Source organism: Desulfuromonas acetexigens (assembly GCF_900111775.1).
GTDB classification, from domain to species: domain Bacteria; phylum Desulfobacterota; class Desulfuromonadia; order Desulfuromonadales; family Trichloromonadaceae; genus Trichloromonas; species Trichloromonas acetexigens.
This window is the reverse complement of the sequence record NZ_FOJJ01000039.1, coordinates 114,110-170,703: the sequence shown is the minus strand read 5'-3', so window position 1 is coordinate 170,703 and position 56,594 is coordinate 114,110. Positions and strand designations below refer to the sequence as shown.

The window sequence follows — 56,594 nt, the reverse complement described above, 5'->3', positions numbered from 1 at the left end:
CAGGGAATGCAGACCTTCTTTCCCGCGCGCAGGCGAACACGCGGCTCCATCACCTGCTCGCCGCACTGCTCGCAGATGAGCGAAGAGAAGAGGCGTGCCCGTTCCGGCGCTTCGGGGTCGACCATCTCGATACGAAACCAGCGCTCCGGCGGGTCGGCAAGAAAGTCCGCGATCTTCTTCCGCTGCGCGGTCCAGAAGGACTGCCGTTCACCATCGTCGGCCCTGCCGCCGAAAACCTTGAGCATCAACGCTTCCTGCTCCGGCGTACGGTTGAAAAGATCGGCGGCGAGGGCGATGCGCACGCCCCGGTTTTTGCGCCGGTCGATGATGGTGAAGACGTTCTTGCCATGATCGCGGTAGATCAGATTGCCCTTGCCGAGGGTACAGCCAAGGACGGACTGGATGGCATCGACCCCGCAGGCATCGCATTCGACGATAGCGACCAGTTCTTCATCCTCAGCTCGGGCGATGGCGAGACGCTTTAGAGCGACACGGGCCGCCGCATAACCGACGGCGAGGCCGATACAGGCATGGCCGTGCAGGCGAATACTTTCCTGAAAGGCCGGTTCATCAGTAACATTCATCGAAATCTCCCAGTTCATAAGAGGCGTTGAGCAGTTCTCGGGTATAAGGATGGGCGGGACGCTGCAAGACCTGAGCGGCGTTACCGACCTCGACCAGCCGACCGGCGTGCATGACGCCGATCCTGTCGCAGACCTTGCGCGCCAATCCAAGATCGTGGGTCACCAAGAGCAGTGTCAAGCCCTTCTCAATCTGCAGATCGAGCAGCAGCTTCAGGATCTTGGCTTGGACGCTGGGGTCGAGGGCGCTGGTCGGTTCGTCGGCAATGAGCAGCAGCGGTTCGGTGATCAGGGCGCGGGCGATGCACAACCGTTGCAGCGCCCCCTGATTGAGCTGATGGGGGAGGCGGCGAAGAAATTCAGGGGCGGTCGGCAGATGGACCTCGACCAGCGCCCGCGTAACCCGCTCACGAAGCACATCCGCCGAGTCGGTTTGCCCTTGAATACGCAGCGGCTCGGCGACGATCCCGAAGACATCGAAGCGCGGGCTCACCGCCAGGGCCGGATGCTGCTGGACGATCCCTATCCGGCGCGCCAGGCTCAAGCGATCCCGCCGCAACCAGTCCTCCAGATCCCGGCCGGAGAAATCGCGCCGACCGCCGTCGGGGCGCAGGGCGCCGGCGGCGATCATCGCCAGGGTGCTCTTACCCGAACCCGTTTCCCCCACCAGACCGAAGACCTCCCCTTGACGCAGCCGCAGATCGACCGGGGCGAGGGCGGTGACGCCGGCGTAGGCCTTTTCCACCTGATGCAATTCGAGAAGGTTGACGATTCCCCCCCGGCGACAGCGCAAGCGATGCCCGCCGACGGAGCACAGTTCCGGTTCTTCCTCCCGGCACGCCGCCTCGGCCTGGGTGCAGCGCGGCGCAAAGAGGCAGCCTCGCTCCGGGGCATGGCCATTTTCCCCCGGGTCGCCGCTCCCCATCGTATGAACATGGTCCGCCGCCAGACGGTCATGGGCGTGAACCATGCGATAGAAGGCGTCGCCGCGCATGCCGCCAAGATCGCGAACGCCATCGATGCGGGGATAGGACCGCACCAGGGCGCGGGTGTAGGGATGGCAAGGATTCGCGAAGAGATCCCGAGCGGGCAGTTCTTCGAGTATCCGGCCGAGATAGAGAACCGCCACCCGATCGGCCAGGCGCCGACAGCTGTCGAGATCATGGCTGATCAACAGGATCGCCTTGCCCCGGCGCCGCTGATCGCGAATGACTTCGCCGACAAATTGCCGCGCCGGGGGATCGAGGGCGGCGGTCGGTTCATCGAGAATCAGCACCTGGGGGTCGAGAATCAGCGCCATGGCCAGCAGCGCCCGCTGAATCTGACCGCCGCTCAACTCATGGGGATAGCGCCGCGCCGCCGCCGGATCGAGTCCCATGGCGGTCAAGGCCATTTCCGCTTGCGCCAACGCCGCCCCCGACCCCAGCCCGCGATGCTCGATCAGCGGCTCGGCCACCTGCGCGCCGATGGACAGTACCGGATTGAGGGCAGCGGCGCCGTTCTGACCGACCATGGCGATGCGCGCCCAACGCACCCGATTCCATGCCCCTTCCGAAAAACCGGTCAGCTCCTCCCCATCCAGGCGCACCACGCCGTCGATGCGGGCATTTTTATCCGTCAATCCCAGCAAGCTGCGGGCCAGGGTAGTTTTGCCCGAACCCGATTCCCCAACCAGCGCCAGCACCCGCCCCGGCTCCAGGCGCAGATCAACGCGATCGAGGGCGAGCAGATCGTGTTCCCCCTCCCGATAGCGGACCTGCAGTTGCGAACATTCGAGCATTGATCAATCTTCCTTCAGGCGCGGATCAAACCGCGCTTCGCAGCCGACAGCGAGCAGGGTCAGGGAGAGAATGAGGAGACTCAGGCAGAGGAGCGGCGGCAGCAGCCAGTGCCACCAGATATCGAGATAGTAGTACTGGATACCGTCGCGCAACGTCTGCCCCAGGGATTTGCGCCCCGGCTCGAAAAGGCCGAGAAAGGCAAGCGACGCCTCCATGGCCAGGGCCATGCGCACCTTTCCCGCCAAACCCGCGAGAAAGAGCGGCGCGAGTTCGGGCAGCAGATGCTTCCCAAGAATGTAGGATGCCGAAGCACCCATTTGCCGGGCCGCCGCTACGTGCGGGCGTTTGCGCAGGGACAGGGCCTGGGCGCGGAGACTGCGAGCGGTGCTCGGCCAGCTCAGCAGGGCGAGGAGAAGCGCCAGGAGCAGGGGCGAAGGCGGCGTCAGAACGGCCAGCAGAAGTAGGGGCATCACCAGGGGAATGGCCAGGAGCACATCAGCCAGGCTCATACAGACGGCATCGACGGCACCGCCGAACCAGGCCGCGATCAGGCCGACGGCGACTCCCAGCGCCAGCGCCGAAAAGCCGCCGACGAGGCCAAAAGCCAGACTGTTGCGCAAGCCGTAAAGCAGTTCGACAAAAAGATCCATCCCGGCATCGTTGACCCCCAGCCAGTGGCTGCCGTCCGGCGGACTCAGGGGAACAAAGGTCATGGCCTGGGGGTCGTGGGGGCTCAGCCAGGGACCGAGCAGGGCTGCCGCCAGCAGCAGCATCAAGAGCGCCCCACCAATCCGCAACCAACCGTTGTCAAACCGCCGCCGCAACTCAACACCCATGACTCACCCGGGGATCGAGGCGTCGGTAGAGCAACTCCACACCCAGACTGAGCGCCAGCACCGAGAGCGACGAGAAGAGGATGATCCCCCGCGCCAGGGGCAGATCCCGCTGGGCGACCGCCTCCACCAGCAGGCGCCCCAGTCCCGGATAGGCAAAGAGGGTTTCGACCACCAGGGCGCCGGTCACCATCAGGGAAAAGCGCAGGCCGAAACGGGTCACCAGGGGCAAGAGGGCGTTCCGCGCGCCATGGCGGTAACGCACCCGCCAGGGGGGAAGTCCCTTGGCCCGGGCCGTTTCCAGGTAGGGGGCAGTAAGAACCAGGAGCATGCTCGCCCGCGTCAGCAGAAAATTCCCCGGCAGATAGGCCAGAACCAGGGTCAGCAGGGGCAACGCCAGATGCCGCAAAAGATCCAGAAGCCAGTCGGTGCCGGCAAGCCCGGCGTAGGCGGTCTGCGCCCCCGAGGCCGGCAGCCATTCCAGGCGCAGGGCGAAAAGAAGCAGCAGCAACAGGCCGCTGACCAGCTCGGGCACCCCCTCGAGCAGGCTCATGGCGGCGACACTCCCCTTCTCCAGCGGCGAACCCCACCGCCAGGCAACCTCCACCCCGGCAATGAAGCCGCCGAGGGTGGAGAGGAGATGGGCGCTTCCCATGAGCAACAGAGTCCAGGGAAAAGCCGCGGCGATCAGCTCCAGAACTGGTTTTCCCAAGGCCAGGGAGCGTCCCCAATCCCCGCGCGCCAGCGCCGAGAGGTAACCGCCGAAGCTCTCCGCCGACGCGAAGCGTTCGCGCAGGTCCGCCGTCCGATCGGCATCGAGCACGACCTCACCACCTTGCCAATGGGCGCTGACGAAATCCCCCGGCAGCAAGCGCGGCAAGGCGTGACTGAGCACCAGCAAGAGGCTTGCGGCCAGGGCATAGGCCGTCAGGGTCGGCCACAACTTTCCCCTCACGGCAGCAGCGCCTGCTTGTTCTGGGGGATGGGTACTCCCTTGCCGAGTCCGCCCCGGGTGAAATACCAGGAAATCCCCTTCTCCGGGCGGTAGGCGCTCAGATTCGCCGGATAGTAGAGAGGCAGGGCCGGCAACTCCTCGGCGAGCAGTTCCTGAATGCGAAAGACCAGCGCCCGGCGTTTTTCCTCGTCCATCTCCATCAGCTGTTTTTCCAGCAGAAGCGTCAGTTCGGGATTTTTGTCGAACCGGGCGCTGTTGAAGGCGCCCCCCCGGTTCGGCAGGATCATTTCGTTGAGGATTTTCGAATCGCCGCCGATGCCGCCATGGCCGGAAAGAGCCAGGTCGAACTCCCCCCGGGTCAGGCGCTGATCGGCGACGGCCTGCTCCAGCACCCGCAGATCGACCTGCAGGCCGAGCGCTTCCAGCTGCTGTTTGAGGATCAGTCCGTCCCGGTCGCCGCCGCTGCCGCCGGCCACGGCGATGGATGAAGAGAGCAGCTCCAGCCGCAATGCCTGCCCCTCTCGCCGCAAGACACCCGCGCCGTCCGGCCGGTAACCGAGCTCGGCCAAAAGCGCCCGCGCCCGAGCGGGATCGTAGCCATAGGTTGGGGTCGAGGGATTGGAGAAGGGATGACCCGGCGCAAGCAGGCCGGGAGAGGCCGGGACGGCGAAGCCGCGCTGACTCTTGGCGATCAGATCCTTAAGATCGACGGCATGGGCCAACGCCTGCCGGAAGCGGCGGTCGGAAAAGGGAAACTTGTCGTGATTGATCATCAGCTTGCGCACCCAGCCCTCGCTCTCTTCGATCACCGTCAAACCCTCCCGCCGCAGCGGCTCGGCCATCTCCGGCCGGATCGCCGCCAGGTCGGCCTGGCCGTTGGCGAGAGAAATCAGCGGATTGGCGGAGCGCAGGTAGATCAGCCGTTGCACCCGGGGCGGCCCCTGATAGTAGTCGGCAAAGGCCTCGAAGAGATAGCTGCCGCGAACCTTATCGAAGTCGCGAAAGCGGAACGGGCCGCTGCCGATAAAGGCCTCCGGCGCGTCGAAGCTCAGGGGATCATCCACCGGCTCCCAGATATGCCGGGGCAAGATCGGCAGGGTGCCGCCGATTTCCGCCAGAAACGGGGCATAAGACCGCGCCAGGTGCAGGGTGACGCGGCGCGCATCGTGCACCTCGGCCCGCGCCACCACCGAGACGTCGGCCCAGCCGTAAGGATGGCGGCGGTAGTAGTCGATGCTGAAGGCGACATCCTCGGCGGTCAGGGGCCGCCCGTCATGCCAGCGCGCCTCGGGCCACAGCTCGAAGGTGCAAGCGGTCTTCCTTTCGTTCCAGCTCCAGGAGCGGGCCAGGGCCGGGACCAGACCGTCGCGGTCCTTCCACAGCAGGCTGTCGAAAACCCAACTCATGCGCACGAAGCCCGACCCGCGGGGATAGTGGCGAAAGGGATTGGGCGGGCCGTGGTCGCCACGCTCGTCGGCGATGCGGAGCTCCGCCACCGGCCGCGCGGTGGAGGAGCCGAAGGCCCCCGGCGGTTCGGGCAAAAGGGAAAGGAAGCAGAACAGACAGAAGATGCGGAGCATGGGCGGGCGTCAGAATTTCAGATCCACGGTCAGTACCGTGGTCAGGGGCGCCCCCGGGTAGTAGCCGGTCTGCCCCTCGCGACTGTCATCAAAGGCGTTGATGACCGAGACGTACTTGCGGTTCAGGAGATTGTTCAATTCCAGACCGATCTTCAGGGTTTCAACCGGCCCGACATCTCGGAAGCTGTAACTGCCGCGCAGATCGACCAGCAGGCATGAGCCGATCCGCTCCCGGTGCTCCACATCGCCGTGGCGGGCCCCCATCCAGCGCAGCACGGGCGCGATCTCGGCGGCGCCGAGGCGATAGATCAGGCCGCTCTTCACCTGCAGGCGGGGGGTATCCACAACCTGGCGTCCCTCGCTGTCGAGGCGGGCGCCGGCAAAGGTCAGATCCTTGTCGTAGGTCAGCACGGTGTAGCTGGGATTTACGAAGAGCGTCAGATTTTCCCTCGGGTAGGCGTTCATTTCCAGGTCGATCCCGTAACCGCTCGCTTCGCCGACATTCTGCTGGTAATTCAGATCGACCCGGGGATCGTAAACGCTGGTGAGCAGATTTTTGTGCCGGGACAAAAACAGCGTCGGCGCCAGATCGAACCAGTCGCCGGCGTAGCGCAGGCCGAGATCGACGGTGTCGGACTTCTCCAGATCGTATCCGTCGAAGAGTTGCTGGAGATCGATTCCCTGGCCCTGGAAGCGGGCGCGCTGGTTGTTGTACAGGGTCGCCAGGGGCAAATAGGCATAGGGGCGGATGAAGTTGCGGCCGTAGCCGGCATACAGTTGCAGCCGCTCGTTCAGGTCAAAGGCGACGCCGAGGGTGGGCAGCCAGATATCGTACACTTCTGCCGCGCGGTCGAGATCCGCGGCGCGCACCGGGGCATAGTCGGGGGCGGGACCGGCGACATAGCCCCGGCTGTCCGAATCCTCGAAACGAAAATATTTCATCCCGGCCTGCCAGTCGAACGCGCCCAGGCGACCGGCGAATTTGAGATAGGGGCTGTGGATGCGGGTATCCCCGGCACTCGCCATGACCCCCAGCCCCCGGTACTCCAGACCGCCGGGGGTGATGGCGAAGTTCCGGGTGAAAACATCCATATCGGAATTTTCGAAGTGGTAACCGAGAACCGTTTCGATTTCTCCCAACTCGCCTTGGACCTCGGCGATGACGCCGCCGCGCTCGATGTCCCGGTTGCGCTCCTGCACCCGCCCCCCCTGAACGGTCACGCCTTCGCGGATGCGGGAATCTTCCCAGGAAAAATAGGGTTTGAAGATGAACTTCAGGGTGTCGGCGGTAGTCAGGGTCAGAATCGAAATCAGGTCGTCGTTGCGATAAACACCGCGATTGTCATCGTAATAATAGATATCGTCGGCAGCGGCACCACTGCGGACCTCGTTGAAATCCTTGCGGTAGTTGCCCTTCAGATCGCGAATGTCGGCATAGCTCAGGGCGCGGTAAAGATGCTGGTCGAGCTCATTGCGGTTGTACCAGAGCTTGAGATCGGCCTTCTCACCGAGGGGCTGGGAAAAACCGAGATTGAGGTTGCGCCGGGGCCCCACCTCACCGGGCCCCCGCCATTTGTCGGCGTCGCCGTAGGAAGAGGCGACGGAAAAACGCGTGTCGATATCATTGAGGGATCCGCTATCGAGCCGCAGGTAGCTGCGGGAATAGTCATGGGAACCGAACCCCTGCTTCAGGCGCAGGGCGAATTCCTCCCCCGGCCACTCGGGATGAAGCACGACGGCCCCTCCCCGGGAGCCGACGCCGGTGCCGATGTCGGCGGGCACCGGCCCCTTGTAGAGAGAAAGCCCCGCCATGTTCTCCAGATCGTAAAGATAGTCGCGGGGACCGATGGGATTGAGGCCGAAGTTCGGCACCCCTTCCACGGTCAGCGCCCCCAATATTCCCCGCACGCCGCGCACGCGTAAATTGCCCTGTTCGGCCGCCAGCCCGACGCCGTCGGCGCTTTCGACGCTGAGCCCGGGCAGGATGCCGAGGGCCTCGGCAACCCGGGAGGAGGCCGCGCTCCCCTGCAGCGCCACCCCTTCAGCGGTTACCCTGCTGCCGGTATAAACTGTTTCGCCGGCCTGTTGCGTGGGGAGGATGAGTTCCTGACCGGAAACGACGACCGGCGCCAGCAGGGGCGGCTCTTCGGCGGCGGCACCCAGGGGAAGAAAAGCCACGAGGCAAAGCGTTATCAACGACAAGGGATTAAAGAGCGGCATGGCGCGACCTCCCGAATCCGCCCAAGCGGACAGAGCTGTGCTACGTAAACAAATTTCGTTGCACCATAGCCGTTCCCTCTCCGGTTTGTCAATCGCCGACGACGGCAAAGATCCGTAACACGAAATTTACCGGCCCGAAAGCTTCGAAGACCCCGCCTTTTCTGCTATGCTTTTCAGGCGAAAACACCGGAAACTTTCAACCAAGGAGGATCAAGTGATGAAGAGATACCAGTCCGGAAAAATGCTCCTGCCCGCCCTGCTGCTCGCCCTGACCCTGCTTTTTTCCACCGGCGGCGCCCTGGCGGCTGACGACTTTTGGCTGGTGATGCTCACCAGCGGCGATGTCCAGACCCAGGGTATGGCGCTGGTCCTGGCGACCGAAGCCCAGCGTCAGGGGACCCCGGTGCGGGTGCTGTTGTGTGACGAAGCCGGGAAATTGGCGCTGAAGGATTTCACCCCACCGACCCTCAAACCCCGGGACGTGACTCCGAAACAAATGCTGCAGGGACTCATGCAGAACGGCGCCCAGGTTCAGGTCTGCGCCCTCTTCCTGCCCAATTCCGGCAAGACCGCCGCCGACCTCATCGACGGCGTCACCGCCGCCACCCCACCGGAGATCGTGACACTGCTCAACGACGACGACACCCGGCTGTTGAGCTTCTGAACAGCGGAGGACACCAAAAAAAGCGCGGGGAGAGTCGACAGCGGCTCTCCCCGCGCTTTTTTTCGGCTGGCTTGCCCAGACTTCCGCTCACGTCATCCTCACCCATCCCCCCACGGCGCCGTGGCGAACACCAAGCTTTCCTCCGCGCCGCGCAGCCAGATCGCTTCCTTGCCGGTGAGGGTCAGAATCCAGGTCTGGGTGACGGCCGCGGGGCGCTTGGCGGCGAAGGCCCGGGGCGTGAGAAGCGCCGCGCAGAAATGGGGTTCGGGATCGCGGACCGAAAGGTAGAGAATGGCACCGATCTCCGCCTCGCGGGCGGTGCGCGCCAGGGCCTGGGTGGCGCCGTAATCGCGGGGATGCCGCCAGGCCTGTTCGTCGCGGTCAAAGGGTGGTCGCCGCAGATCGATGGCGCGGGTAGCGACGGAAACCGAAAAGGCGGTGAAGGTCGCGGGCTGCAAGCGGTCAAGCCCGGCGCAATCCCGCAGAAAACGAAAGCGCCAGTGGGCGACCTCGGCGGCCGCCGTGCGTGGAAGTTCGGCCCCGTAAAAGACGCCGGGATCGGTGGGGGCGCGAAAGCGCGACCCCGAAGGGGGCCGGGTATCGTAGCGGAAGGGGCTGAAGAGCAGATAGTCGAGGCCGGCAGCCTCGGCGGGGATGGGAGATTTGCTCGCTTCGAGAATCTCTTCGAGCAGTTCCTGCTCGGCGCGGGTTTCCACCAGTTTGGCCGTCGCCGCCAGGTGCTGCGCCTCGACCATGCGCCAGACGCGGCAACGCAGCGCCTGCGCCTCAGACGTGACCGCGGCAGGCGTCCAAGTAGGTGACGACACGGACCAATCCCTCCGTAGTATCGATGAGATCGATGGGCTTCGCCCCGGCGAAGGCCCGGTTTTCGCTTTTCAGCCAGGTTCTGGCATGGGCCGCCGCGCCGCCGACGATGGCGTCGAGGGAACGAAAGAGGCGCACCAGCAGCACGGCAAACTCCCACTCTTTCTTTTCCGGGCTCAGGCTGTAAAAATCGCCATACAAGCGAGATACCGTCGCCGGACTGACGCCGAGAATCCGCGCCAGTTTGACCTTGGAAATCTCCAGATAGGCGGCGGCGCCGATCACCGCCTTCGACAGAACCTGCCGCCGGTCGGCGGCATCCTGGGGTTGGGCATTCGATAACATAGCGGGCTCCTCCTTTCTGAAGAAATTTTACATGACTATTTTTTATAAGGAAATAAATTTTTCAATCCGCTCCCCTCTCTAACCCCATCGCTCGCAGCACCTTGAGCAGTTCTTCCGGCGCGTACACGGGCAGTTCCGCCCCACGAAAGTCCTTGCCGTTGCGGGTGACGATAGCCTGAGCACCGGATTGGCAGGCCGCCTGATGGATGACCGAATCCTCGAAATCGTCGAAATTGCCGGTCAGGGCCGCTTCCAGCACCGGCCGGGTAATCGGCGCGATTTCAAAGAGGGACAGCAGGACGGCGACCGCTTGGCGGGCCTGCTCCCGGCCCAGGGTCTTGGCCGACAAATAATGAATGGTGGTGAGGGTGGTCGCGCCTAGACAGCCGCCGATTATTCCACGCTCCACGGCAGCAAAAAGCCTGGCGGCCGCCTCGGCATGGGGCGCGCGGTCGATGAGCAGATCGAGAACGACATTCGTGTCGAAAAGCACCTTCATCGGTTTTTCTCTTCCAAATGGCGCCGATAATCGGCCTCATCTACATGCGCCCCGCGCAGCAACCCCCGCAGCGAGCAAGTCAGCGGCGCCGTTTCCTGCGGCGCGGTGGGTTCGTTCCCGGCAGGCAAGAGCCGAAAATAATCGGCCACCACCTGCGAAACCGATTTTCCGGAGCGGGCCGCATAGTTTTTGGCCTGATCGATCAGTTCATCATCCAGCCGCAAGGTCAGCTTGGTCTGCATTTGATCCTCCCCCATCAACATGCCGTATATTTTTTTAAAAAACTATACGGCATACAATTTCGCAATGCAAGCCCCCTGCGGGCAAATCTCCCCGGAAACAAAAAGGGCGGGGCGACGATTCCTGCCGTCGACCCCGCCCCGAATTTTTTGCCGTCAATCTAATGCTAACGAATGGCGGCGTGATATTCCTGCAGGCTGTGAATCTCCTCCTGGCCCCGGCGCCGGGCGGCAATGCCCTGGGCGGCGGCGAGGGCGGCGGCGGTGGTGGTGATGTAGGGCACCTTGTAGCGGATCGCCGCTTTGCGGATGTAGGAGTCGTCGTAGGCACTGAGTTTGCCGACGGGGGTGTTAATCAGCAGCTGGATCTCACCGTTCTTGATGGCATCAGCGATGTTCGGCCGCCCCTCGTGCAGCTTCTGGATGACGGTGGCGGCGATCCCCTGGGAAGTCAGATAGGCCTGGGTGCCGGCGGTGGCGCGGATGGTGAAGCCGTGCTCGACGAAGAGGCGGGCCGCTTCGAGCACCCCGGCCTTGTCCTGCTCGGCGACGGTGATGAGTACCGTTCCTTGCAGCGGCAGCGGCGAATTGGCCCCTTCTTGGGCCTTGAAGTAGGCCAGGCCGTAGTTGCTCGCCAGCCCCAGCACTTCGCCGGTGGAGCGCATCTCCGGCCCGAGCACCGGGTCGACCTCGGGGAACATACCGAAGGGGAAGACCGCCTCCTTGACCCCGAAATGGGTGAATTCGCGACGCTTAAGTCCCTGCTCGGCGAGTTTTTTCCCGAGCATGGCCGCCACCGCAATGCGCGGCATGGGGATGGCGCAGACCTTGGAGACTAGCGGCACGGTGCGACTGGCGCGGGGATTGGCTTCGAGAATGTAGACCTTGTCGTCGGCGATGGCGTACTGGATGTTCATCAGCCCGACCACCCCCATCTCCACGGCAATGCGCCGGGTGTACTCCTCGATGGTGGCGATATGCTTAGCCGGGATGGAAACGGGCGGAATGACGCAAGCCGAATCCCCGGAGTGAACCCCGGCCAGCTCGATATGCTCCATCACCGCCGGGACGAAGGCCTCGGTGCCGTCGGCGATGGCGTCGGCCTCAGCCTCGATGGCGTTCTGCAGGAAACGGTCGATGAGAATCGGCCGCTCGGGGGAGATTTCCACCGCCTTTTGCAGATACTCGCGGAGCATCGATTCGTCGTGCACCACTTCCATGGCGCGGCCGCCGAGAACGAAGGAGGGTCGCACGATCAGCGGATAGCCGATGCGCGCGGCGATCTCCACGGCCTGGGCCTCGGTCGCCGCCATTCCCGATTCGGGCTGGGGGATGCCGAGTTTGACCATCGTCTGATTAAAGAGATCGCGATCCTCGGCCTGGTCGATGGTCGCCGGGCTGGTGCCGAGGATGCGTACCCCCGCCTCTTCGAGCTGGCGGGCGATGTTCAGCGGTGTCTGCCCGCCGAACTGCACGACTACCCCTTCGGGCTTTTCTTTCTCGTAAATGGCGAGGACGTCCTCGACGGTGAGAGGCTCGAAGTAGAGCTTGTCTGAGGTATCGTAGTCGGTGGAGACGGTCTCGGGGTTGCAGTTGATCATGATCGTCTCGAAACCGGCCTCGCGCAGGGCCAGGGCGGTATGGACGCAGCAGTAGTCGAATTCGATCCCCTGGCCGATGCGGTTGGGACCGCCGCCGAGGACCATGATCTTCTTGCGGTCGGAAACGGTGACCGAATCGGGGGCGTTGTAGGTGGAAAAGTAGTAGGCAGCATTTTCCACTCCGCTCACCGGCACCGCCTCCCAGGCCTCGACCATGCCGAGCGCGGTGCGTTTGCTGCGGATCGCCTCTTCGCTCAGGCCGAGAATCTGCGCCAGGTAGCGGTCGGCGAAGCCGTCCTTTTTCGCCTGGATCAGCAGGGCATCGGGGGGCAGGCTCCCTTTGTGCTGGAGGATTTCCTCTTCGAGCTCGACCAGCTCCTTCATCTGCTGCAGGAACCAGGGCTTGATAAAGGTCTTGGCATAGAGCATGTCGATATCAGCGCCCTTGCGCAGCGCCTCGTAAAGAATGAACTGGCGCTCGCTGGAGGGCTCGGCGAGGAGTTCCAGCAGTTCCGGCAGGGAGCGCTTGTTGAAATCCTTGGCGAAACCGAGGCCGTAACGACCGTTCTCCAGGGAGCGGATCGCCTTGTGCAGCGCCTCTTTGTAGTTCTTGCCGATGCTCATCACCTCACCGACGGCGCGCATCTGGGTGCCGAGCTTGTCGTGTACCCCCTTGAACTTCTCGAAGGCCCAGCGGGCGAACTTGACCACCACGTAGTCGCCGGACGGAGTGTACTTGTCGAGGGTGCCGTCGCGCCAGTAGGGAATTTCATCCAGCGTCAAGCCGGCGGCGAGTTGGGCCGAAACCAGGGCGATGGGGAAACCGGTGGCCTTGGAGGCCAGCGCCGAGGAGCGGGAGGTGCGGGGATTGATCTCGATGACCACCACCCGGCCGCTCTTCGGATCGTAGGCGAACTGGACGTTGGTGCCGCCGATCACCTCGATGGCGTCGACGATGCGGTAGGCGTATTCCTGCAAGCGCGCCTGGAGTTCGGGATCGATGGTGAGCATCGGCGCGGTGCAGAAGGAATCGCCGGTGTGGACGCCGACGGCGTCGACGTTCTCGATGAAGCAGACGGTGATCTTCTGGTTCTTGGCGTCGCGCACCACTTCCAGTTCAAGCTCTTCCCAGCCGAGAATCGACTCCTCGATGAGGACCTGGCTCACCGGGCTGGCGGCGAGGCCGCGACTGACGATGGTCTCGAACTCCTCCAGATTGTAGGCGAAGCCGCCGCCGGTGCCGCCCATGGTGTAGGCGGGGCGGATGACGACCGGCAGACCGATGCGGCCGACGATCTCCAGGGCCTGATCGAGGCTGACGGCGATTTCGCTGCGCGCCGTCTCGATCCCCAACTGGGTCATGGTCTCCTTAAACGTTTCCCGGTCCTCGCCGCGTTTGATGGCGTCGAGGTTGACGCCGATCACCCGCACCCCGTACTTGTCGAGAACGCCGAGGCGCGCCAGTTCGCTGGAGAGGTTGAGGGCGGTCTGGCCGCCGAGGTTGGGGAGCAGGGCGTCGGGACGTTCCTTCTCGATGATCTCGGTGAGCCGGGCGACGTTGAGCGGCTCAATGTAGGTGGCGTCGGCCATCCCGGGGTCGGTCATGATCGTCGCCGGATTGGAGTTGACCAGCACGATTTGGTAGCCGAGCTTGCGCAGCGCCTTGCAGGCCTGGGTACCGGAATAGTCGAATTCGCAGGCCTGACCGATAATGATCGGGCCGGAGCCGATAATGAGAACTTTCTTTACGTCGTCGCGTCGCGGCATCGGGACCTCCTATGAAAAACACGCCAATGTGTCTCTGTTCAACGGGCTAATATCGCAGAGTTCGCCCCGTGACGCAACCGTATTAACGCGGACCTAAAGCAGAAATATCGCGAAGAAAGAAGCCGCCCCCGATTCCCAGGGAACCGGGGGCGACAGCAGAAGGGATCAGCGGCAGTCGTTGACGGCGCTGCGTTTTTCTTCGATCAGGGCGGGGGCGGGGTTGGCGTAGCGGTAGGTTTCCCCCTGGTAATTCTTGAGCACCACCTCTTCCCCCAGGCTTTGCAGATAATCGGGCAGCAGCGGAATTTTGCCACCGCCGCCGGGGGCGTCGATGACGTAGGCCGGCACCCCCAACCCCGAGGTGTGGCCGCGCAGGGCGCGGACGATCTCCAGCCCTTCCTCGACGCTGGTACGGAAGTGGTCGGTCCCCTGCACCATGTCGGCCTGGTAGAGGTAGTAGGGCTTGACCCGGATCGCCAGCAGCTTCTGCATCAGCCGCTTCATTACCACTGGATCGTCGTTGACCCCACGCAGCAGCACGGTCTGATTGCCCAGGGGGATGCCGGCGTCGGCGAGGCGCGCGCAGGCTTTGGCCGCGAGTTCGGTGATCTCGTCCGGGTGGTTGAAATGGGTGTTGAGATAGAGCGGGTGAAAGCGCCGCAGCAGGCGCACCAGGGCCGCCGTGATGCGCTGCGGCAGAACCACCGGCACCCGGCTGCCGATGCGGATGATCTCGACGTGGGCAATCGCTCGCAGTTCCTTGAGAATCCACTCCAGACGCTCGTCGGAGAGGAGCAGCGGGTCGCCGCCGGAGAGGATCACGTCGCGGATTTCCCCGTGTTCGCGGATATAGGCCAGGCCCCGCTCGATGGAGGCGCGGTCGATCACCATCTCCTCGCCGCCGACCTTACGCTTGCGGGTGCAGAAGCGGCAGTACATGGCGCACTCGGAACAGACCAGAAAGAGCACCCGGTCGGGATAGCGGTGGACCAGGTTCGGCACCGGGCTCTGGTTCTCTTCCTCCAAGGGATCGGCCGGGCAGACGGCGTCGCGCAGCTCCTCCTCCGCCGGCACCGCCTGCCTCCAGATGGGGTCGCCGACTTCCTTGATGAGCCCGAGATAGTAGGGATTGACCCGCATCGGGTAGCGCGCCGCCACTTCTTCGAGGGGCCGGGGATCGACGCCGAAGCGACGAGTCAGGTCGCCGGGACGGGTCAGGCTTTCCTGCAGCAGTTTCTGCCAGGTTTCCATCTTGCGTTAGATCTCCTCACGGCAAGAGAAACGTTTGACGTAAGTGATGCGGTCATCGCCGGGCTTGTAAAAATCCCGCAGCCGCGCCTCTTCCACATACCCGGCCTGATCGTAGAAGCGCCGGGTGCGTTCGTACCCCCCCTGGGACGAGGTTTCCAGACAGATCATGCGCCCTCCCGCCCGGCGCGCTTCGGCCTCGGCCTGTTCCATCAGGCGCCGGCCGAGGCCTTGCCCCTGCACCGTCGGATCGGTGGCGATCCAGTAGATGTCGTAAACCCCCTCGGTGAGGGGGACCGGGCCGTAGAGGATATAACCGGCGACCTGGCTGTCATTCTCGGCCACCGCCACCCGGTAATCCTGCTGCCAGGGCTGGGCGATGACGATCTCGAGCAGTTCGACGGCACACTCGATCTCGACTTCGGTGAAGGCGCCGGTCGCTTGGAGAATCCGGGTCAGGGCCGGAAGATCGGTCGCTTCAAGGTTTCGCATGGGCACTCTCCCGGCGTTTCAGGGCCAGCTGGAGAATCCGTTCCACCAGCCGGGGATAGCCGATGCCGGCGGCTTGCGCGCTGCGGGCCAGGCCGGCGTCGGGGGACAGATCGGGGTTGGCGTTGAGTTCAAGAATATAGGGCACCCCGTCGCGCAGGCGGATGTCGACCCGGGCGTAATCCCGGCAGTCGAGGAGTTTGCAGGCGCGCATGGCGACATCACGCACCAGTAGCAGTTCCTTGGCCTTCAAGGGCGCCGGGCAGAGCGGCTCGGTCTGGGCGTACTCCTGGGAATCCTCCAGCCACTTGCCGTCGTAGCTGACGATGGCGCGCTTGAGCCCCGACTTGAAGACGATCTCGGAGACCGGCAAAACCTCCATCGGCGCGTTGCCGAGCACGGCGACATTGAGCTCCCGCCCGTCGATAAACTCCTCGATCAGCGCTCCCTGGCGGTAGGTTTCGTGAACATAGGCGATGCGCCGGGTCAGCGCCTTTTCGTCATCGACGATGCTCTCCAGGGTGATCCCCAGGGAGGCATCCTCGAAGCGCGGTTTGACCATCAGCGGATAGCTCAGGTTCTTGGTCTTGGGGAAGTGTTCCCCCAGCTTCACCAGCACATAGCGAGGCGTCGGCAGGTTGTGCGCCGCCAACAGATCCTTGGTCCGCGCCTTGTCCTGGGTCAACCCCAGGCACAGGGGGGCGGAACCGGTGTAGGCCAGGCCGAGCAGATCGAAGAGCGCCGCGACGTGCAGCTCCTTGCGGCTGTCCCCCCAGAAGCCCTCGCAAAGATTGAAAACGACCTCGGGCCGGGCGGCGCGCAGGGCCTCGGCGAAGGCCGGGGCATCGGCGGCCAGCGGCACCAGCTTGACCTCATGCCCCAGTTGCCGCAGGGCGGCCTTGACCGCGCGCGCCTCTTTCTCGGCGCCTTCCTCGGAAATGCGGTCGCGGGACTCCCCCTTGAGCAGTTTTCGGGGAACCTGATTAAAACATACGGAGACGTTCATCTTGAACCCCTTGCAGATTGAGCCGTTCGCCGGCCGCTTCGACCACCGCGAGAATCATCTCTTCGTAGGATAGCCCGGCCGCCCGCGCCGCTTTGGGGAAGCAGCTGTTCTGCTCGGGGCGGGGGAGGATGCCAGGCAGCGGGTTCAGTTCGATGATGGCGGGCAGCCCGCGCGCATCGAGTCGCACATCGATGCGGCACCAGTCGCGACAGCCCATGACGGCGAAGGCCCGCCGGCAGATTTCCTCGATCTGTTTCTGCAAGAGCGGTTCGAGCCGGGCCGGGCAGGTGAAGATCTGCAAGGGATCGTCCTCTTGATCCCAGAGCCACTTGGCTTCATAGGAATAGATCGGATTGACCCCGGCGGGAAGGGTGTCGAAATTGATCTCGACGATGGGCAGAACGCGCAGGGCGGCACCGTTGCCGAGCAGGGCCACGGTGAATTCCCGGCCGGGGAGAAACTCCTCGACCAGGGCGCTCTGGCGATAGGTATCCAGCACCCATTCGACCTGGCGCACCAGGGCCTTGCGGTCCGACACCAGGGCTTGGTCGGTGACGCCCTTGCTCGACCCTTCGAGGACCGGTTTGACCATCAGCGGGTAGCGCAGGCGGGCCGGCAGCTGCGCCGGAGAGTCGACCGTCACGAAGCGCGGCGTCGGAATCCGATGGTAGCTGAGGATTTCCTTGGTGCGCCGCTTGTCGAGACAATTGCCGAGGGTAAGGGGGTCGCTGCCGGTGTAGGGAACGCCGAGCATGTCGAGCATGGCCGGGATCTGCGCCTCGCGGCTGGCGCCGTGCAGACCTTCGGCGATATTGAAGACCAAGTCGGGCTTCAGTTCGCGAAAAGCGGCAAAGGCGTCGAGATCGGCGTTGACCAGGGAGACCCGATGATGAGTGGCGAGAGCGGATTCCACGGCACGGATGGTGTGGATGTCATCCCATTCGGCGTAGAGATCGTCAGCGGGTGCGGGCGCGGGGGGTTCGGGATCGGGTTCCGCGCAAGCGGAATCGTCCCGAAGATTGTGGGAGAGAGCGATGTGCATGTGATAACCCCTTTTTTAAGCCGTGAAGAGCGATGCCCGATGGGCGGGAGAGACGTGAAAAGGATCCGGGTGCCTGGGGCGTGCGGCTATAAAAAGGGGTTGCTTTTTACGCTTCGTCTTGCGCATGCCCGGGTCGCGAACGTCTCTCTTAGTTCGCTATTTACTCCCCCTGCCCCGGGCTTGTCAACAGGGAAAAAATATCGAGAAAAAGCATTTAGAAAACAGATAGTTGTAAAAATTTCTCAGGACTTTTTCCGGACCTTTTCCGGCCGTTTTTTAAATCGATCGAGCCGCGTATCCGCCGACGGGAAAAATCTGTTGTCGCCGCCTCGGACCGGGAGTAATATCGCCGCGCCCGAAAGCGCTCTTTTCGGCACCAGACCCTCCATCTCGCGCGAGGTAGCGGCCATGCCCGTCGTTCTGCAAACCACCCTCCTGCTCATCCTCTCCAATCTCTTCATGACCTTGGCCTGGTACGGCCATCTGCGCAACCTGAGCCACAAGGCCTGGTACATCGCCGTCGTGATCAGTTGGGGGATCGCCTTCTTTGAATACGTGCTCCAGGTGCCCGCCAACCGCATCGGCTACGGGGCCATGAATCTGGCGCAGCTGAAGATCCTGCAGGAAGTCATCACCCTCTCGGTCTTTGTTCCCTTCGCCCTTCTCTACATGGGCCAGCCCCTCAAGCTCGACTACCTGTGGGCCGGGCTCTGCCTGCTCGGCGCCGTCTATTTTATCTTCCGCGCCTGAGGTTCAAATACCGCCGGCCTTGGCGATGAGCGCGGCGAGCTTTTCCGCCAGAAGCGCATAGCCACGCCCATTGGGATGGATCTGGTCGCTCTTCAATTCCCGCTCGCTGAGGATTTTCGCCAGGATCTTCTCCTCGTAAGGCAGGGCGAACTCCTCGGCCAGTTCCCCGTAAAGGGGATCGGCCGAAAGGAAGAGTCCGACTTGCGGCACCCCGACCAACAGCACCTCGGCGCCGGATTCTTGACAGAGCGCGATCATTTCCCGCAGATTGCCGATCAATACCTCGCGGTCGAGCCGCCGCAGAAAATCATTGCCGCCGTGGCAAAGAATCACCAGCGCCGGTTGGTACTCCGCCAGCAATTCCGGCAGCCGCTTCAGACCGGCGGCGGCAACCTCGCCGGGGACCCCGGCATTGACCACCTCTCGCCCGAGAAGCCCGGCGAGCACCGCCGGGTAGGTTTCCTCCGCACCGGCGCCGGTGCCGTGGGTCAGGCTGTCGCCGAAGGCCAGGATCACCGCCTCTCCATCGAGTGGGGAAATCCGAGGCGTCTTTTCGCAGGCGGCCAACAGCCAAAGGGCGAAGAGGCAGCAAACCGTAACCAGCAACCGGTGACCCCACAAGTCTCCGGATCGACCTGAAATCTTCACGACAAGCATCTTGACCTCCGGACAGATGAGCATTAACTATACATAGAGTTTAGCAAAGATCGACCGGAACAAAAAAAACGACGACCCCGAGACGGAGAAACTCCCCCACGCGGCACGGCATTTGCTTTTCAGTCAGCAGCATGGAACCCGCCGACCGGAGGGAGGACGAATTCATGAAACGATCGATCAAAATAGCCTTAAACCTCATTCTTTTCATGGCCTTGAATCTACCGGCGGGGGCTTCGACCCCCCAGGCCGACCGCGTGCTGGTGGTCAAAGGGGAGCGGCGCCTGTACCTTTACCAGGGGGAGGAACTGCTGCGCAGTTACAAGATCGCCCTGGGCAAAAATCCCGTCGGCCACAAAGAGCGCCGGGGGGACAACCGCACCCCCGAGGGGCGCTACACCCTTGATCGGCGTGTCGTCGACAGCAAATTCTACCGTGCCATCCACATCTCCTATCCCAATGAACGGGATGAGCGGCGGGCCGCCGCCAAGGGAGTCCATCCCGGCGGGAGCATCATGATCCACGGCGTGCCCAACCGCTACAGCGACGGCAAGGACTTCTTCGTCCGCCATGACTGGACCGAAGGCTGTATTGCCGTGACCAACGAGGATATGTTCGAGATCTGGCAGCTGGTGGCCGAAAACACCCCCATCGAAATTCGCCCCTGAAATTTTTTCCCGGACCCTTTACAAAAGGGACGGCGGTGGTAACCTTTATTCAAACGCCAGCAAGGGAGGATGACAGCATGAATGTCTCCGAGCCACCGGGTCACGACCGCGTCGGCCATGAAGCCTTGGCCCGACGCTAATTCCCTCGAACCAATGTAACTTTCCAACCAAAAACATACCGATAGACAAAAAGCCCCGGTGCCAGCCGGGGCTTTTTCTTTCCATCACTTCACTCACGCAAGTCGTCTATCCCTTAAGCGCCGTCAGCATCGCCTCGCCCATGCGGGTCGGGCTGACGGCGACGGTCACGCCGCATTCCTGAAGGGTGCGGATTTTGTCTTCGGCCTTGCCCTTGCCGCCGGTGATGATCGCCCCTGCGTGCCCCATGCGCTTGCCGGGGGGAGCGGTGACGCCGGCGATAAAAGCGGCGACCGGCTTGGTCATGTGGTCGCGAATCCACTCGGCCGCTTCCTCCTCGGCACCACCGCCGATCTCCCCGATCATGAAGACCGCCTCGGTGGCCGGGTCGTCGTTGAACATCTTGATGACGTCGATGAACTTCATGCCGATGATCGGGTCGCCGCCGATGCCGACGCAGGTCGACTGGCCGAGTCCGGCGTCGGAGAGCTGCTTGACCGCTTCGTAGGTGAGGGTGCCGCTGCGGGAAACAACGCCGATCTTCCCCGGTTTGTGGATATAGCCGGGCATGATGCCGACCTTGCATTCGCCGGGGGTGATGAGGCCGGGACAGTTGGGACCAACGAGCCGGGTCTTGCTCTGCTCGACGATGCGCTTGGCCATGACCATGTCGCGGATCGGCACCCCTTCGGTGATGCACACCGCCAGCTCGATGTCGGACTCCACCGCTTCAAGGATGGCGTCGGCGGCCCCCGGCGGCGGCACGAAGATCATCGAGACGTTGGCCTGGGTGATGCGCAACGCCTCGTCCATGGAATCGAAGACGGGAATGCCGTCGACGTGAATCCCCCCCTTGCCAGGGGTGACGCCGGCGACGATGTTTGTGCCGTACTCGCGGCACTGGCGAGTGTGAAAGAGACCGGTCTTGCCGGTGATCCCCTGCACCACCACACGACTGTCTTTATTGATCAGAATGGACATCGGGCGTTCTCCATGAGTTGAAGGGAAGCAAGACTCAAGCCTCGGCCTGGGCGAGCATTTTCACGATACCGGCGGCGCCGTCACCGAGGGTGTCGACGCAGCGCACGTTGAGCCCCGATTCGAGGAGCAGCTGTTTGCCCTCCTCGACCTGGGAGCCGTCCATCCGCACCATGATCGGCAGGGTGCAATGGAACTCGGCCGCCGCTTCGATGATCCCTTGGGCGATGACGTCGCAGCGCATGATGCCGCCGAAAATGTTGACGAAGACCCCGCGCACGTCACGATCCTGCAGGATGATCTTGAAGGCTTCGGCGACCTTCTCCCGGGTCGCGCCGCCGCCGACGTCGAGAAAGTTGGCCGGTTCGCCACCGTTCTCCTTGAGCACGTCGAGGGTCGCCATGGCCAGCCCGGCGCCATTGACCATGCAGCCGATGTTGCCGGTCAATTTGATATAGGAAAGGTCGAACTTGCCGGCGTTGATCTCCAGCGGGTCCATCTGCGAATAGTCTTGCAGGTCGTGATACTCCCAGTGGCGGAAGAGGGCGTTGTCATCGAAGTTGATCTTGCCGTCCATGGCCAGCAGCCAGCCGGCCTTGGTCACCACCAGGGGGTTGATCTCCACCAACGAGCAGTCCTTTTCCAGCAGCATACGGTAGAGGTTGAGGATGAGCTGTACGCAGTCCTCGCAGAGACTACCTTTCAGGCCGAGGCCGAGGGCGATCCGGCGGGCCTGATGGGAGCGCAATCCAGTGAAGGGGTCGATGGTCAGCTTGAGAATCTTTTCCGGATGCTTGACCGCCGTCTCCTCGATGTCGACCCCGCCGTCGGCGGAGGCGATCAGGCAGTAGCGGGAAGTTGCGCGGTCGAGGGTGATGGAAAGATAGAACTCGCGGGCGATTCCGACCGCTTCCTCGACCAGGATGCGCCGCACCTTGAGCCCCTCGGGGCCGGTCTGGGGGGTGATGAGACGCTTGCCGAACATTTCTTTGGCGGCCTCGTGGGCCTGCTCGGGATGGTGCACCACCTGCACGCCGCCGGCCTTGCCGCGACCGCCGGCATAGATCTGCGCCTTGATCACACAATGGCCGCCCATCATCTTGGCGGCCCGCTCCACCTGATCGGCGGTGAGGGTCACCCGCCCGCGCGGCACGGGAATGTCGAACGCGCTGAAAATCTCCTTGGCCTGATACTCGTGAATATTCATAGGCACCTCGTAAGGGGAAGGCAAAAAATCGCCCGAAAAGATAAGGCCCGCCGGACTATCCCGCAAAGTTTAGCAGGAGAGTGCCCGACGGGCCAGTGATGCACGGCAACGGAACTGAAAATTCTCCGCGATCCGCTATTTTTTCGCCTTTTCCCAGTCGGCCATGAACTTGGCGATGCCGACATCGGTCAGCGGGTGCTTGGCCAGTTGGCTGATGACCGACGGCGGGATGGTGCAGATATCGGCGCCGAGGAGCCCGGCGTTGAGGACATGCATCGGGCTGCGCACCGAAGCGACAATGATTTCGGTGGCGTAGCCGTAGTTGTCGAAGATGGTGCGGATCTGCTCGATCCCTTCCATGCCGTCGTGGCCAACGTCGTCGAGCCGGCCGACAAAGGGGGAAACGTAGCTCGCCCCGGCCTTGGCGGCCAGGAGCGCCTGCAAGGCAGAGAAGACCAGGGTGACATTGGTGCGAATCCCTTCGGCGCTAAAGATGCGGGTCGCCTTGAGCCCCTCTTCGGTCATCGGCACCTTGATGACGATATTTTCGTGAATCGCCGCCAGTTCCCGCCCTTCGCGCACCATCCCCTCGGCATCGAGGGCGATGACCTCGGCGGAGATGGGGCCGTCGACGAAGGAGGCGATCTCGCGGATGACATCCTTGAAGTCGCGGCCGCTCTTGGCGATGAGCGAGGGGTTGGTGGTCACGCCGTCGACCAGGCCCAGGGCATGAGCGGCGCGGATTTCGCCGACTTCGGCGGTGTCGATGAAGAATTTCATGGTCTGCTCCTCGATTCAGGGGTTGAAGGTTGGCTTTGGATCAGATCGGAGAGAACTTTTTTATGGGCGCCGTGCAGGGGCAGATCGGCCAGTTCCACCGCGGTCAACCGGCGGCTCGCGACCCCCTCGGCGACCGCGAATTCGTCGGTGACGGCCGCCCGGTAGAGACGCAGGTCAAGTTTGAAGTGGCTGTAAACGTGCCGTACCCGCCCCGCTTCGGTCGGCTCGCCGGCCAATCCCAGATCGGCCAGCAACCGCCGGGCCACCACCAGCGGCAGTTGCCCTTCGGCGACATCGCTCGCGGGAAACTCCCAGAGGCCGCCGAGCATTCCGGAAAAAGGGCGCTGACGGACCAGAAAACGGCCATCCCGTTCCAGCAGCAGAGCCACCTGCATCCGCGTCGGCACACTCTTTCTCGCGGCGCGCCTCGGCAATTCATCTTCCAGCCCCAGAGCTTTGGCCCGGCAGAGCCCGGCCAGCGGGCAGCGCGGACAATCGGGACGACGGGGGGTACAGAGAGTGGCGCCGAGATCCATAATCGCCTGGGCGTAATCGTGCGAGCGATTTTCGGGAGTGAGGGCTTCGGCCCAGCGCCAGAGTTCTTTTTCCGTAGCCGTCGCGCGAGGATCGTCGGTCACGGCAAGCAACCGGCAGAGCACCCGGCGCACATTGCCGTCGAGGATCACCCCCGGCCGGTCGAAGGCGATGGCGCGAATCGCCCCGGCGGTGGAACGCCCCACTCCCGGCAGCGCCTGCAAGGCTTCCAGTGTTTCGGGGAAACGTCCGCCGTGCTCGGCCGTCACCTTCCGGGCGGCGGCGTGCAGGTTGCGGGCGCGGGAGTAATATCCGAGACCGGCCCAGAGTTCGATGGCCGCATCCAACTCGGCGGCGGCCAGATCAAGGACCGTGGGAAAACGCTCAAGAAAACGCTGATAGTAGGGGATGACCGTAGCCACACCGGTCTGCTGCAGCATGATCTCGGACAGCCACACCCGATAGGGATCCCGCGTCCCCCGCCAGGGCAGCTCCCGCCCTTCCCGCCCGTACCAGTCGAGCAGCAGCGGGGCAACGGATTCAGGATCGAAAGGCAGGTCGGGGTTCGATGTAGGGGCGCAGCATGCTGCGCCCTTACAGGTGGCTTGATCCGTCACCCGATTTCCCGCAGCGCTTCAATCGTCCGTTCCATCTCCTCGCGGGTGCCGATGGAGATGCGCAACCCCTCGGCCAAGAGCGGGTCGGAGAAGTGTCGCACCAGGATCTTGCGTTGATAGAGGCCGTCGTAGACGCGCTTGCCGTTGCGGTCGGGCGGGGTGGCGAAGACGAAGTTGGCCCGCGACGGAATCACCCCGTAGCCGAGCACCCGCAACTCTCCGGTGAACCAGGCGCGGGTCTCGCGGATTTTGCGCACGCACTCGGCGAAATAGGCCTGATCCTCTAGTGCCGCCGTCGCCGCCGCCTGAGCCAGGCGGTCAAGGTTGTAGTGGTCGCGGATCTTATCCAGCGCCGCGATCACCTCGGGACGGGCGACGGCCAGCCCCAGGCGCATCCCGGCCAGGCAGTAGCTTTTGGAAAAGGTTCGGGTCACCACCACGTTCTCGTATTTCTTTACCAGCGCCAGGGCGTTCTCGTCGGCGAAGTCGGCATAGGCCTCGTCCACCACCAGCATCCCGGCGCAGCGCTGGGCGAGATTCTCGATGAACTCCAGCGGATAGGTGAAGCCCAGGGGGGCATTGGGATTGACCAGGAAGAAGAGCTTGCCCTCGTAGCGCGCCGGAAAATCGGCCAGCTCCCACTTTTCGGTGAGGCCGAAGGTGCGTACCCGCGCCCCCTGGATTTCCGCCAAGGTGGCGTAGTAGGTGTAGGAGGGATGAACGAAGGCGATCTCCTCCTCCTCCCCGGCGAAGGCGCGAATCAGGTTGTTGAGCAGCTCGTCCGAACCGTTGGCCATGATCACCCAGGACGGATCGAAGCCGTACAGCTTCCCCGCCGCCACACGCCCGGCCCGGCTCGCCGCGTCGGGATACTTGCGCAAATTGCCGCCGTCGCCGCCGAGTTCGGCGAGAATCGCTGCGACCACCTTCGGCGAGGGTGGATAGGGATTCTCGTTGGTATTTAGCTTGATCCACGCCGCCTCGTCCGGCGGCTGGAATCCCGGCACGTAACCGGCCATCTGTTGGATATTCTTACGCAAGGGGATCATAAGGCAGCCTCTCGGAACGCGGTTCAGTACTCTTCCAGAATCTCGTACAGGGTGTTGCGCTTGGCCGGGATGAAACCGGCGCCGCGGGCAAGGTCGATGATCTCTTCGATGTTCATGCGAAAGGAGCAGCCGGCGGCGGCGACGACGTTTTCTTCGAGCATCGTCCCGCCGAGGTCGTTGGCGCCGAAGAAGAGCGCCACCTGGGCCATGCGCGCCCCTTGCGTCACCCAGCTGGCCTGGATGTTGTCGACGTTGTCGAGGACGATACGGGAGAGGGCCAACACCTTGAGATATTCGACGCCCGTCGCCGTTGTCCCGCCCAGTTCGGTGTTGCTCGGCTGGAAAGTCCAGGGGATGAAGGCGGTGAAGCCGCCGGTTTTCTCCTGGATTTCCCGCACCCGGAAGAGGTGTTCGACGATGTCGGCCGGTTTTTCCTTCGAGCCGAACATCATCGTCGCGGTGGTGCGCATCCCCTGAGCATGGGCCTCTTCCATCACTGCCGCCCAGTCGCGCCAGCCGATCTTGTTGGGGGAAATCTCCAGGCGCACCTCGTCCACCAACACCTCGGCACCGCCGCCGGGGACCGAATCGAGACCGGCGGCCTGCAGCCGTTTGAGGCACTCGGGCATGGTCAGGCCGGAGAGCTTGGCGACATGAATGACCTCGGCCGGCGACAGGGAATGGATCTGCACCTGGGGAAAGCGAGCCTTGATCCCCCGGAAGAGCTCCTCGAACCAGTCGATGGTCAGCGTCGGATGCAAGCCTCCCTGCATCAGCAGTTGGGTACCGCCGCGGTCGACCAGTTCCTGAATTTTGCCGTGAATCGTTTCGGAATCGAGCAGATAGGCGTCGGTATCGCCGTCGTTGCGATAGAACGCGCAGAACTTGCACTTCGAGACGCAGACGTTGCTGTAGTTGACGTTGCGGTCGACGACAAAGGTCACCCGGTTGTGGGGATGGCGCTTGCGGCGAATGCCGTCGGCCAACTTGCCGACGGCGAGCAGATCGGTTTCGGTGAGCAGGCGCAGGGCCTCGGCACGGTTGATCCCCGCGCCCCGGCTGATTTTTCCGGCGATACGTTCGAGCATGCGATTCCTTCATCAATCAAAAGAACACTTTGTCCCGGGAGCAATCCGTAAACAGCTGCAGGGTTTTCGAGACTCCTGGAGGGCTCGCTGTCCTTAGCCGCTGTCGGCCATCCGCGCCATGTGCGCCCCTAACGTTGCGGAGGCGACTGACACCATGAGCGGAATCTCCCGAAGGGACACTTTTTCATCAGCCAGCGCCTCGGCCACATAAAACATACGAGGCCAGGGAACCGGCGGTTTAGAAACCGACTTGAGCCAAAGGGTGGTCAGAACCAGGCGTACCAACCATTGGCCGCGGCGCTTTTTGAATACCCCATCCAGCAGGGCATCGATCAGCAATTCCGGATCCTGTCGGTTTTTCTTTTTCCCCCAAATTTTGGCTATTTCCCGGTCGATATCGTTGTCATCCTCGAACCAGGAATGGGCAAAAATCTCTGTAGCGGGCCAGTCAAATGAGGCCTCCAGCGCCTTGTGACGAACCTGATCGGCGAGATCCTTTTCTTTCAGTTCGCTGCGCAGCACGGCCAGCTCCCGGCAAGGGTCGAAGGCAACCGCCTTCCACTGATCGCGACCAAGCCGTTCGGCAATGGCGACCAGCCAATGCGACGGAACATTTCCCTGGCGAGATCCATCCGCCAGGGCTTGGCAAAGGCGGGCATCGAGGTAGGCGGCGGATGATTCGATACCCCCGGCCTCGCGACCCAGCATGGCCAAAAATTTCTTGCGTTCGCGTTTGTTTTCCAGGGGGATAAGGAACGCATCCGCCACCCCAACGCCAACTTTGAGCAACATCGAGCAACTGACAAAACCTTTGCCGGAGGGCACGATGACTTGAAAAGACTGGGCGCCGGCACCGTCGACGGCCGAGGCATGAACAGTTAGGGTCGCATGTTTGGGGATGGCGGCGCACTCCACCCGTGCCTTGCGAGCGTTGGTGATCGCCTGATCGATATGTCCGCGCAACGTTTCGGGAAACCAGTTGCGGGCGATAATCAAGCGACGCAGGGCTTCGGGCGTGAAGCGATGGCCAGCGATACTCGCCAGCAGAAGCGCCACGCCTTCGCGCACCTCGATCCGGGGATGGAAGAGCATTAGCGCCGCGGCCTCGCGAATCATCGGATTTTCCGCGCCGAACATGGCTCCACAAAGCGCTACCTGAACCTCGGCATCACCAACCGCCATGACCTGGAGAAAGGCGTCGAACAACTCGAAGGGGGAATCAAGGTTCATCTCGGTAAAACTCTGAAAGAGTCCCTTCATCGCCTCTTCGGGAGACACATCGAAGCGTGCGGCCGTCTCTTTCCCTTCGGCAAACATCCGTTCGGTACTGGCGGCGTGCACCACGGGCAGAATCTCGACCCGCGCCTGGAGCAGCATGTGAGTCACCGCCGAACAAAGTTGATCATCAACGCCGGCCACGAACACCTGACGCGCCAGCGCTTCCTGCCATTGAGCCATACGTCGTTCCGCGTCGGGGCGACGACGCTCCAGCTCGACCCGCAGGATCTCCAAGGCATCGAAAAGCAGTCGCAACGCGGCGTCAAAACGCTCCTCATCCTTTGGTCCCTGGGGAACGAGCCGGGGGAGCAGGATCGCCAGCTCGTCACCAGCCTGCTCGTGGTCGAGTAGATAGCGCCGCAGCTCGGTCTGCACATCGCGATGCACGGTGAAATTTTCATCTTTCTGAACTTGTTGGTAGCGATCGACAAACTCGGACATGCCGGCCGGTACCGCCGGCTGCGGTTCGAACAATCCCAGCTGTCGACCCTTTTCGGTTTTTTTTCTCGGCCCGGCGGGCCGGCCGCGTACCGAGCTTTTGAGCAGGTCAAAAAAGCCGGCCATCGCTTCGTCTTCGATTTCCGGCGGGGGCGTCGCCGCGCGAACCACCGTCTCCGGCCTGGGGAAGGGTTTGCCCTTGTAGGGTCGGCCGTCGATACGCTCGCGCACCTTACGGTAACGTTCGTACATGGCCTTGAGCCAGGCCGGATTCCTGTTGACGAGATCGACAAACATCTCCAGCAGCTCATCGGCCGCCGCCGACTGTTCGTGCAAATCGTTAAGGTAGGGGCCGGCCATGGGCTCGTCGGGATCGAAACCGAAATCAATGACCGCGAGCATCTTGCCTTTGTCGTTCAGCGCAAAAATCGTGTTCCGGCGGCAGTCGCAATTTTTTTCGACGCAATAAGCCTCGATAAACCCATAAATTCCGGACTTGATCTTGCCTACCTTGCGAGGCAGATTAAACGTGAAAAGTTCATAATCCCCATTGGGGAAAATGACGGGATAAGGAACCATACCGGGGGTGTCGTCAAAACGCATCATGTCAATAAACCCGCAACTCGCGATAGAGCGTATCCCGCTCCACGGGAATCCGGCCCGCCTTGCGGATCAATTCGACGATCTGTTCCTTGCTCATGGCCTGGGGAGAATCGGCGCCAGCGTCGTGGCCGATCTTCTCCTCGACCACGGTGCCGTCGAGATCGTTGACCCCGAAGGTCAGGGCAACCTGGGCGATCTTCAGCCCGAGCATGATCCAGTAGGCCTTGACGTGGCGGAAGTTGTCAAGATAGACGCGGCTGATGGCCAGGGTTTTCAGGGCATCGACGCCGCCTACCCCTTTGGCCCCCGGCACACGAGTGTTGTCAGGCTGGAAGGCCAGGGGGATGAAGCTCTGGAAGCCGCCGGTACGATCCTGCAGACGACGCAAGCGGTCAAGGTGATCGATACGGTCTTCATAGGATTCGAGATGGCCGAAGAGCATGGTGGCATTGCTCTTGAGTCCGGCGCGATGGACCTTTTCCGTCACCTCCAGCCAGCGCTTACCGGAGATTTTCTCCGGACAGATCAGCTCGCGCACATCCTCCGCGAAGATCTCCGCCCCGCCACCGGGCAGGGATTCGAGTCCGGCCTTCTTCAGCTCGTCGATCACCGCCTCCACGCTCTGGCCGGAGATGCGGGCGAAATAGTCGATCTCCACGGCGGTGAAGGCCTTGATGTGCAACGCCGGGTTGTCGGCCTTGATGCTGGCAAGCATCTCCAGATAGAAGTCGAAGGGCAGATCGGGGTGCAGCCCGCCGACCATGTGGATCTCCGTCGCCCCGGCGGCGGCAGCTTCGGCGGCCTTGGCCAGCACATCATTGAGGGCCAGGGTGTAGGCGCCGGCATCCCCTTCCCCCTTGCAGAAGGCGCAGAAGGTGCAGCGGTTGACGCAGATGTTGCTGTAATTGATGTGGCGGTTGACGTTGAAATAGACCCGGTCGCCGTTCTGGCGGCGGTTGGCCAGGGCCGCCAGCTCGCCGATGGCGAGCAGGTCGTTGCTCTGGAAAAGCTCCAGCGCCTCAATGTCGGAAATGCGTGCACCGGTACGAACCTTGGCGCGGAGATTTTCAAAAAACTTGACCATGATGGGTTCCGTCGAAAGTTCGGGCCGGAGAGGCCGAATCAATCCTTGGCTGTCGCGCTGCCTTCTCCCCATCGCGGGAAAAGCCGGTGGGGAATGCGCAGGTTATCGAGAATTTTGCCGACCAGGAAATCGACCAGTTCGTCGATGCTTCGCGGCCGGTGGTAAAAGGCCGGCATGGCCGGCAGGATCCGGGCACCGGCCTGGTCGAGACGCAGCAGGTTCTCCAGATGAATGCGGTTGAAGGGGGTCTCGCGGGGGACGAGCAGCAACTCCCGCCGTTCTTTCAAAGCCACGTCGGCGACCCGCTCCACCAGGTTGTTCGCCAACCCGGCGGCGATACGCCCCGCCGTCCCCATGGAGCAGGGGCAGACGACCATCGCATCCGGCGCGGAGGAGCCGCTGGCGACCGGGGCGAAGAGGTCGTCCTCGTCGTAGTGATCGAGCCGCTCCGGTGCGTCGAATCGGGCGCGCAGCTGCTCCCGCCGCTCCGCCACCGAGCCGCTTAAATCCAGCCCCGTCTCATAACGCAGGACATCAAAACCGCTGCGGGTGACCAGCAGCGTCACCCGGCAATCGGCCTTGAGCAGCTCCTCGACCAGGCGCACGCCGTAAATGGAGCCGGAAGCTCCGGTGATGGCGACGACGATATGTTGCATAAACCCGGTGATCAGTGATTGGTTGTTGGTCATTGTTGCAAACCTGTTATCGGGCCAACGCGTCGACCAGAGTGAAGAGGAAAATCGTCACGCTGATGTAACCGTTCATGTTGAAAAAAGCCGCATCGAGCCGCGACAGATCGTCCGGTTTGACCAGTTGGTGTTCATAGGCGATGAGGCCGCTGACCACGGCGAGACCCAGGTAGTAGATCCAGCCCAGGGGCAAGCCCAGGGGGATAATCAATAGGAACGCCACCATCAATCCATGAAAAACCTTGCCGAGCAGGATGGCGTTTTTGACGCCGAGGAGTACCGGAATCGAATGCAAGCCCTTGCTTCGATCGTACTCCACGTCCTGCAGGGAGTAGAAGATATCGAAGCCGGCCACCCAGAAGAGCACCGCCACCCCCAACACCAGCACCGGCCAGCCGACATCGCCGCGCAGGGCGATCCAGGCGCCGATGGGAGCGGCGGCCAGGCAGATGCCGAGGACGATATGGGCGAAAGAGGTAAAGCGTTTGCAGTAGGCGTAAAGGACGAAAAAGCCGAGGGCCACGGGCGCCAGATAGAAGCAGAGGGGGTTGAGCATCCAGGCGGACAAAAGGAGCAGGGCGACGGCGGCGGTGACGAAGAGCCAGGCCTCCAACCGGCTGACCCGGCCCGCAGGGATGTGCCGCCCGGCGGTGCGGGGGTTGTCCTTATCGATGCCGGCATCGATGATGCGGTTGAGACTCATGGCGGCGGTGCGCGCCCCGACCATGGCCAGGCAGACCCAGAAGACCTGGCCCACCGTCGGCGCCCGTCCGCTCGCCAGGGAGGCGAAGACCACCCCCATCAGGGCGAAAGGGAAAGCGAAGACGGTGTGGGAGAATTTGATCATCTCCAGCAGATCGTGAACTTTATTGAACCAGACGGCGGTGGACATCGACACCTCTTATCTTATGAAATTGGGCCGAAAGCCTTAGGCTTTCGGCCCGCCGAGTGTACACTTCCGCCCCGGCCGGTTCAAGGCCTTTTCCGCCCGCCCCGGCAGCCCGGAATAATCGAAAGCCCCCGGCGAGCGAGTCGCCGGGGGCTTCGGTTCTGCTATCGCGAAGGACTCGCGGTTATTTCTTCACGCCGCAATCGGCCTGCATCTCCGCCAGTTTCTTGTAGAGATCGTAGCGGGATGCGGTTTCGCGGTTGGCCTGCTCCATGAGCTTGGCCGCCACTTCCGGCTGGGCTTTCTGCAGCACCCGCCAGCGGTTCTCGCCCTTGGCAAACTCCTCAAAGCTGATGGTCGGCTCTTTGGAATCGAGCTGCAGCGGGTTCTTGCCCTGATCCGCCAGACGGGGGTCGTAGCGGAAGAGCGGCCAGTGGCCGCAGGCCACCGCCTTCTTGCATTCGTCCACGGCAGTGGTCATGTCGATGCCGTGAGCGATACAGTGGCTGTAGGCGATGATCAGCGACGGACCGTCGTAGGCATCCGCTTCGAGCATGGCCTTGACCACCTGGCCGGGATTGGCCATGGAGACCTTGGCGACGTAGATGTTGCCGTAGGTCATGGCGATCATGCCAAGATCCTTCTTCGGCATGCGCTTGCCGCCGGCGGCGAATTGGGCCACGGCGCCGAGCGGGGTCGACTTGGAGGCCTGGCCGCCGGTGTTGGAGTAAACCTCGGTGTCGAGGACCAGGACGTTGACGTTCTCGCCGGAGGCGAGGACGTGGTCGAGGCCGCCGTAACCGATATCATAGGCCCAGCCGTCGCCGCCATGGATCCACACCGACTTCTTGACCAGGTAATCGGCCAGGGAAAGGAGCTGCTTGGAATCGGCGTCGGGACATTGGGCCAAGGCCGCCTTGAGCTTGGCGACGCGGCCGCGCTGGAGTTCGATAGCCTCCTGGGTCGACTGGTCGGCCTTCTTGATCTCCTCGAGCAGGCCGGCGTATTCCTTGCCGGCCTGGCAGAGATGACCCGACAGTTTATCGATCAACTCCAGGGCCTGCTGGTTGAACTTGTCCACGGCCAGACGGAAGCCGTAACCGAACTCGGCGTTGTCCTCGAACAGGGAGTTGCTCCACGCCGGTCCGAGACCGTCCTTGCGGGGGGTCCAGGGCGTGGTCGGCAGATTGCCACCGTAGATCGACGAGCAGCCGGTGGCGTTGGCGACCAGCATGCGGTCACCGAAGAGCTGGGAGCAGAGCTTGACGAAGGGGGTCTCGCCGCAGCCGGCGCAGGCGCCGGAGAACTCGAACATCGGCGGCAGCAGCTGGCTCCCTTTCAGGGTCGCACGGTTGACCAGAGCCGGGTCGGTGTCGGGCAGAGCCAGGAAGAAATCCCAGTTTTTGGCCTCGTCATCACGCAGCGGGGCCTGGAAGACCATGTTGATCGCCTTGTGGCCCTCGACCGTCTTGCTCTTGGCCGGGCAGTTGTGAACACAGGCGCCGCAGCCGGTGCAATCCTCGGGGGCGACTTGCAGGGTGAACTTCTTGCCCGCCGCTTCCTTGCCCTTGGCTTCGCAGGACTTGAAGGTAGAGGGCGCACCCTTGAGCAGCTCGGGGTCGTAGATCTTCATGCGGATCGCGGCATGGGGGCAGACAAAAGAGCAGATGCCGCACTGGATGCAGAGCTCGCTGTCCCAGACCGGGATGTCGACGGCGATGTTGCGCTTCTCGAAGAGCGCGGTGCCGACCGGGAAAGTGCCGTCGGCGGGCATGGCCGAAACGGGGAGTTTGTCGCCCTTGCCTTCGATAATCGGCGCAGTGGTCCGCTTGACGAACTCGGGCGCGTCGGCGCCGACCGCCGCCTTCATGCGGATGGCGCTGTCGGCCTTGGCTGGAACCGGCACTTCCTCGATGTTGTTGGTGCCGGCATCGACCGCCTGGTAGTTCATCTTAAGAACCTTCTCGCCGGCCTTGCCGTAACTCTTGTCAATGGCGTCCTTGATCTCCGTCACCGCCAGGTTGAAATCGATGATGTTGGAGATTTTGAAGAAGGCGGTCTGCATGATGACGTTGATGCGGGGACCGAGGCCGATCTCGTTGCCCAGGCGCACGCCGTCGATGACGAAGAACTTGAGCTTTTTCGAGATAATCTGCTCTTGGACTTCAAGCGGCAGATGGGGCCAAACCTCATCCTTGTGGAAGGGGCTGTTGAGCAGGAAGGTACCGCCCTCTTTGATCTTCGAAAGCATGTCGTACTTCTCCAGGAAGGAGAAGTTGTGGCAGGCGACGAAGTCGGCGCTGTCGATCAGATAGGGGGAGCGGATCTCCTGCTTGCCGAAACGCAGATGGCTGGTGGTCATGCTGCCGGCCTTCTTGGAGTCGTAGACGAAGTAGGCCTGCACCTTGTTGTCGGTCGTCTCGCCGATGATCTTGATGGAGTTCTTGTTGGCGCCGACGGTGCCGTCCGAGCCGAGGCCGTAGAACATGGCGGCGTAGACGTTCTGGGGCACTTTGAAATCAGCATCGAAATCGAGGCTGCAGCCGGTGACGTCTTCCTTGATGCCGACCACAAAATGATTCTTCGGCTTGGCGGCGTCGAGATTGTCGAAAACGGCCTTGACCATGCCCGGGGTAAACTCGAAGGAACCAAGACCGTAGCGGCCGCCGACGATAACCGGATAGCCCTGGAAGCTGAAGAGGCCGTCGGCCATGGCCTCGCCGATGGCGGTGCGGACGTTGTGGTAAAGGGGCTCGCCCATGGAGCCGGGCTCCTTGGTGCGGTCGAGAACGGCGATCTTCTTGACCGTCTTGGGCAGGGCCTTGACGAAGGCTTCAGTGAGATAGGGCAGGAAGAGGCGGACCTTGAGCAGACCGACCTTCTCGCCTTTACCGTTGAGGTAGTCGACCAGCTCATGCACGGTATCAGCGCCAGAGCCCATCATAACGATGACCTTCTCGGCGTCGGGGGCGCCGACGTAGTCGAAGAGATGGTACTGACGGCCGGTCAGTTTGGCAAACTTGTCCATCTGCGCCTGAACGATGCCGGGCACCTTCTCATAGTAGGCGTTGACCGTCTCGCGCCCCTGGAAGTAGACGTCAGGGTTCTGGGCGGTGCCGCGCATAGTCGGATGATCCGGCGAAAGGGCGCGGGCGCGGTGGGCACGCACCAGCTCGTCGCTGATCATGTGGCGCATGTCGTCCTGGGAGAGCGCTTCGACCTTCTGCACTTCGTGGGAGGTGCGGAAACCGTCGAAATAGTGGAGGAAGGGGATACGCGACTCCAAGGTCGAAGCCTGGGCGATCAGCGCGAAGTCCATGACTTCCTGCACGTTGTTCGAACAGAGGAAAGACCAACCGGTAGAACGGCAGGCCATGACGTCCGAATGGTCGCCGAAGATCGACAGCGCCTGGGCAGCGATAGCGCGGGCCGAGACATGGAAGACCGTGGGGGTCAGTTCCCCGGCGATCTTGAACATGTTGGGGATCATCAGCAACAGGCCCTGGGAAGCGGTGAAGGTGGTGGTCAGCGCACCGGCTTGCAGGGCGCCGTGCACGGCGCCGGCGGCGCCCCCTTCGGACTGCATTTCCACGACTTTGGGCACGGTCCCCCAGATGTTTTTCTCGCCGACGGCGCTCTTGGCGTCGGAGATCTCCCCCATGACCGAGGACGGGGTAATGGGGTAGATGGCAATCACCTCGTTGGTGGCATGGGCGACGTGGGCCGCCGCGGTATTGCCATCGATGTTGACCATTTCACGGGACATGAACTTTCCTCCTTTTTCTGTCTTGATTCTCTTCAAGCGAGAAGTTTCGGCAACGGAATCTGTCTTGATTCCGCCACCGCGTTCTAGAAACCATCAATGGTACAGCTTGCGTAAGCCATTAATGCCCTCCCCGCGCCTGCCGGCGTGGAAAGGGACAAACAATGGTATAGCAAAAAATCAAAAAACACCCGGGAGGTCAGAGGTCCCGGCGTCCTTCTACCGCTCGATGCACGGTGGCCTCATCCACATATTCGAGGTCGCTCCCCAGGGGGATGCCGTAAGCCAGACGCGTCACCCGTACGCCCAGGGGCCGGATCAACTGGGCCAGATAGAGAGCGGTGGCCTCGCCTTCGACGGAAAAGTTCGTGGCGACCAGAACTTCCCGCACCCGCCCATCCTTGAGCCGAGTCAGCAGTTCGGTAATGTGCAGATTCTCGGGGCCGACACCGTCCAACGGAGAGAGGGCGCCATGCAACACATGGTACCTGCCCCGAAAAGAACGGCTGCGTTCGACAGCGATGAGGTCCTGCGGTTCTTCCACGACACAGAGGAGAGAATCGTCGCGCCCGGGATCGGTACAGAGCGCGCAAGGATCATGCTCGGTGATGTGAAAACAGGTGGAACAGAAGCGCACCCTGGCCTTGAGGTCAAGGATGGCGCCGGCCAGCGCCTCGGCCTCCCCCGGAGGCTGCCGAAGAAGATAAAAGGCCAGCCGGGTCGCGGTCTTGCGACCGATTCCGGGGAACTTGGCCAGCTCGGCGATCAGCCGGGTGAGCGACGGGATGGAGTCTACCATGAGTTTCTTCGAAAATCCAAGTGTTTAAAATAGCGTTTTATTTATTTTAAGGTCATCAAACTTTTTCACAACAAGCTTTAGAAAAAATAAAAAATGACCCCCCGCTGCTCAGGATATTAAACAAGAAGCCGCCATCGGAATCTCCAACGGCGGCATACTCGGGTCAAGGAAGCAGGGCAGGCATCGGGGCGGCTAGAAAAGTCCGGGGATATTCATGCCGCCGGTAATCTTGCCCATCTCCGCCTGCATCATGTCCTGGCTCTTCTTGATCGCCTCGTTCACCGCAGCCAGCACCAGATCCTGCAGCATTTCCACATCTTCAGGATCAACCACGCTCTTTTCGATCTTCAGGGAGAGCAGCTGCTGCTTGCCGTTGACCACGGCGTGCACCATGCCTCCGCCGGCGGTCGCCTCGACCTGCCGCTCCCCCAGCTCTTCCTGCAGGCGCGTCATCTTCTGCTGCATCAACTGCGCCTGCTTCATGATATTTCCCAGACCTTTGGACATGATCCGCTCCTTTTCTGCTATCGCTTAAACAACGATCGGTTGAATGCCACGGCGCGGGCGGCGCCGGTGAGGGTAATGATTCCGCTTATACGAAGCCTTTGTCGATGGGCAGCACGTCCCGGATTTCCCCGGAAAAGACCTTGACCGCCGTCTGCACCATGGGATGGGCCAGGGCATCCTCGCGCAGCCGCTTGCGGCGATCCGTCTCTTTGGCCTGGCGTTCTTCGAGCAAGGAGGGCGGCGCCTGGTGCCTTCCCTGCTCAATCGGCACAACCCGGATGGTCACCGGCTGGCCGTAATATTCGCCGGCAATTTCGGTAAGGACCGCCAGGGTTTCGCTGTCCCGCAACTGTTCGAGGTGGAAAGAACCCGCCGGAAAACCGATTTCCAAAAGCGGCAACTCCTGTCGCAGCAGACTACCGTGTTCCAGCAGGGAACCAACCATCGGCCGGCGGGAACGGACCTGGACGACCAGCCCCGGCCAGCCACCGCCATCGGCGACGGGAGCAGCCGGGGCCTCAGCCTTTTTTGGCGGTGCCTCTGCCTCCCGCACTCCCACCGACGGACTCCGAGGCGCTGGCGTCGGTTTCGGCGTGGAGACAGGCAAGCCTCCGCCGGATGACAGTCGCCGCTCCAGCTCATCGAGCTTGCGCACCAGACCGGCCAGATCCCGGCTCGGCGGCAGGGTGGTCAGGCGCACCAGGGCCATCTCCATGGTCAGTCGGGGAAAAGAGGAAGCGACCAGTTCCCCTTCGGTCTTCATCAGCAAGGTCATGGCCCGCTGCGCATCCTCCGCGGCGATCTCCTTGCCCAAGCGTTGCAGCAGGATGATCTCGTCCCCAGACAGGGAGAGGATATCGGACGGATCTTCCAGCACTTGGCAGAGAATCAGTGCCCGGCAGAGATCGACCAGCTCTTGGCAGAACTGGCGGAAGGAATGGCCGAGATCGTCCACCCGCCGCACCGCGTCGAGCACCCGCCGACTGTCCCGCTCGATCAACGCTTCCAGTACGTCGAGCAAGAGCCGCCGGTCGACCATGCCGAGCAGCCCCTGGACGTCATCATCGGCGACCTCGTCGCCGCAAAAGGCGATCACCTGGTCGAGGGTCGAAAGGGCATCGCGCATGCTCCCCTCCCCGCGCCGGGCCACCAGGCCCAGAGCACGGTCGGAGATACGGATGCCTTCGGCATCGACGATCTCGCGCAGGCGCGCTGTCACCTTGGGCAGGGGAATTTTGCGGAAATCAAAGCGCTGGCAACGGGAGAGGATGGTGACCGGAATCTTGTGCGGCTCGGTGGTGGCGAAGATAAATTTGGCGTGATCGGGGGGCTCTTCCAGGGTCTTCAACAGAGCGTTGAAGGCATTGATCGAGAGCATGTGCACTTCGTCGATGATGATGATCTTGAAGCGGGAACGGGAGGGGAGATAGCGGATGTTCTCGCGCAGCTCGCGGACATCATCGACGCCGGTGTTGGAAGCGCCGTCGATTTCAAAGACGTCGACGCTCTGGCCGGCGGTTATTTCCTTGCAGGAAGGGCAGACATTACAGGGGGTGGCGGTCGTGCCGGTTTCGCAGTTGAGGGCTTTGGCGAAGATCCGCGCCGCCGAAGTCTTGCCGACCCCGCGCGCGCCGGTGAAGAGAAAGGCATGGTGCACCCGCCCCGCCTGGATGGCGTTGGCCAAGGTGCGGCTGACATGCTCCTGGCCGACCAGGTCAGCGAAAGTCTGGGGGCGCCATTTGCGGGCCAGTACCAGATACGACATGCGCTTCAGGCAACTCCGGGCAAGGATGAAAGAACGCCGGCCATCCAAAAAGCATTGCCGGCACAAGTGACAGCCAGGCGCCCCCGCGGCACACGGATAGTGCCGTTACCGCTGCTCCCTTCCGGGCCTGACGGGGTTCACGGCCACCCGTTGCGCGGGACCCGGCTGTCACTTCTGTCGGCAATTAACCAAACCCAAAAGGGGTAAAAATAAAACTGGCGGAGAGGGGGGGATTCGAACCCCCGGTACCTTGCAGTACACATGATTTCCAATCATGCACCTTCGGCCTCTCGGTCACCTCTCCGCAGACTGCGAAGAATACACAAACACCCCCCGGCTGTAAAGAAATTTTTCTCTCGGGAGGCGACGCAGATCAGCCCATCAGTCCGCGATCGACGAAGCTGACGTACTGGCCGCTGCCGATGATGATGTGATCGAGAACCCGCACCCCCATAAGTTCGCCCGCTTCCCGCAGCCGCCGGGTGAGTTCCAGGTCCTCGCGGCTCGGCGTCGGGTCGCCGGAAGGATGATTGTGGACAAAGAGGACAGCGGCCGCCGATTCCCGCACCACCGGCGCGAAAACCTCGCGGGGATGAACGATGCTGGCATTCAGGCTCCCCTCGGAGATACGCACCTCACGCAGCACCCGGTTCTTGCTGTCGAGCAGCAGGGCGATGAAGACCTCCTTGCGATGGTCGCGCAGGCGCTCGTGAAAATGTCGATAGACCTCAGACGAACAGGTATAACGCGCTCCCGGTTGTAGATCCTCGCCGCCGAAGCGGCGCGCGATTTCAAAAACAGCCTGCAATTCAGCCGCTTTGGCTGGGCCAATCCCCTTCGTTTCGCTCAATTCGGCCGTTGTGGCCCGGGCCAGTCCGCGCAGATTGCGAAACCGGCTCAGCAGCACCCGCGCCTGGTCGACGGCGCTCGTTTTGCTGGCGGCGTCCCCGGTACGCAGCACCAAAGCCAGCAATTCGGCATCGGTCAGGGCCGCCGACCCTTGCAGCAGAATCTTCTCCCGAGGACGTTCGGCTTCAGGCCAATCCTTGATCTTGCGCATGGGCAAACCCTCCTTGTTTTGATGGTCATTGCAACGGTTCGAACTCTAGCACGGACGTTTCCCCCCTCCAATAAAAATTAGCTGATGCAAATTTTAAACATCCGTGGGCACAAAAAAACCCCGGACCTGAAGGTTCGGGGCTTTTTTGTAGCGGATTGTTTATTTCAATGACTATTCACGAACATAGGTGTCGATATCGGTTTCATGGACCATGCCCATGGTGCGGGCGTATTCCGATTCGATAATGGCATAATGGGTACGAGTTTCCTTGGCCACTTGTTCGAGAACGGCGCGGGCCATGGGATCGACCACCTTCTGGGCGAGCATGGTGAAGTTTCTCTCCATGTCCTCTTCTTCCTTGAGGGCCAACTCCCGCACCTTGCGTTCGGACATGTTTTCATTCAGAGCCTTCTGCAAAGAGACCAGCATGGCCGAATCGGGATGCGGGGGTCCGTTGATAAAGACGTCGAAGGCGCCGAGATCGGAGCCCTTGTAGTAATCGAAGAAGCGCGCGAGGTTCTCCCGCACTTCGCTCGCCAACCGTTCAAGAACCTTCTTCCCATCGGGATTCTTGTTGACCTCGGCAGCTTTGAGATAGAAATCCATGAGATTTTTCTTGGAATGAATCGCCTGCTTCAGGGCTTCCTGAACTTTGAGTTCCTGGGGCATCGTCACCTCCTGTCGGCTAGGGGATAGTGCGCTTTTCAGCGGCTCGCTACTCTCTCACAAAGGTATTGATATCGGTTTCGTGAACCATCCCCATGATGCGGGCATATTCCGATTCGATGATCTGGTAGTGGTGATTGGTCTCCTTGGCCATCTTCTCGAAAACCGCCTTGATTTTCGGATCGCTGATGCGCGCGGCAGTGTCGAGCAGATCCTTTTCCAGCTTCTGCTCTTCTTTCATGGCGATTTCCATGGCCTGGCGCTCGCTCCCGCCGGCAGCCAGGGCCTTTTCCAGATTGGCGTGCAGGGCCAGCCCCGCCGACGGCGGACGCTTCATGAAATCCTCGAAGGCGCCGAGATCCGTGCCGGGGTAGACATGGAAGAAGTGGCCGGCATGTTCGTACTCATCTTTGGCCAGGGTTTCAAAAACTTTCTTGCCCTGGGAATTCTGCGTGGCTTCGGCCGCCCGCTTATAAAAATCCATCACATCTTTTTCGGTCTGGATGGCCTGCTTCAGGGCGTCGTTCAGGTTCAGCGGTTGAGTCATGATCAGGTCTCCTTTAGGGTCAATGAATGTTGGCAACAGGATGCCGCCTCATAAGTATGCCGGAGGATGAGGCCCTGTCAAAGCCCGGATGAAAGAATTTTCCAAGGGACATTTCAAGGACTTGGGCAAATGCGCCGGGTGTGGCAAGATAAGCGGAACCTATGCGAGGAGGTCCGAATGCATCCCTACACGGACGTGATCAGCAACCAGCCGGCGCTCCTGCCCCGCCGGTCGTTCAGGCAGATGGCCCAACTAGTCAAATGTCTTTACCGGTTGAGCCGCAACCCGTCCTACCGTGCCAGGCTTTGGTCCGAGCTGCCAGAAATCGCCCAGTTTGATCCCGGGCACGATGCCCTGATGATGGGCTACGACTTTCACCAGACCGCCGCCGGACCCCGGCTGATCGAGGTCAACACCAACGCCGGCGGCTGGCTCCCGGCCCTGCTCGCCTGCTACGGTGAGAACGTCCTGAATCCGGCCAAGCTGCCGCCACGGGCCAGGGCGCGGCTGCTTGGCCCGTTCCGCGAGGAGCTGCGGGCCTGGAACGACGGCCGCTCACAGCAACCAACGGGGCTGGCGATCATCGATGAAGAACCGAACGCGCAATTTCTTTACGGGGAGATGGCCTACTGCCGAAAGCTTCTGGAAGAGGCCTGGAAGGTTCCCGTGGCCCTAGTCGATGCCGCCGAACTGACGGCCGATAGCGAAGGCGTCCGCCATGGCGGCAATAAAATCGAACTGATCTACAACCGGCATTGCGACTTCTATCTGGAGGCCCCAGCCCTCGCCAGCCTGCGCGCCGCCTACCGCGCCGGGACGGTCTGCCTCAGCCCCAACCCCTTCGCCTATGGCCTGCTCGCCGACAAGCGCCGCCTTGCCCTCTGGTCCGACGGCGAAGCGTTGGCGGAGTTGGATCTGGCCGTCGCCGACCGGCGCCTGCTGACGGAGCTGGTGCCGACCAGCCGCCTGCTTGCCGATCTCGACCGGGAAAACCTCTGGCGGGAGAAAAAGGATTGGGTGTTTAAGCCCGTCGCCCGTTTCGGCAGCCAGGGCGTCCTCCTCGGCGCGAAGATCACCCGGAGCCGCTTCGATCTCCTCGATCCCCAGGAGACTCTGGTTCAGCGCCACGTTTCTCCCTCGCGAACGGAAAAAGACGGGCATCCGGAAATGAAGACCGACTTTCGCCTCTACGCTTACCGCGACCGGGTGCTGGGGATGACTGCCCGCCTCTACCGCGGGCAGGTGACCAACATGCGCACTCCCGGCGGCGGCTTCGCCCCGGTCATCCTCACCTGAACGCAGAACGGGCCGGGAAGCTGATCTTCCCGGCCCGCTCGATAAAAATCAACGTTAGAGTTCGAAGCAAACTACCAGGGGAGCACCTGGCCGGTATGGGCCCAGAGCTTGCCGGTATCTTTCGCGGTCAAAGCGGTCAGCACCGCAAAGAGATCGGCGGCGCTCTGCCGCGGCTTGACCGGGGCTTCGGCACCGCCCATACGGGTGCTGACCCAGCCGGGATGGAGGGCCACGACGGTGATCCCCCGCCCCTGCAGATCGATGGAAAGGCTCTTGGTCACCATGTGCGCAGCGGCCTTGGAGGAGCGGTAGGCGTACATGCCGCCTTCGGTATTTTCCGTCAGGCTGCCGAGCTGGCTGCCGACGGTGGCGATAATCTTCCGCCGGCTGCGGGCCACCTGCTCGACGAAGGCCACGGCCATCTGCAACGGCGCGATACTGTTGATCTGAAAGGTGCGCAGCCAGGCCTCCGTGTCGATCTCCCCGAAATCCTGCCGTTCGGGGCCGGAAACCCCGGCGTTGTTGAGCAGAATGTCGATTTTCTCCTCCGCCAGGGCGGCGGAAAGGGCACGGATCTGCTCACCGTCCGTCACTTCCAGGGGATAGACGGTCACCGCCCCCGCCGAGCGTTCCGCCAGGGTTTGCAGCTCTGCGGCGGTTTGCGGATCCCGGCAGCAGGCCAGCACCCGCCAACCGTAAGAGGCGAATTCCCGCGTCAGTTCCAGGCCGATGCCGCGATTGGCTCCGGTAATCAGAATAGTCTTTCCCATACACCCTCCCTGCCCATGCGGGCCTGCTCAGTTGGTGGGGGTCAGCTTCAGTTTCTCGGTGATGTTGTTGGCGATCCAGGAACCGTCCCACCACTCGATCGGCTGTACCGACAGGCCCGCAATAACCGTTTCGTAATGCAGATGATCACCGCCGGCCATGCCGGTGGCGCCGCTGTTGCCGATCACATCCCCTTTGGCCACCTGCTGACCGACGGTGACGCCGATACGGCTGAGATGACCGTAGAGGGTCTGCAATCCCAAACCATGGTCGATCACCACGCACAACCCGTAGATGCCCAAGTCGTCGGCATAGACAACGCGCCCGTGGTTGGCCGCAAGAATCCCGATCTGAGCCGTGGAGGCGAGATCGATGCCGAGGTGGGTCTGGCGGTCGATCTCCCGCCCCTCGTAAAAATAGGTTCGATGATCGGCGAAGAGCGCCAGGGTCGCCGCCTTCGGCTGGCTGGCGAAGGCCCCTTGCCAGAGAGGGGTGGGCGAGGTTTCCCGGGCGAAATCGGCCAGGCGCGCCACATTCTTCTTGCGCAGCTCACTGTTGACCTTGAGGAAAATATCGAGAGGATCAGTTGTATTGGGGAAGTGATCCTCGAAGGGGGGCATCTTGGCCTCCAGGAACTGCCGGCTGATCTCGATTTGCCGTTCCCGGAAGGGCTTGGCGCTGGTGTGATAATAGATGCCGGTCAGTCGCTCGTTACCAGCCACATCGACGGCGACAATCTTGGGCACGAACTGCTCCGCCGGCAGATCCCAGGGATAGGCGAAGAGCGCGGCATAGACGCCCGAACCCTGCGGATAGCCGGGGAAGAAACGATCACCGACCATGACCCCGGTCTTGGTCACCGTCTCGGACAGGGTATAGGTCACCAGCCCCGCTCCCCCCCTGGTCAGGTTGTGGTGGCGGCTCAAGGGAGAAATGATCGGCGCCTTGTTGTCGAAATCAAAACTGAAGGTCTGATCGCTGGTGCTACCCGACCCGAGCGGGAAGATGCTGCGGTCGACGACTACCACCCGCAACTGCGCGGGACCGTCCTTGATCCCCAACTGTTGCAGAGGCAGAGGCTCGCTCTGCTCCAGGGTTCCCTCGGGAAACTCCCGGGAAAGAACGTCGAAGGTCGTCTCCCCCTGGGTCAACGTCACCGTCACCTTGCGCAGGCCCGAACCGGGGTCGCTGAGTTTGAGTACCGGCGGATGTTTACTGGAGGTCGCCCCCGATTCGGGCGTCAGCTGAATGTGCGGACTTTTGGTGTCGCGAAAATAGAAATAACCGCCCCCCACCAGGGCGGCGAAAAGCACGGCGATCAATACCAGGGATGAAGTTTTCAACGGTCTGTCCTTTTTTTCATATGAAATTGGTGAAGGTCGCTTCAGTCAAGCGGCCAGAAGCCCTACTATAGCGACGAACTTTCCAATGAGCAATAGCCGCCCGTCAAAGAGCCGATTGCCGTTGCCGCAACCGCGCCAGAAACTCCGCCGGACCACCTCCAACCGGCAGGCCCGCCCACGCCAACAACTCCGGCAGCGCCGCCTCGGGGGAAAGGCGCTCCCGGCACAGGGCGTGGATCAGGCGCAGGGAGGCCAAGCCATCAAACCAGCCGTGGAAGGCTCTCTGCAACGCTTCGGGTTGGGGGTGGTTGCGGCGCAGACGCTCCCAGGTCGAGACAAAGTTCAGGCTTTCCAGATAGGTGGCGAGCTCCTCGGAAAATTGTCGGGCCATGGTCAGCAGCACGGCGCCCGAGCTTTGCCCCTGATCGGCCACCAGCGCCAGCCATTGGCCGAGAATCCGGAAGGCCCGGGGTTCGTAGAACGTGACGGCGGACTCCTCGCCGGCCAAAAACCGGGCGACGCTGCGACCGGTGCCGAAGGGGGTACGCCCGGAAGGACGCGGCGAAGGCCGGACCAGGGTTCCCGCAACCGGAGCGACACCCGAAGTCTTGGCCAGTTGCTGAAGAAAATAGAAATCCTCCCCGGCGCTGCGGCGGTTCATCCCCCCCGCCTTGATATAGGCGTCGGCCCGGCAGGCCAGAGCGCTGCCGACGGCGTTAAAGGCATAGGGGGAGCCGGCCAGCTCCAGGCCCAGGACATAGTGGCGCAGATAGAGTTCGTAGCGCTCAATGGCCCGCTCTTCGGCGGCGTCCCGCCCCGGCTGATGGGCGAAAGGCAGCACCGCACCGCCCGCCTCGGAAACGGCGAAATGACGAAATAGCGCCGGAAGATAGTCGGGACGCACCAGGGTGTCGGCATCGAGACTGACCAGAAAGGGACGCCCTGAGCCCGTTACCAACCGGGTCAGGGCGAGGTCGAAGCCGAGCTTGCGGGCCAGACCGACACCGGCCCTTTTGGCCGGAAACTCCCGCCCGGGGCCGGCGGCGTCGACCCAGGCCAGACGCAAGGGGGAAGCCGGCCACTCCCGCAGTCGGCGAAGATCGGCGAGATTGGCGGCACGAATCGACGCTTCCGCCTCTTCCGAGTGATTGACCACCACCAGAATCAAGGTGCGTGCGAGGTCTTCACGGGGATTCTCCGCCAGAGCCGCCAAGGTAGTCCAGAGGCTCTCCCCCTCGGCCAGGGCGGGAATAACCACCGCCGCCGCGAAATCTTCCTCAGGACAGCCTTCGATGGTCCAGGGCCCGGGCAGGGCGCGGCGGTGCAGATACTGGGTAAGCATGGCGGCATTCAACAGCATTTCTCGCCTCGAAACAGGGTTGACGGCGCCCCTTTTAACCCGTTTCCCGCTCCATGCCAAGCCTTTTCCGCCCCTGAAACGGAACGGGGAGACGCGACCCTGGTCGCGCCTCCCCGCTATCTTCAAAGTTCTGATGGAACTCAAAACTTCATGCGATCTTCTTTTTCTTCCTCCCCCTCCCGGGAACGGGAGGAAAGCTCCCGTGCCGCCTGACTGACCTGCCGCAGAGCCGGCCAGACCTGACGGACGGCAATCAGGGCGCAGACCGCGAAGAACCCCCAGACGATCCATCCGGACTCGGCCGGTTCCGCCCCCGTCGCCCAGGCGGCGGCCGGGATCATGGCCGCGGCGATCGCTATTAGTGCGTTCGACTTTCGCATCCGCCCTTCGTCCCTTCAGGCCATGGCTTCGAGACGCTGGAGGCGCTGCGACTGGGTCGAAGGCACCTGCGGATATTTCTCGAAGGCACAACGTACCGCCAAGCGCAACTCTTCCTTGTCTTCGGCGGTCACCGGACGCAAGGCATGATAGAAGATGCCTTCGCCGCGGACCTTGCGCAGCAGAGGGAGAGAGTCCTCATCCGAAACCAGGATGATCATCAGATCCTTGCTGCATTTCTTCACCAGCGGAATCAGTTCCACCGCCAGCATGTTCTCAAATTCCATCCCGAGCAGGAGCACCTGGGCCTGATTTTTCAGGGCGTCCCGAAGAACCTCCACCACCGAATTGGCCATCCGGATCTGGTATCCTTCCTCGGCCATGAGCTTGCGCATTTCTTCGCGCGAAGCATTGTCTTGGTCGGCAATCAAAAGTGTTCGCATAATATCCGCCTTTCCATGTCATTCATTGTGGATGATCTTAAGGGGTTCATTTCCCGGCGCCTTCACAGAGAAGATTGTTCCGGACGGCGACAGCGGGAAGACTGGCCTTTGGCTTTGTCTCTATCTATAGCAGTGCCCGTGCCAATTTTAAATTTTTTCTAAAAAAATAAATAAGAGGTTGATTTTACTGAACATATTCTCTGGCCGAAGAAAGTCTGAGCAGAAATGAGATTAGAAGCGTATAGGAAATTCATACGCATAGGGGGGAGGGGATTACCGGACCGGTCCGGTAATATTATTCAAACCACTGGAATTAAAGGGATTTATGGATTTTTTCGGGAATGTATAGGGAGCTTATACAGAGGATAGGGTTTTGGGTATACGCGAAGGGGAAGGGAAAAACGGGGAAGAATGCCGGAAAAACCTCAGTCTTCCAGCTTTTTGAGAAGTTCTTTTTCGGTGCGGATCGCCTCGCTGCAAGAGTTCCAGATGGCGTAATACTCCAGGGAGAGGATGGTCGCACCGGCGGCGAAGACCGCCCAGAAATTGTCGGGCAGGGTTTCGCCGTAATAGTAGAAGAAATAGAAGCCGCTCAGGTAACCGAGGTGGGACCAGCCGCGGTAAGTCTCGGTCCCCCCCATCATCCGCGAGAGGATGAGAACCAGAGCGGAGAAGCTGTAGACCACCAGGGCGATGCTGATCAGTTTGACCGGCGGCGCCGCGCCGAGAACCGCGCGCGCCCCTTCAGAAAAGGTGGGAAGGAAGTTGAAATTGCGCTGGGCGCCAAGGCTGATGAGGATGAAAATTGCCAGCCCCCAGAGGCCCCGATTGGACAGTTGATGGAGTCGACGGATTTCGCGGCGCACCTCTTCCCGTAACGGGCCCCGATCTAAACGGGAGGGGGTTGGCTGTTCGCCGGAAGGATCGGAACGCTCGGTCATAACGCCACCTAGTCGGCAAAAGTATCGGGCGGAGTGGGGCGGGGCGGCGTCGGTTCACCGCTGCGTCCACGCAGGGTTTCCAACTCGCGATCTTTTTTCTCCAGGCGCAGCGCCAGGCTTTGCAGGGATTTGCCGAGCATTTCGATTTCGTCGATGCCGCCCGGGGGAGGGGCATCGGTATTGCCGCGGGTGGCGGCGTTAGCGTAGGCGACGAGGTTGGTGATCGGCAGCAGAATGTTACGGCGCAACAGGGCGCAGACGCCGCCGACGGTCAGAACCAGTACCATCAGGCAGAAGACGACCATGCGCCAGGCGAGGGTCGCCAGGGTGGCGCGCAGGGGTTCGGCCGAAAGACCGATATCGAGGGTTCCGAGAACTTTCAGATTGGCGGGATGGAAATGGCATTCGGCAGTGGAACAGCTGGGCTCATTGTAGATGGGAGCGGTGATCGCCACCACATGATGACCCTTCTCGTTGGCAAAGCGGCGAGCCTGCTCCATGGGGCCGAGGTTGGTGGCGGGCACCTCTTTTTCGTGGCAACCGACGCAGCCGGCATTCTTTTTATCGACCAGCTGGTTGACTTCCTCGGGGTCCGACGAATAGACGATCAAGCCTGAATGGTTGAAGATACGGGAGTGTTCGACCTCGCCCTGCTCGCCGATATTGGAGATGATGTTGCGCAGGCTCTCGCGATCGTCGTGGAGCATGGCGTAGCGGGTCGACTTGACGATGATCCCCGCCAGGTTGACTTCCCGCTGGATGGCGCTGTTGAGCATATCCCCCTTGATGAAGGAATAGAGCAGGATGCAGCAGACCACGACAAAACCGGTGACCGCCACGGCGACTGGAACGACGGCTTTGGCAGCGATGCTTCTCATAAGACATCCATCCTTTACGCTGAATCCCGCCTGGCCGCGCCGGGTCGGAGAGCTTGAACAACTGAGAGTTAAGGAGGATTAATAGCATAGGGACGAGGCGCAAGTCAATTCATCCTTGCGCCTCACGAGGAACTTTTACGATTGCTTCGCGGCGACGGGGCTCAGGCGGACGCGGCGGGTAGAATCAGGGTAAAGACGCTCCCCTCGCCGGGGGTGCTGTGCACCACCACCTGGCCACCGTGGGCTTGGGCGATGTGTTTGACGATCGCCAGACCGAGTCCGGTGCCGCCGAGCTTGCGGCTGCGCGCCGGATCGACCCGGTAGAAGCGCTCGAAGACTCGCGGCAGATGCTCGGCGGCGATGCCGACCCCCCAGTCCTGTACCTTGATCATCAGCTGATCCCCCAACTGGGCGGCATCGACCACCACCTTGCCGCCGTTGGAGCTGTACTTGACGGCATTGGTCAGCAGGTTGACCAGCGCCTGTTCCAGCAGCGGAGCGTTGATCCGGCCGCGCAGTTCGGAGGAACAGAAGAGACGGATTTCCAGCTGCTTCTCGTCGGCAGCCGGCTGGCAGACCTGCTGAGCCGCGTGTAACACTGGCCAGACCGGCGCCGGAACCAGGGGAATGGTGGCGGCGCCGGCATCCTGCTCGATGCGCGACAGAGCCAGCAGATCGTCGACGATGGCCTCCAGTCGGCTCGCCTGGCGGGCGACGATGGCAAGAAAGCGCTCGGCGGCGGCCGGTTCGCCGAGGGCGCCACCACCGAGAAGGGTTTCTACCGAGCCCTTGATCGCGGTGATGGGCGTTTTCAGCTCGTGCGAGACATTGGCGACAAAATCGCGACGCACCGATTCCAGGCGGCGCAACCGGGTGACGTCGTTGAAGACCATGAGCGCGCCGATTTCCCGCCCGCCCAGATCGCGCAAGGGCGCCCCCCGCATCTGCAGGCTGCGCTCGCCGTCGGGACCGGGCAGGCAGAGATCCTCCTCTTCCATCTCGTGACTGGCCAGAACCCGCGCCACGAACCGCTGCAACTCGGCCTTGCGCGCCACTTCGAGCACCCTGCGGCCGGTTGCTTGGGCGGGGGTGACGGCGAGCAGACGCGCCGCCGCCTGATTGATCCGCAGGATGCGCTCCTCGGGATCGACGGCGATCACCCCTTCGCTCATGCTCGACAGCACCGCCTCCATCTCGTTGTTCTGCCGCGCCCGGGCCTGGATGCGCTCGTCGAGTTCAGCGGCCATGCGATTGAGGGCGGAGCCGAGGGCGGCGATTTCCAGCGAGCCTGTCACCGGCAGGCGTTGGCCAAGATCCCCCCGGGCGAAGCGTTCCGCCCCCAGCGTCATCTCCTCCAGCGGGCGGGCGATGCGCCGGGAAACAATGAGGCTGAGCAGAGCGGATATCGCCGCGATGCCTAGACCGACCCCCGCCAACCGCCAGTAGAGACCTTGCAGGGCGTGGGACATGGCGGTCACGGGAATCGCCACCCGCAGCGCGCCGACCAGCCTATCCCCACGGATCTGCGGCAGCGCCGCGTACATCATCTCCTGCCCCAGGGTGGCGCTGTAACGGATGACATGCCCTTCCCGCCCGCCCAGGGCGGCCGCTACTTCCGCGCGCGTTCCATGATTGTCCATGCGCGCCGGGTCCTTCTGGGAATCCCCCAGAACCCGCCCGTCCGGCAGGATCACGGTGATGCGGGTGGCGGAGAGCCGACCCAGCTCCTTGCTCAAGGCATCCAGGCGCGCCCCCGCTTCCGGGCTCCAGGGTTCGTCGAGACGTTCGGAAATGAGCCGTCCCCGGGCCTGAAGTTCGGCGAGGGTCTGTTCGACATGAAAGTCGCGGAGAGCGCGGGAGGTGTACCAGGCGACCGCCAGCAGGACGACAAGAATGAGGATCAGATAGGAGGGATAGAGGAACCAGATGAGGGGACGACCGCGCATGATCACTCCTTGAAGCGGTAGCCGACGCCCCGCACCGTCTCGATGTAACTGCCGGCATCGCCGAGTTTCTTGCGCAGGCCGACGACCTGCACATCGACCGCCCGGTCGGTGACGGCGTAGCCTTCACCGCGAATGGCGTCGACAATCTGGGTGCGGGTAAAGACCCAGCCCGGACGGCCCGCCAGCAGATATAGCAGCCGAAACTCGGTCAGGGTCAGCTCCACCTCGCGCCCGGCGACCAGCACCTTGCCCCGCCCGGGATCGACGACCAGATCGTGCACCGCCACCGGCTGCCCGGAAAATTCCGGCCCGGACTGCCCGCGCCGGCGCAGCACCGCCTGGATCCGGGCCTTGAGCACCTGCGGGCTGAAGGGCTTGGTCAGGTAGTCGTCGGCGCCGATCTCCAAACCGGAGACGATATCCGCGTCCTCCCCTTTGGCGGTGAGCATGATGATCGGCAGTTCGGCGGTCCCGGGCTCGGCGCGCAGACGGCGGCAAACCTCGAAACCATTGATGCCGGGAAGCATCAGATCGAGAATCACCAGGTCGGGATGGAGCGCCGTCGCCTTGGCCACCCCCTCCTCGCCGCTGGTCACGCACTCGACCCGGTAACCGGCCTTGATCAGGTTGTACTGGATCAGCGCCAGGATATCTTCTTCATCCTCGATGACGAGGATTCGTGCCTTGCTCATCGTTCACCTCTCCCGTTAAGCCGTCGTTGTCGGAAGCTTGTCACACGATTGTTAGAAGATGATTAGCGCTGACGGGATTTCTTTCGGGAAAATAGCAGAATCCGCCGCTTTTTTAACCCGAATAATCGGCCGCTACCGATCACAGCGGTGCCGCGGGCGGAAACGCCCATCCAGCCACACCAGCAGCGCGACGGCCACCGGCGCCAAGACAAGGAGCACGACGGCCGCCAGGGGATTGGTGAGGAGTTCCGGCGCCGACAGCAAGAGGCCGCCGAGGAGGAGCATCATCACCCCGGAAAGGAGTTTGAGGATGCGCCCCTGGCGCTCGCCGAGCTTTTTCGAGCCGAGGGTCCAGGTGAAAATGAGCACAATGGTCAATAGCGGCAGGACGTAGATCAGACAGTAGAATCCGAGAAAGAGATAATGCTGCCAGGGTTGCAACTGATGGAGCGTAAGAATCCGCGTGTAGATCATGGGGAAACCGGCGGTACAGAGCAGCTCGTAGGCGTTGGCGGTGAGCGCCAGCACCAGGGTTCCGACCAGCACCGAAGGAAGTTTCGAGGTCTTCACCAGGGCACGCATGCGGGCGAAGAGCCCAGGCTTGGCCCGTTCGGGGATGGAGAGGGAAACCCCGGCCTTGAAGAAGTAAAAATCCTTGATGTTGATCGCCGCGATCGCTACCGCCAGCAGCCCCGCCGCCAGGGTGATGCCGCGCAGGGCGCCGGCGACCAGGAAGAGATTGAGCCAGGCGGCCATGAAGAGAAAATAGAGCAAGCCCGAGCAGAAGACGAAGGTGCCGCCGACCAGCAGCATCAGCTTGCGCGAACGGGCATGGCCGAGCAGACTGAGGAGAAAGAGGAGGACGAAGAAGGCGCAGGGATTGAAGCCGTCGAGCAGGCCGATGACCGCCGTTAGAACCGGCAGCGACAGGCTGTCGACCCCGACCCGGCCGAGGACGGGAACGTCGACCGACTCGTCGGCGGGGAGGTCCGCAACTTTTTCCGGGCCCGACCCTGATTCCGTCACCGGAGCGAGAGGGTCGGCGCAGCCGACCGTCAGGCAACGTTCCAGCGCGATCTCGATCTCCCGGCCCAGAACCGGCGAGAAACCGAACCAGAGACGCTCGCCGAGAAGGATCGCCGGAGTACTGACCATCTGTCCCCGCGCCTCGGCCTGGGCCAGCAACTCGTTGAAGGCGGCCCGATCCCCCCAGACGTCGTGCTCGACCAGTTCGATCCGGGGATCACGACCGGCCAGCGCGACCAGCACCGGCCGGGCCTCGGCGCAGTGCGGACAGTTGGGCGCCCAAAAATAGTGGATGCGCACCCGAGCCTCGGCCGCCAACACACCCTGCCCCCAGGCAAGGACTATCCATACCCCCAAGAGGGCGATCCCCATTCCGCGCAATCCGAACTCCATCGCAGAAATCTTGTTTTTCGTTCTTTTCATTATAGCGGATCCAGCTGTTCCGGCGAGTACCGGATGTCGAACGCCGATAATTGCCAAAATCCCCGACCATGATAAAATACCGACTTAGTCCTATTTTCTTCCAACCAGAAGGAGTTGCCATGAGTGTCAAGATCCAGATCGTCTTTTACAGCATGTACGGCCATGTCCATCAGCTGGCCGAAGCGGTCGCCGAAGGCGCCCGCGAAGTTCCCGGCGTCGAGGTCGGCCTCTTCCAGGTTCCCGAACTGGTGCCCGAGGACGCCCTGGAACGCACCGGCGCGAAAGCGGCCCGCGCCGCCTTCGCCCATATCCCTGTCGCCCGCCCGGAGCAGCTGGCCGAGGCCGACGCCATCCTTTTCGGCACCCCGACCCGTTTCGGCAACATGTGCGCGCAAATGCGCAACTTTCTCGACCAGACCGGCGGCCTCTGGGCCAAGGGCGCGCTGATCGGCAAGGTCGGCAGCGTCTTCGCCTCCACCGCCACCCAGCACGGCGGCCAGGAAACGACCATCACCAGTTTCCACACCACTTTGCTGCACCACGGCATGGTCATCGTCGGCGTCCCCTACAGCGAGGCCCGCCTGACGACGATGGCGGAAGTCAGCGGCGGCACCCCCTACGGCGCCACCACCCTGGCCGCCGCCGACGGCAGCCGCCGGCCGAGCGAAAACGAACTGGAAATCGCCCGCTTCCAGGGGCGTCATGTCGCCGGAATCGCCGCTCGCCTGCACGGCGGGTAAGTTCGCAGGGCGTGAGGAGTAACGAGTGAGGAGCGAGGCGCGATCAGCATGGTCGCGCCTTGTTCTTGTCGTCGCCAGACAGGAAATCATGGATTCCCCTCCCCGCCTGGTTTAAAATCCCGTCATCGCCCTGTCTCGTCCAGCGTTTCTCCCCGGGAGCCCCATGAAGACCCTTGCCTCCGAGCTCGCCTACTTCCTCCGCGGCCGCGCCCGCCAGAATCTCAAGGTACTGGTTCTCTACGGCATTTTCCTGCTCACCCTGATCCTGGCCTACGCCACCCTCTTCCGTTTTCTCATGTGGAACCTGGAGGGTCGGGAATATTCCTTCATCGCCGGCATCTACTGGGTCATCACCGTCATGACCACCCTCGGCTTCGGCGACATCACCTTTCAGAGCGATCCCGGCTACATCTTCGCGGCGATCGTGACCATCTCGGGGATGATCTTCCTGCTCATCATCCTCCCGTTCGGTCTGATCAGCCTCTTTCTCGCCCCCTGGATCGAACAGCGCCTGCGCTACCACCCGACCTACGAACTCCCCCCCCAGACCCGGGGGCATATTTTGATTTTCGGCATCGATCCCATCACCCGCGCCTTCATCCAGAAGCTCAAAGCCCGCGACCTGCTCTTCGTCGTCGTCACCGCCAACTACGAACAGGCGCTGCACCTGGAAGAACAGGAGGGCTTCAAAGTGGTCTACGGCTCGGCCACCGACGCCCGGGTGCTCACCGGCCTGCGGGTGGCGGCCGCCCGCTATGTGATCGCCAACCTCAGCGACCCGGAAAACACCAACATCTGCCTCACCATCCGCTCCCTCTGCCAAACCCCCATCGTCGCCCTGGTCGACGATCCGGAGCATGCCGATCTGCTGCGCCTGGCGGGAGCCCACCAGGTCATCCCCCTGACCCGCATCCTCGGCCGCTACCTGGCCACCCGCAGCACGACGCGGGGCGCCCTGGCCCATGTCCTCGACTCCTTCGGCTCCCTGCAGATCGCCGAGATCCCGGTGCACGGCACCCCCTTTGCCGGGCAGACCCTGAAAGAGGCGCAAATCCGTCAGAAAACCGGGCTTTCGGTCATCGGCCTGTGGGAGCGGGGAACCTTCACCATCCCCAGCGGTGACTCGCTGCTGGGGGAACACGCCCTGGTCATGTTCGCCGGCACCCGCGCCCAACTCAGCGCTCTGGAAAAATTCACCGGCGAGGCCGCCGAAGACGAACTGATCTTCATCCTCGGCCACGGCCGCATCGGCTGCGCCGCCGCCACCTTTCTCGACCGTCGCCCCATCCCCTATATTCTCGTCGACCACCACGAAAGCCCGACCTGCCAGGAACACGTCGTCGTCCTCGGCGACGCCACCGGCCGCCACACCCTGAAAAAGGCCGGCATCGACCGGGCCAGCGGGGTGATCGTCACGACCAACGACGACAGCACCAACATCTTCCTGACCCTGACCAGCCGTCATCTGCATCCGCACATCCGCATCGTCGCCCGGGCCAACAATGAGGAGAATGTCGAGCAGCTCTATACCGCCGGTGCCGACTTCGTCGTCTCCAATGCCTCGGTCGGCGCCAACATCCTCATGAATCTACTGGAACACAAGGCTTCGGCCTTTCTCGCCGAGGGCGTGGCGGTCTTTCGCCGCCCCCTGCCAGCCGCGCTGGCGGGCAAGACCATCGAACAGTCGCGGCTGCGCCCCCTCACCGGCTGTTCCATCGTCGCCCTCGACCCTCCCGACGGCAGCGAAACCCTGGTCTCTCCCCCGCCCGAAACCCGCCTCGTCAGCGGCACGACCCTGCTTTTGATCGGCGGCCCGGAACAGGAAGCGCTCTTCGATCAAATCTATGGCTGATATCTTCGCTCGACTCATACACCGGCTGAAGCCGAAGCACTTCGACTACAACCTTGTTATTCTCGGCGGCGGTTCGGCGGGACTGGTCACCGCCTATCTCGCCGCCGCGGTCAAAGCCAAGGTGGCGCTCATCGAAAAAGAGAAGATGGGCGGGGATTGCCTGAACAGCGGCTGCGTGCCGAGCAAGGCCTTGCTGCGCACGGCGCGGTTATTGGCTGACGCCCGCCGGGCCGGTGATTTCGGCTTACAAGATACGGCAATCCCGTTCGATTTCGCCGCGGTCATGGCGCGGGTCCAGCGGGTGGTGGAACAGGTCGCGCCCCACGACTCGGTTGAACGCTACCGGGGTCTCGGCGTCGAAGTGATCGCCGGGGAAGCGCGCATCACCTCCCCCCACCGCATCGAAGTGAACGGCCGGACCCTGACCAGCCGCGCCATCGTCGTCGCCACCGGCGCCCGCCCTTTCGTGCCGCCGATTCCGGGTCTCGACCGCATCGACTACCTGACCTCCGACAATCTCTGGCGCTTGCGGCAGCTGCCGCGCCGGCTGCTGGTACTGGGGGGCGGACCCATCGGCTGCGAACTGGCCCAGGCCTTCGCCCGTTTCGGCAGCGCCGTGACCCTGGTGGAATTGGCGCCGCGCCTGCTGATCCGCGAGGATGAAGAAGTCTCGGCGTTGCTCGCCGCGCGCTTCGCCGCCGAGGGCATTCGCGTGCTGACTGGCCACCGGGCGAAAGAAGTCCGCACCGACGGCGAACGCCGGATGCTGATTTGCGAACACGACGGGAAAAGGGTGGAAATCGAATTCGACGCCATTCTTGTCGCCGTCGGCCGTGCCCCCCGGGTCGAAGGTTTCGGCCTCGAAGAGTTGGGGGTCGAACTGACCGAGCGGGGCACGCTCAAAGCCGATCCCTGGCTGCGCACCAACATCCCCAGCATCTTCTGCGCCGGAGACGTCACCGGCCCCTATCAATTCACCCACAGCGCCGCCCATCAGGCCTGGTACGCGGCGGTCAACGCCCTCTTCGCCCCCTTCAAGACCTTCAAGGTCGATTACCGGGTCATCCCCTGGGCGACCTTCGTCGATCCCGAAGTGGCGCGGGTCGGCCTCAACGAGCAGGAAGCGCGGGAACGGGGAATCCCCTGCGACGTGACCCGTTATGAGCTGGCCGAGCTCGACCGGGCCCTCGCCGACGGCGCCGCCGAGGGCTTCATCAAGGTGCTGACCAAGCCGGGCTCGGACAGGATTCTCGGCGCCACCGTCGTCGGCCGCCACGCCGGGGAGACCATCACCGAGTTCGTGAGCGCCATGAAGCACAACCTGGGACTCAACAAGATTCTCGGGACGATTCACATCTATCCGACCTTTGCCGAGGGGAACAAAGCGGTAGCGGGGGTGTGGAAGCGCAAGCATGCGCCGCAACGGGTGTTGCGGTGGGTGGAGCGGTTTCATGCGTGGCGACGGGGGTAGGAATATTGTCAATATTACAGCTATTTACAAACCCTTAAGACCGCCATCTTCTTCCTCTCCGTCACTTTTATCTCTGACAATCAAATTCTTGACGAATCGCGCAGCTCCGAATAGATTGACAAAAATTTATTTTTCAAAGGAAGACGATCGAATCCGCCTGAGACATATTTTGTCTCAGTAAACTTCTACACTTGAACTGTAATGGAGGCAAAATGGAGGATCTAAAGGATTACAAAGGTCGAGAGCAAGCGTATATAAAACACAAACTTCTGGAAGCCTACCTCATGCGACTTTTCATGATAGTTGGGCAATTTCAGAAAACCATCTGTTATGTCGATTGCTTTGCAGGCCCCTGGGAAGAAACCCGCGATGACTTGATGGACACGTCCATCGGCATTTCGATGAAAATCATGTCGGAATGCCGCGAAGCACTGCTCCGCCTGGGGAAAAATATCCAATTCCGCGCTTTGTACATCGAAAAACGTAAACGAGCCCATGCCAAGTTGAAAAGCTATTTACTAGAGAACTCCCCATCAGGTATCGCGGCAGAGTCTTTCTTCGGTGATTTTTTCGAACTGCGCACAAAGGTACTTGAGTGGTGCGGCTCCGACGATTTTGCATTTTTCTTTATCGACCCCAAGGGTTGGAAAAATGTTGTTGAGATACCGACGCTTAAGCCTCTGCTTCAAAGGCCGAAGTCAGAATTCCTTATCAACTTCATGTATGACTTCATTCTGCGCACTCACACGCAGAAAGAATTTGAAGAGGTTATGGCTGCCATCTTCGGAGAGGTGCCGAATACCAAAGGGAT

50 protein-coding genes, 1 tRNA gene, 1 other RNA gene and 1 pseudogene (2 of these 53 running past the window's edge) are annotated in these 56,594 nt (G+C 62.3%); 8 read left to right on the top strand and 45 right to left on the bottom strand.

Annotated features, from left to right (window positions below; translation table 11 throughout):
- The 6 genes in view from BQ4888_RS15495 to BQ4888_RS15470 are tightly spaced (at most 9 nt apart) and all read right to left on the bottom strand, a layout consistent with a single transcriptional unit that may run on beyond the window.
- A protein-coding gene (locus tag BQ4888_RS15495) for an FmdE family protein (protein ID WP_092058284.1) crosses the window boundary here: on the bottom strand, positions 1 to 584 show its 5' portion. Its footprint begins 28 nt before the window's first position; the window shows 584 of its 612 coding nt (coding positions 1-584); the start codon lies at positions 582 to 584; its stop codon lies off the left edge, out of view.
- A complete protein-coding gene (locus BQ4888_RS15490) occupies positions 571 to 2,361 on the bottom strand; it encodes an ABC transporter ATP-binding protein (RefSeq protein ID WP_092058281.1) in 1,791 nt (596 codons plus the stop codon). Before BQ4888_RS15490 ends, BQ4888_RS15495 begins: the two co-directional genes overlap by 14 nt.
- 3 nt (positions 2,362 to 2,364) lie before the next feature.
- Positions 2,365 to 3,198 (bottom strand): ABC transporter permease, encoded by an 834-nt coding sequence (locus tag BQ4888_RS15485; protein WP_092058279.1) that lies wholly within the window; start codon positions 3,196 to 3,198, stop codon positions 2,365 to 2,367.
- Entirely contained in the window at positions 3,188 to 4,150 is a 963-nt protein-coding gene (locus BQ4888_RS15480; protein ID WP_092058277.1) for an ABC transporter permease, read from the bottom strand. The genes BQ4888_RS15485 and BQ4888_RS15480 overlap by 11 nt, the downstream gene beginning before the upstream one ends.
- Positions 4,147 to 5,730 (bottom strand): ABC transporter substrate-binding protein, encoded by a 1,584-nt coding sequence (locus BQ4888_RS15475; RefSeq protein ID WP_092058275.1) that lies wholly within the window; start codon positions 5,728 to 5,730, stop codon positions 4,147 to 4,149. Before BQ4888_RS15475 ends, BQ4888_RS15480 begins: the two co-directional genes overlap by 4 nt.
- A 9-nt stretch (positions 5,731 to 5,739) precedes the next feature.
- Positions 5,740 to 7,950, bottom strand: coding sequence for a TonB-dependent receptor (locus tag BQ4888_RS15470; RefSeq protein ID WP_092058273.1), 2,211 nt, complete (start codon positions 7,948 to 7,950; stop codon positions 5,740 to 5,742).
- Between the two features lie 217 nt (positions 7,951 to 8,167).
- Between BQ4888_RS15470 and BQ4888_RS15465 the strand changes: the two genes are divergently transcribed.
- Positions 8,168 to 8,614 carry a DsrE family protein gene (locus BQ4888_RS15465; RefSeq protein WP_092058271.1) on the top strand — a complete coding sequence of 149 codons (447 nt, stop codon included), beginning with the start codon at positions 8,168 to 8,170 and terminating at the stop codon, positions 8,612 to 8,614.
- A gap of 98 nt (positions 8,615 to 8,712) precedes the next feature.
- Here BQ4888_RS15465 and BQ4888_RS15460 read toward each other — a convergent pair whose 3' ends face one another.
- From BQ4888_RS15460 to BQ4888_RS15420, 9 genes are all read right to left on the bottom strand, one after another.
- Entirely contained in the window at positions 8,713 to 9,441 is a 729-nt protein-coding gene (locus BQ4888_RS15460) for an RES family NAD+ phosphorylase (RefSeq protein WP_240746365.1), read from the bottom strand.
- A complete protein-coding gene (locus BQ4888_RS15455) occupies positions 9,401 to 9,784 on the bottom strand; it encodes an antitoxin Xre/MbcA/ParS toxin-binding domain-containing protein (RefSeq protein WP_092058267.1) in 384 nt (127 codons plus the stop codon). Before BQ4888_RS15455 ends, BQ4888_RS15460 begins: the two co-directional genes overlap by 41 nt.
- Positions 9,785 to 9,845: 61 nt before the next feature.
- Complete coding sequence (locus BQ4888_RS15450; RefSeq protein WP_092058265.1) at positions 9,846 to 10,283, bottom strand: PIN domain-containing protein; 438 nt, start codon at positions 10,281 to 10,283, stop codon at positions 9,846 to 9,848.
- Complete coding sequence (locus tag BQ4888_RS15445) at positions 10,280 to 10,525, bottom strand: DUF6364 family protein (protein WP_092058263.1); 246 nt, start codon at positions 10,523 to 10,525, stop codon at positions 10,280 to 10,282. The genes BQ4888_RS15450 and BQ4888_RS15445 overlap by 4 nt, the downstream gene beginning before the upstream one ends.
- Before the next feature lie 164 nt (positions 10,526 to 10,689).
- On the bottom strand, positions 10,690 to 13,890 hold the full coding sequence (gene carB, locus BQ4888_RS15440; protein ID WP_092058261.1) for a carbamoyl-phosphate synthase large subunit: 3,201 nt from the start codon (positions 13,888 to 13,890) through the stop codon (positions 10,690 to 10,692).
- Positions 13,891 to 14,055: 165 nt separating this feature from the next.
- Positions 14,056 to 15,141 carry a KamA family radical SAM protein gene (locus tag BQ4888_RS15435; RefSeq protein WP_092058259.1) on the bottom strand — a complete coding sequence of 362 codons (1,086 nt, stop codon included), beginning with the start codon at positions 15,139 to 15,141 and terminating at the stop codon, positions 14,056 to 14,058.
- Between the two features lie 6 nt (positions 15,142 to 15,147).
- Entirely contained in the window at positions 15,148 to 15,630 is a 483-nt protein-coding gene (locus tag BQ4888_RS15430; RefSeq protein WP_092058257.1) for a GNAT family N-acetyltransferase, read from the bottom strand.
- Positions 15,617 to 16,633, bottom strand: a complete 1,017-nt coding sequence (locus BQ4888_RS15425) for a D-alanine--D-alanine ligase family protein (RefSeq protein WP_092058255.1) — start codon at positions 16,631 to 16,633, stop codon at positions 15,617 to 15,619. The genes BQ4888_RS15430 and BQ4888_RS15425 overlap by 14 nt, the downstream gene beginning before the upstream one ends.
- Entirely contained in the window at positions 16,611 to 17,675 is a 1,065-nt protein-coding gene (locus BQ4888_RS15420) for a D-alanine--D-alanine ligase family protein (protein ID WP_092058253.1), read from the bottom strand. Before BQ4888_RS15420 ends, BQ4888_RS15425 begins: the two co-directional genes overlap by 23 nt.
- A gap of 408 nt (positions 17,676 to 18,083) precedes the next feature.
- On the opposite strand from BQ4888_RS15420, the gene BQ4888_RS15415 reads away from it, so the two are divergent.
- A complete protein-coding gene (locus BQ4888_RS15415; RefSeq protein WP_092058251.1) occupies positions 18,084 to 18,425 on the top strand; it encodes a DMT family protein in 342 nt (113 codons plus the stop codon).
- Positions 18,426 to 18,428: 3 nt separating this feature from the next.
- Here BQ4888_RS15415 and BQ4888_RS15410 read toward each other — a convergent pair whose 3' ends face one another.
- Complete coding sequence (locus tag BQ4888_RS15410) at positions 18,429 to 19,031, bottom strand: GDSL-type esterase/lipase family protein (protein WP_240746364.1); 603 nt, start codon at positions 19,029 to 19,031, stop codon at positions 18,429 to 18,431.
- 215 nt (positions 19,032 to 19,246) lie between these two features.
- On the opposite strand from BQ4888_RS15410, the gene BQ4888_RS15405 reads away from it, so the two are divergent.
- Entirely contained in the window at positions 19,247 to 19,747 is a 501-nt protein-coding gene (locus tag BQ4888_RS15405) for a L,D-transpeptidase family protein (RefSeq protein ID WP_092058247.1), read from the top strand.
- 246 nt (positions 19,748 to 19,993) lie between these two features.
- Here the strand turns inward: BQ4888_RS15405 and sucD are convergent, their stop codons facing one another.
- The 19 genes from sucD to BQ4888_RS15310 all read right to left on the bottom strand — a co-directional run bounded on the left by sucD (position 19,994) and on the right by BQ4888_RS15310 (position 40,226).
- A complete protein-coding gene (gene sucD, locus BQ4888_RS15400; protein WP_092058245.1) occupies positions 19,994 to 20,866 on the bottom strand; it encodes a succinate--CoA ligase subunit alpha in 873 nt (290 codons plus the stop codon).
- A gap of 34 nt (positions 20,867 to 20,900) precedes the next feature.
- Positions 20,901 to 22,070 carry an ADP-forming succinate--CoA ligase subunit beta gene (gene sucC, locus BQ4888_RS15395; protein WP_092058243.1) on the bottom strand — a complete coding sequence of 390 codons (1,170 nt, stop codon included), beginning with the start codon at positions 22,068 to 22,070 and terminating at the stop codon, positions 20,901 to 20,903.
- Between the two features lie 135 nt (positions 22,071 to 22,205).
- Positions 22,206 to 22,850, bottom strand: a complete 645-nt coding sequence (gene fsa / locus BQ4888_RS15390) for a fructose-6-phosphate aldolase (protein WP_092058242.1) — start codon at positions 22,848 to 22,850, stop codon at positions 22,206 to 22,208.
- Complete coding sequence (gene mutY / locus BQ4888_RS15385; RefSeq protein WP_240746363.1) at positions 22,847 to 24,001, bottom strand: A/G-specific adenine glycosylase; 1,155 nt, start codon at positions 23,999 to 24,001, stop codon at positions 22,847 to 22,849. Before mutY ends, fsa begins: the two co-directional genes overlap by 4 nt.
- Positions 23,998 to 25,050 (bottom strand): histidinol-phosphate transaminase, encoded by a 1,053-nt coding sequence (gene hisC, locus BQ4888_RS15380; protein WP_092058240.1) that lies wholly within the window; start codon positions 25,048 to 25,050, stop codon positions 23,998 to 24,000. The genes mutY and hisC overlap by 4 nt, the downstream gene beginning before the upstream one ends.
- Positions 25,051 to 25,073: 23 nt before the next feature.
- Positions 25,074 to 26,138 carry a cyclic dehypoxanthinyl futalosine synthase gene (mqnC, locus tag BQ4888_RS15375; protein ID WP_092058238.1) on the bottom strand — a complete coding sequence of 355 codons (1,065 nt, stop codon included), beginning with the start codon at positions 26,136 to 26,138 and terminating at the stop codon, positions 25,074 to 25,076.
- Between the two features lie 93 nt (positions 26,139 to 26,231).
- Positions 26,232 to 28,256 (bottom strand): hypothetical protein, encoded by a 2,025-nt coding sequence (locus BQ4888_RS15370; protein WP_140396685.1) that lies wholly within the window; start codon positions 28,254 to 28,256, stop codon positions 26,232 to 26,234.
- 205 nt (positions 28,257 to 28,461) lie between these two features.
- Entirely contained in the window at positions 28,462 to 29,541 is a 1,080-nt protein-coding gene (gene mqnE / locus BQ4888_RS15365; RefSeq protein ID WP_092058235.1) for an aminofutalosine synthase MqnE, read from the bottom strand.
- A gap of 38 nt (positions 29,542 to 29,579) precedes the next feature.
- On the bottom strand, positions 29,580 to 30,230 hold the full coding sequence (locus BQ4888_RS15360) for a UbiX family flavin prenyltransferase (RefSeq protein WP_276609566.1): 651 nt from the start codon (positions 30,228 to 30,230) through the stop codon (positions 29,580 to 29,582).
- Positions 30,231 to 30,243: 13 nt separating this feature from the next.
- Positions 30,244 to 31,122 (bottom strand): UbiA-like polyprenyltransferase, encoded by an 879-nt coding sequence (locus BQ4888_RS15355; RefSeq protein WP_092058232.1) that lies wholly within the window; start codon positions 31,120 to 31,122, stop codon positions 30,244 to 30,246.
- A 181-nt stretch (positions 31,123 to 31,303) separates the two neighbouring features.
- On the bottom strand, positions 31,304 to 34,885 hold the full coding sequence (gene nifJ, locus BQ4888_RS15350) for a pyruvate:ferredoxin (flavodoxin) oxidoreductase (protein ID WP_092058230.1): 3,582 nt from the start codon (positions 34,883 to 34,885) through the stop codon (positions 31,304 to 31,306).
- Between the two features lie 196 nt (positions 34,886 to 35,081).
- The gene (recR, locus tag BQ4888_RS15345) at positions 35,082 to 35,681 is read right to left on the bottom strand and encodes a recombination mediator RecR (protein ID WP_092058228.1); all 600 of its coding nucleotides are present in this window, start codon (positions 35,679 to 35,681) and stop codon (positions 35,082 to 35,084) included.
- Positions 35,682 to 35,873: 192 nt separating this feature from the next.
- Positions 35,874 to 36,188, bottom strand: a complete 315-nt coding sequence (locus BQ4888_RS15340; RefSeq protein ID WP_092058226.1) for a YbaB/EbfC family nucleoid-associated protein — start codon at positions 36,186 to 36,188, stop codon at positions 35,874 to 35,876.
- An 85-nt stretch (positions 36,189 to 36,273) separates the two neighbouring features.
- Complete coding sequence (gene dnaX / locus BQ4888_RS15335; RefSeq protein ID WP_092058224.1) at positions 36,274 to 37,953, bottom strand: DNA polymerase III subunit gamma/tau; 1,680 nt, start codon at positions 37,951 to 37,953, stop codon at positions 36,274 to 36,276.
- Positions 37,954 to 38,021: 68 nt separating this feature from the next.
- Positions 38,022 to 38,120: signal recognition particle sRNA small type (gene ffs / locus BQ4888_RS15330), an RNA gene on the bottom strand.
- Between the two features lie 49 nt (positions 38,121 to 38,169).
- Positions 38,170 to 38,257: transfer RNA gene (locus tag BQ4888_RS15325), tRNA-Ser, on the bottom strand.
- 69 nt (positions 38,258 to 38,326) lie between these two features.
- Positions 38,327 to 39,013, bottom strand: coding sequence for a RadC family protein (radC, locus tag BQ4888_RS15320; protein WP_092058222.1), 687 nt, complete (start codon positions 39,011 to 39,013; stop codon positions 38,327 to 38,329).
- A gap of 171 nt (positions 39,014 to 39,184) precedes the next feature.
- Positions 39,185 to 39,682: a ferritin-like domain-containing protein gene (locus tag BQ4888_RS15315; RefSeq protein WP_092058220.1), complete on the bottom strand. Its 498-nt coding sequence runs from the start codon at positions 39,680 to 39,682 to the stop codon at positions 39,185 to 39,187.
- A gap of 46 nt (positions 39,683 to 39,728) precedes the next feature.
- Positions 39,729 to 40,226, bottom strand: coding sequence for a ferritin-like domain-containing protein (locus BQ4888_RS15310; RefSeq protein WP_092058218.1), 498 nt, complete (start codon positions 40,224 to 40,226; stop codon positions 39,729 to 39,731).
- 177 nt (positions 40,227 to 40,403) lie between these two features.
- On the opposite strand from BQ4888_RS15310, the gene BQ4888_RS15305 reads away from it, so the two are divergent.
- Positions 40,404 to 41,522: a hypothetical protein gene (locus tag BQ4888_RS15305; RefSeq protein WP_092058216.1), complete on the top strand. Its 1,119-nt coding sequence runs from the start codon at positions 40,404 to 40,406 to the stop codon at positions 41,520 to 41,522.
- A 71-nt stretch (positions 41,523 to 41,593) separates the two neighbouring features.
- Here BQ4888_RS15305 and BQ4888_RS15300 read toward each other — a convergent pair whose 3' ends face one another.
- The 10 genes from BQ4888_RS15300 to BQ4888_RS15255 form a co-directional block, all read right to left on the bottom strand.
- On the bottom strand, positions 41,594 to 42,292 hold the full coding sequence (locus BQ4888_RS15300; RefSeq protein ID WP_092058213.1) for an SDR family oxidoreductase: 699 nt from the start codon (positions 42,290 to 42,292) through the stop codon (positions 41,594 to 41,596).
- A gap of 27 nt (positions 42,293 to 42,319) precedes the next feature.
- Positions 42,320 to 43,633, bottom strand: coding sequence for a M23 family metallopeptidase (locus tag BQ4888_RS15295; protein ID WP_092058211.1), 1,314 nt, complete (start codon positions 43,631 to 43,633; stop codon positions 42,320 to 42,322).
- A gap of 103 nt (positions 43,634 to 43,736) precedes the next feature.
- A complete protein-coding gene (locus BQ4888_RS15290) occupies positions 43,737 to 44,993 on the bottom strand; it encodes a glycosyltransferase family 2 protein (protein ID WP_092058209.1) in 1,257 nt (418 codons plus the stop codon).
- A 140-nt stretch (positions 44,994 to 45,133) separates the two neighbouring features.
- Positions 45,134 to 45,373, bottom strand: coding sequence for a hypothetical protein (locus tag BQ4888_RS15285; protein ID WP_140396684.1), 240 nt, complete (start codon positions 45,371 to 45,373; stop codon positions 45,134 to 45,136).
- A 15-nt stretch (positions 45,374 to 45,388) separates the two neighbouring features.
- Positions 45,389 to 45,814 carry a response regulator gene (locus BQ4888_RS15280; protein ID WP_092058205.1) on the bottom strand — a complete coding sequence of 142 codons (426 nt, stop codon included), beginning with the start codon at positions 45,812 to 45,814 and terminating at the stop codon, positions 45,389 to 45,391.
- A 425-nt stretch (positions 45,815 to 46,239) separates the two neighbouring features.
- Positions 46,240 to 46,755, bottom strand: coding sequence for a hypothetical protein (locus BQ4888_RS15275; protein ID WP_092058203.1), 516 nt, complete (start codon positions 46,753 to 46,755; stop codon positions 46,240 to 46,242).
- Positions 46,756 to 46,763: 8 nt separating this feature from the next.
- Positions 46,764 to 47,633, bottom strand: a complete 870-nt coding sequence (locus BQ4888_RS15270; protein ID WP_092058201.1) for a HAMP domain-containing protein — start codon at positions 47,631 to 47,633, stop codon at positions 46,764 to 46,766.
- 161 nt (positions 47,634 to 47,794) lie between these two features.
- On the bottom strand, positions 47,795 to 49,579 hold the full coding sequence (locus BQ4888_RS15265) for an ATP-binding protein (protein WP_092058199.1): 1,785 nt from the start codon (positions 49,577 to 49,579) through the stop codon (positions 47,795 to 47,797).
- A gap of 2 nt (positions 49,580 to 49,581) precedes the next feature.
- Entirely contained in the window at positions 49,582 to 50,271 is a 690-nt protein-coding gene (locus tag BQ4888_RS15260; RefSeq protein WP_092058197.1) for a response regulator transcription factor, read from the bottom strand.
- A 132-nt stretch (positions 50,272 to 50,403) separates the two neighbouring features.
- Entirely contained in the window at positions 50,404 to 51,720 is a 1,317-nt protein-coding gene (locus tag BQ4888_RS15255; RefSeq protein ID WP_140396683.1) for a glutaredoxin family protein, read from the bottom strand.
- Between the two features lie 119 nt (positions 51,721 to 51,839).
- On the opposite strand from BQ4888_RS15255, the gene wrbA reads away from it, so the two are divergent.
- From wrbA to tcmP, 4 genes and pseudogenes are all read left to right on the top strand, one after another.
- Positions 51,840 to 52,460: an NAD(P)H:quinone oxidoreductase gene (wrbA, locus tag BQ4888_RS15250; protein WP_092058193.1), complete on the top strand. Its 621-nt coding sequence runs from the start codon at positions 51,840 to 51,842 to the stop codon at positions 52,458 to 52,460.
- A 163-nt stretch (positions 52,461 to 52,623) separates the two neighbouring features.
- On the top strand, positions 52,624 to 54,312 hold the full coding sequence (locus BQ4888_RS15245) for a potassium channel family protein (RefSeq protein WP_092058190.1): 1,689 nt from the start codon (positions 52,624 to 52,626) through the stop codon (positions 54,310 to 54,312).
- Positions 54,313 to 54,340: 28 nt separating this feature from the next.
- Positions 54,341 to 55,783, top strand: a pseudogene (locus tag BQ4888_RS15240) (dihydrolipoyl dehydrogenase family protein); the annotation flags it as partial.
- A gap of 212 nt (positions 55,784 to 55,995) precedes the next feature.
- Positions 55,996 to 56,594 carry the 5' portion of a three-Cys-motif partner protein TcmP gene (gene tcmP / locus BQ4888_RS15235; protein WP_092058186.1) on the top strand. 571 nt of this gene lie beyond the right edge of the window, so only the first 599 of its 1,170 coding nucleotides appear in the window; it begins with the start codon at positions 55,996 to 55,998; its stop codon lies off the right edge, out of view.

Coding starts and splice junctions, on each gene's coding strand:
- BQ4888_RS15355 (WP_092058232.1), bottom strand. CDS start 31,122: ATGTCCACCGCCGTCTGGTTCAATAAAGTTCACGATCTGCTGGAGATG.
- BQ4888_RS15490 (WP_092058281.1), bottom strand. CDS start 2,361: ATGCTCGAATGTTCGCAACTGCAGGTCCGCTATCGGGAGGGGGAACAC.
- BQ4888_RS15370 (WP_140396685.1), bottom strand. CDS start 28,256: ATGCTCGCGGTCATTGATTTCGGTTTCGATCCCGACGAGCCCATGGCC.
- sucC (WP_092058243.1), bottom strand. CDS start 22,070: ATGAATATTCACGAGTATCAGGCCAAGGAGATTTTCAGCGCGTTCGAC.
- BQ4888_RS15465 (WP_092058271.1), top strand. CDS start 8,168: ATGAAGAGATACCAGTCCGGAAAAATGCTCCTGCCCGCCCTGCTGCTC.
- BQ4888_RS15245 (WP_092058190.1), top strand. CDS start 52,624: ATGAAGACCCTTGCCTCCGAGCTCGCCTACTTCCTCCGCGGCCGCGCC.
- wrbA (WP_092058193.1), top strand. CDS start 51,840: ATGAGTGTCAAGATCCAGATCGTCTTTTACAGCATGTACGGCCATGTC.
- BQ4888_RS15485 (WP_092058279.1), bottom strand. CDS start 3,198: ATGGGTGTTGAGTTGCGGCGGCGGTTTGACAACGGTTGGTTGCGGATT.
- mqnE (WP_092058235.1), bottom strand. CDS start 29,541: ATGGTCAAGTTTTTTGAAAATCTCCGCGCCAAGGTTCGTACCGGTGCA.
- nifJ (WP_092058230.1), bottom strand. CDS start 34,885: ATGTCCCGTGAAATGGTCAACATCGATGGCAATACCGCGGCGGCCCAC.
- hisC (WP_092058240.1), bottom strand. CDS start 25,050: ATGATCCCCTTGCGTAAGAATATCCAACAGATGGCCGGTTACGTGCCG.
- BQ4888_RS15300 (WP_092058213.1), bottom strand. CDS start 42,292: ATGGGAAAGACTATTCTGATTACCGGAGCCAATCGCGGCATCGGCCTG.
- BQ4888_RS15450 (WP_092058265.1), bottom strand. CDS start 10,283: ATGAAGGTGCTTTTCGACACGAATGTCGTTCTCGATCTGCTCATCGAC.
- BQ4888_RS15360 (WP_276609566.1), bottom strand. CDS start 30,230: ATGACCAACAACCAATCACTGATCACCGGGTTTATGCAACATATCGTC.
- BQ4888_RS15315 (WP_092058220.1), bottom strand. CDS start 39,682: ATGCCCCAGGAACTCAAAGTTCAGGAAGCCCTGAAGCAGGCGATTCAT.
- BQ4888_RS15305 (WP_092058216.1), top strand. CDS start 40,404: ATGCATCCCTACACGGACGTGATCAGCAACCAGCCGGCGCTCCTGCCC.
- radC (WP_092058222.1), bottom strand. CDS start 39,013: ATGCGCAAGATCAAGGATTGGCCTGAAGCCGAACGTCCTCGGGAGAAG.
- BQ4888_RS15310 (WP_092058218.1), bottom strand. CDS start 40,226: ATGACTCAACCGCTGAACCTGAACGACGCCCTGAAGCAGGCCATCCAG.
- BQ4888_RS15280 (WP_092058205.1), bottom strand. CDS start 45,814: ATGCGAACACTTTTGATTGCCGACCAAGACAATGCTTCGCGCGAAGAA.
- mqnC (WP_092058238.1), bottom strand. CDS start 26,138: ATGCTCGAACGTATCGCCGGAAAAATCAGCCGGGGCGCGGGGATCAAC.
- BQ4888_RS15270 (WP_092058201.1), bottom strand. CDS start 47,633: ATGAGAAGCATCGCTGCCAAAGCCGTCGTTCCAGTCGCCGTGGCGGTC.
- BQ4888_RS15420 (WP_092058253.1), bottom strand. CDS start 17,675: ATGCACATCGCTCTCTCCCACAATCTTCGGGACGATTCCGCTTGCGCG.
- BQ4888_RS15415 (WP_092058251.1), top strand. CDS start 18,084: ATGCCCGTCGTTCTGCAAACCACCCTCCTGCTCATCCTCTCCAATCTC.
- carB (WP_092058261.1), bottom strand. CDS start 13,890: ATGCCGCGACGCGACGACGTAAAGAAAGTTCTCATTATCGGCTCCGGC.
- BQ4888_RS15255 (WP_140396683.1), bottom strand. CDS start 51,720: ATGAAAAGAACGAAAAACAAGATTTCTGCGATGGAGTTCGGATTGCGC.
- BQ4888_RS15405 (WP_092058247.1), top strand. CDS start 19,247: ATGAAACGATCGATCAAAATAGCCTTAAACCTCATTCTTTTCATGGCC.
- BQ4888_RS15260 (WP_092058197.1), bottom strand. CDS start 50,271: ATGAGCAAGGCACGAATCCTCGTCATCGAGGATGAAGAAGATATCCTG.
- recR (WP_092058228.1), bottom strand. CDS start 35,681: ATGGTAGACTCCATCCCGTCGCTCACCCGGCTGATCGCCGAGCTGGCC.
- BQ4888_RS15455 (WP_092058267.1), bottom strand. CDS start 9,784: ATGTTATCGAATGCCCAACCCCAGGATGCCGCCGACCGGCGGCAGGTT.
- BQ4888_RS15340 (WP_092058226.1), bottom strand. CDS start 36,188: ATGTCCAAAGGTCTGGGAAATATCATGAAGCAGGCGCAGTTGATGCAG.
- BQ4888_RS15290 (WP_092058209.1), bottom strand. CDS start 44,993: ATGCTGTTGAATGCCGCCATGCTTACCCAGTATCTGCACCGCCGCGCC.
- BQ4888_RS15470 (WP_092058273.1), bottom strand. CDS start 7,950: ATGCCGCTCTTTAATCCCTTGTCGTTGATAACGCTTTGCCTCGTGGCT.
- sucD (WP_092058245.1), bottom strand. CDS start 20,866: ATGTCCATTCTGATCAATAAAGACAGTCGTGTGGTGGTGCAGGGGATC.
- fsa (WP_092058242.1), bottom strand. CDS start 22,850: ATGAAATTCTTCATCGACACCGCCGAAGTCGGCGAAATCCGCGCCGCT.
- dnaX (WP_092058224.1), bottom strand. CDS start 37,953: ATGTCGTATCTGGTACTGGCCCGCAAATGGCGCCCCCAGACTTTCGCT.
- BQ4888_RS15435 (WP_092058259.1), bottom strand. CDS start 15,141: ATGGAAACCTGGCAGAAACTGCTGCAGGAAAGCCTGACCCGTCCCGGC.
- BQ4888_RS15475 (WP_092058275.1), bottom strand. CDS start 5,730: ATGCTCCGCATCTTCTGTCTGTTCTGCTTCCTTTCCCTTTTGCCCGAA.
- BQ4888_RS15430 (WP_092058257.1), bottom strand. CDS start 15,630: ATGCGAAACCTTGAAGCGACCGATCTTCCGGCCCTGACCCGGATTCTC.
- BQ4888_RS15445 (WP_092058263.1), bottom strand. CDS start 10,525: ATGCAGACCAAGCTGACCTTGCGGCTGGATGATGAACTGATCGATCAG.
- BQ4888_RS15425 (WP_092058255.1), bottom strand. CDS start 16,633: ATGAACGTCTCCGTATGTTTTAATCAGGTTCCCCGAAAACTGCTCAAG.
- BQ4888_RS15265 (WP_092058199.1), bottom strand. CDS start 49,579: ATGCGCGGTCGTCCCCTCATCTGGTTCCTCTATCCCTCCTATCTGATC.
- BQ4888_RS15275 (WP_092058203.1), bottom strand. CDS start 46,755: ATGACCGAGCGTTCCGATCCTTCCGGCGAACAGCCAACCCCCTCCCGT.
- BQ4888_RS15285 (WP_140396684.1), bottom strand. CDS start 45,373: ATGCGAAAGTCGAACGCACTAATAGCGATCGCCGCGGCCATGATCCCG.